Origin of the sequence: Nostoc sp. (assembly GCF_036918015.1) — a bacterium.
Lineage (GTDB): Bacteria > Cyanobacteriota > Cyanobacteriia > Cyanobacteriales > Nostocaceae > Nostoc.
Window position 1 is genome coordinate 1 of record NZ_JBALEO010000038.1, and the last position, 57,671, is coordinate 57,671.

The 57,671-nt window shown below is 42.3% G+C and carries 52 protein-coding genes and 1 other RNA gene (1 of these 53 running past the window's edge); 22 read left to right on the top strand and 31 right to left on the bottom strand.

What is annotated here, in order from left to right:
* Positions 1 to 227 precede the first annotated feature (227 nt).
* A complete protein-coding gene (locus tag V7K61_RS09025) occupies positions 228 to 1,394 on the bottom strand; it encodes an AI-2E family transporter (RefSeq protein WP_335052884.1) in 1,167 nt (388 codons plus the stop codon).
* Between the two features lie 277 nt (positions 1,395 to 1,671).
* On the opposite strand from V7K61_RS09025, the gene V7K61_RS09030 reads away from it, so the two are divergent.
* Both V7K61_RS09030 and V7K61_RS09035 read left to right on the top strand, forming a co-directional pair.
* A complete protein-coding gene (locus V7K61_RS09030; protein WP_334839035.1) occupies positions 1,672 to 2,013 on the top strand; it encodes a hypothetical protein in 342 nt (113 codons plus the stop codon).
* A gap of 286 nt (positions 2,014 to 2,299) precedes the next feature.
* Positions 2,300 to 3,724, top strand: coding sequence for an LCP family protein (locus V7K61_RS09035; RefSeq protein WP_335052886.1), 1,425 nt, complete (start codon positions 2,300 to 2,302; stop codon positions 3,722 to 3,724).
* 70 nt (positions 3,725 to 3,794) lie between these two features.
* Here V7K61_RS09035 and V7K61_RS09040 read toward each other — a convergent pair whose 3' ends face one another.
* The 7 genes from V7K61_RS09040 to V7K61_RS09070 form a co-directional block, all read right to left on the bottom strand.
* Positions 3,795 to 4,868: an anthranilate phosphoribosyltransferase family protein gene (locus V7K61_RS09040; RefSeq protein WP_335052888.1), complete on the bottom strand. Its 1,074-nt coding sequence runs from the start codon at positions 4,866 to 4,868 to the stop codon at positions 3,795 to 3,797.
* A 229-nt stretch (positions 4,869 to 5,097) separates the two neighbouring features.
* Positions 5,098 to 5,739, bottom strand: coding sequence for an FHA domain-containing protein (locus V7K61_RS09045; RefSeq protein WP_335005687.1), 642 nt, complete (start codon positions 5,737 to 5,739; stop codon positions 5,098 to 5,100).
* The gene (locus tag V7K61_RS09050) at positions 5,717 to 7,849 is read right to left on the bottom strand and encodes a substrate-binding domain-containing protein (protein WP_335052891.1); all 2,133 of its coding nucleotides are present in this window, start codon (positions 7,847 to 7,849) and stop codon (positions 5,717 to 5,719) included. The genes V7K61_RS09045 and V7K61_RS09050 overlap by 23 nt, the downstream gene beginning before the upstream one ends.
* Positions 7,850 to 7,892: 43 nt before the next feature.
* Positions 7,893 to 8,573, bottom strand: a complete 681-nt coding sequence (locus V7K61_RS09055) for a response regulator transcription factor (RefSeq protein WP_335052893.1) — start codon at positions 8,571 to 8,573, stop codon at positions 7,893 to 7,895.
* A 21-nt stretch (positions 8,574 to 8,594) separates the two neighbouring features.
* Positions 8,595 to 9,716, bottom strand: a complete 1,122-nt coding sequence (locus V7K61_RS09060; protein ID WP_335052895.1) for a sensor histidine kinase — start codon at positions 9,714 to 9,716, stop codon at positions 8,595 to 8,597.
* Positions 9,717 to 10,256: 540 nt separating this feature from the next.
* The gene (locus V7K61_RS09065) at positions 10,257 to 11,384 is read right to left on the bottom strand and encodes a hybrid sensor histidine kinase/response regulator (RefSeq protein WP_335052897.1); all 1,128 of its coding nucleotides are present in this window, start codon (positions 11,382 to 11,384) and stop codon (positions 10,257 to 10,259) included.
* Between the two features lie 3 nt (positions 11,385 to 11,387).
* Entirely contained in the window at positions 11,388 to 16,592 is a 5,205-nt protein-coding gene (locus tag V7K61_RS09070; protein ID WP_335052899.1) for a GAF domain-containing protein, read from the bottom strand.
* 247 nt (positions 16,593 to 16,839) lie between these two features.
* Here V7K61_RS09070 and V7K61_RS09075 point away from each other — a divergent pair, with 247 nt between their 5' ends.
* The 5 genes from V7K61_RS09075 (at position 16,840) to V7K61_RS09095 (ending at position 20,955) form a co-directional block, all read left to right on the top strand.
* On the top strand, positions 16,840 to 17,679 hold the full coding sequence (locus V7K61_RS09075) for a Pvc16 family protein (protein WP_335052901.1): 840 nt from the start codon (positions 16,840 to 16,842) through the stop codon (positions 17,677 to 17,679).
* A gap of 30 nt (positions 17,680 to 17,709) precedes the next feature.
* Positions 17,710 to 19,371 carry a phage tail sheath family protein gene (locus V7K61_RS09080; RefSeq protein ID WP_335052903.1) on the top strand — a complete coding sequence of 554 codons (1,662 nt, stop codon included), beginning with the start codon at positions 17,710 to 17,712 and terminating at the stop codon, positions 19,369 to 19,371.
* Positions 19,372 to 19,509: 138 nt separating this feature from the next.
* Positions 19,510 to 19,965 carry a phage tail protein gene (locus V7K61_RS09085; RefSeq protein ID WP_094347975.1) on the top strand — a complete coding sequence of 152 codons (456 nt, stop codon included), beginning with the start codon at positions 19,510 to 19,512 and terminating at the stop codon, positions 19,963 to 19,965.
* A gap of 136 nt (positions 19,966 to 20,101) precedes the next feature.
* A complete protein-coding gene (locus V7K61_RS09090) occupies positions 20,102 to 20,596 on the top strand; it encodes a phage tail protein (RefSeq protein WP_292714257.1) in 495 nt (164 codons plus the stop codon).
* A gap of 11 nt (positions 20,597 to 20,607) precedes the next feature.
* Positions 20,608 to 20,955 carry a hypothetical protein gene (locus V7K61_RS09095; RefSeq protein WP_181931614.1) on the top strand — a complete coding sequence of 116 codons (348 nt, stop codon included), beginning with the start codon at positions 20,608 to 20,610 and terminating at the stop codon, positions 20,953 to 20,955.
* Here V7K61_RS09095 and V7K61_RS09100 read toward each other — a convergent pair.
* On the bottom strand, positions 20,946 to 21,284 hold the full coding sequence (locus V7K61_RS09100) for a hypothetical protein (protein WP_335052905.1): 339 nt from the start codon (positions 21,282 to 21,284) through the stop codon (positions 20,946 to 20,948). The genes V7K61_RS09095 and V7K61_RS09100 overlap by 10 nt on opposite strands.
* 175 nt (positions 21,285 to 21,459) lie before the next feature.
* Between V7K61_RS09100 and V7K61_RS09105 the strand changes: the two genes are divergently transcribed.
* The 4 genes from V7K61_RS09105 to V7K61_RS09120 all read left to right on the top strand — a co-directional run bounded on the left by V7K61_RS09105 (position 21,460) and on the right by V7K61_RS09120 (position 26,308).
* Complete coding sequence (locus V7K61_RS09105) at positions 21,460 to 21,843, top strand: phage tail assembly protein (RefSeq protein ID WP_335052907.1); 384 nt, start codon at positions 21,460 to 21,462, stop codon at positions 21,841 to 21,843.
* Positions 21,807 to 21,989, top strand: coding sequence for a DUF6760 family protein (locus V7K61_RS09110; RefSeq protein WP_083782463.1), 183 nt, complete (start codon positions 21,807 to 21,809; stop codon positions 21,987 to 21,989). Before V7K61_RS09105 ends, V7K61_RS09110 begins: the two co-directional genes overlap by 37 nt.
* Positions 21,986 to 23,935, top strand: a complete 1,950-nt coding sequence (locus V7K61_RS09115; RefSeq protein ID WP_335052909.1) for an FHA domain-containing protein — start codon at positions 21,986 to 21,988, stop codon at positions 23,933 to 23,935. The genes V7K61_RS09110 and V7K61_RS09115 overlap by 4 nt, the downstream gene beginning before the upstream one ends.
* Positions 23,936 to 24,127: 192 nt before the next feature.
* A complete protein-coding gene (locus tag V7K61_RS09120) occupies positions 24,128 to 26,308 on the top strand; it encodes a CHASE2 domain-containing serine/threonine-protein kinase (RefSeq protein WP_335052911.1) in 2,181 nt (726 codons plus the stop codon).
* A 136-nt stretch (positions 26,309 to 26,444) separates the two neighbouring features.
* Here the strand turns inward: V7K61_RS09120 and V7K61_RS09125 are convergent, their stop codons facing one another.
* Entirely contained in the window at positions 26,445 to 26,897 is a 453-nt protein-coding gene (locus V7K61_RS09125; protein WP_335052913.1) for an Hsp20/alpha crystallin family protein, read from the bottom strand.
* A gap of 459 nt (positions 26,898 to 27,356) precedes the next feature.
* Between V7K61_RS09125 and V7K61_RS09130 the strand changes: the two genes are divergently transcribed.
* The 3 genes from V7K61_RS09130 to V7K61_RS09140 all read left to right on the top strand — a co-directional run bounded on the left by V7K61_RS09130 (position 27,357) and on the right by V7K61_RS09140 (position 29,557).
* Positions 27,357 to 27,545, top strand: coding sequence for a hypothetical protein (locus V7K61_RS09130; protein WP_335052915.1), 189 nt, complete (start codon positions 27,357 to 27,359; stop codon positions 27,543 to 27,545).
* Positions 27,546 to 28,053: 508 nt separating this feature from the next.
* Positions 28,054 to 28,440: a hypothetical protein gene (locus tag V7K61_RS09135; protein WP_335052917.1), complete on the top strand. Its 387-nt coding sequence runs from the start codon at positions 28,054 to 28,056 to the stop codon at positions 28,438 to 28,440.
* 394 nt (positions 28,441 to 28,834) lie between these two features.
* The gene (locus V7K61_RS09140; protein WP_335052919.1) at positions 28,835 to 29,557 is read left to right on the top strand and encodes a hypothetical protein; all 723 of its coding nucleotides are present in this window, start codon (positions 28,835 to 28,837) and stop codon (positions 29,555 to 29,557) included.
* Positions 29,558 to 29,595: 38 nt separating this feature from the next.
* On the opposite strand, the gene V7K61_RS09145 is transcribed toward V7K61_RS09140, so the two are convergent.
* The 4 genes from V7K61_RS09145 to surE all read right to left on the bottom strand — a co-directional run bounded on the left by V7K61_RS09145 (position 29,596) and on the right by surE (position 32,623).
* A complete protein-coding gene (locus V7K61_RS09145) occupies positions 29,596 to 30,372 on the bottom strand; it encodes an MGMT family protein (RefSeq protein WP_335052921.1) in 777 nt (258 codons plus the stop codon).
* A gap of 18 nt (positions 30,373 to 30,390) precedes the next feature.
* On the bottom strand, positions 30,391 to 31,050 hold the full coding sequence (locus tag V7K61_RS09150) for a PAP/fibrillin family protein (RefSeq protein ID WP_335052923.1): 660 nt from the start codon (positions 31,048 to 31,050) through the stop codon (positions 30,391 to 30,393).
* Positions 31,051 to 31,137: 87 nt separating this feature from the next.
* Positions 31,138 to 31,761, bottom strand: a complete 624-nt coding sequence (locus V7K61_RS09155) for a hypothetical protein (RefSeq protein WP_335052925.1) — start codon at positions 31,759 to 31,761, stop codon at positions 31,138 to 31,140.
* A gap of 181 nt (positions 31,762 to 31,942) precedes the next feature.
* Positions 31,943 to 32,623: a 5'/3'-nucleotidase SurE gene (surE, locus tag V7K61_RS09160; protein WP_335052927.1), complete on the bottom strand. Its 681-nt coding sequence runs from the start codon at positions 32,621 to 32,623 to the stop codon at positions 31,943 to 31,945.
* Positions 32,624 to 33,119: 496 nt separating this feature from the next.
* Here surE and psb32 point away from each other — a divergent pair, with 496 nt between their 5' ends.
* Positions 33,120 to 33,857, top strand: coding sequence for a photosystem II repair protein Psb32 (psb32, locus tag V7K61_RS09165; RefSeq protein WP_335052929.1), 738 nt, complete (start codon positions 33,120 to 33,122; stop codon positions 33,855 to 33,857).
* Positions 33,858 to 33,916: 59 nt separating this feature from the next.
* Here the strand turns inward: psb32 and V7K61_RS09170 are convergent, their stop codons facing one another.
* The 4 genes from V7K61_RS09170 to V7K61_RS09185 all read right to left on the bottom strand — a co-directional run bounded on the left by V7K61_RS09170 (position 33,917) and on the right by V7K61_RS09185 (position 37,051).
* On the bottom strand, positions 33,917 to 34,300 hold the full coding sequence (locus V7K61_RS09170) for a DUF4346 domain-containing protein (RefSeq protein WP_335052931.1): 384 nt from the start codon (positions 34,298 to 34,300) through the stop codon (positions 33,917 to 33,919).
* Between the two features lie 139 nt (positions 34,301 to 34,439).
* Positions 34,440 to 34,928 (bottom strand): pentapeptide repeat-containing protein, encoded by a 489-nt coding sequence (locus tag V7K61_RS09175; RefSeq protein WP_335052933.1) that lies wholly within the window; start codon positions 34,926 to 34,928, stop codon positions 34,440 to 34,442.
* Positions 34,929 to 34,989: 61 nt separating this feature from the next.
* A complete protein-coding gene (locus V7K61_RS09180) occupies positions 34,990 to 36,171 on the bottom strand; it encodes a GNAT family N-acetyltransferase (protein ID WP_335052935.1) in 1,182 nt (393 codons plus the stop codon).
* A gap of 139 nt (positions 36,172 to 36,310) precedes the next feature.
* Positions 36,311 to 37,051 (bottom strand): RibD family protein, encoded by a 741-nt coding sequence (locus V7K61_RS09185; RefSeq protein WP_335052937.1) that lies wholly within the window; start codon positions 37,049 to 37,051, stop codon positions 36,311 to 36,313.
* Positions 37,052 to 37,344: 293 nt separating this feature from the next.
* Here V7K61_RS09185 and V7K61_RS09190 point away from each other — a divergent pair, with 293 nt between their 5' ends.
* Entirely contained in the window at positions 37,345 to 39,474 is a 2,130-nt protein-coding gene (locus V7K61_RS09190; RefSeq protein WP_335052939.1) for an ATP-binding protein, read from the top strand.
* 170 nt (positions 39,475 to 39,644) lie between these two features.
* Here V7K61_RS09190 and V7K61_RS09195 read toward each other — a convergent pair whose 3' ends face one another.
* The 3 genes from V7K61_RS09195 to V7K61_RS09205 form a co-directional block, all read right to left on the bottom strand.
* Complete coding sequence (locus tag V7K61_RS09195; RefSeq protein WP_335052941.1) at positions 39,645 to 40,751, bottom strand: Gfo/Idh/MocA family protein; 1,107 nt, start codon at positions 40,749 to 40,751, stop codon at positions 39,645 to 39,647.
* A gap of 115 nt (positions 40,752 to 40,866) precedes the next feature.
* A complete protein-coding gene (rnc, locus tag V7K61_RS09200; protein WP_335052943.1) occupies positions 40,867 to 41,586 on the bottom strand; it encodes a ribonuclease III in 720 nt (239 codons plus the stop codon).
* Positions 41,587 to 41,702: 116 nt separating this feature from the next.
* The gene (locus V7K61_RS09205) at positions 41,703 to 41,885 is read right to left on the bottom strand and encodes a hypothetical protein (RefSeq protein WP_099104126.1); all 183 of its coding nucleotides are present in this window, start codon (positions 41,883 to 41,885) and stop codon (positions 41,703 to 41,705) included.
* A gap of 128 nt (positions 41,886 to 42,013) precedes the next feature.
* Between V7K61_RS09205 and V7K61_RS09210 the strand changes: the two genes are divergently transcribed.
* A complete protein-coding gene (locus V7K61_RS09210; protein WP_118167251.1) occupies positions 42,014 to 42,397 on the top strand; it encodes a hypothetical protein in 384 nt (127 codons plus the stop codon).
* Between the two features lie 150 nt (positions 42,398 to 42,547).
* Here the strand turns inward: V7K61_RS09210 and rnpB are convergent.
* The 4 genes from rnpB to groL form a co-directional block, all read right to left on the bottom strand.
* Positions 42,548 to 42,967, bottom strand: an RNA gene (gene rnpB / locus V7K61_RS09215) — RNase P RNA component class A.
* A 46-nt stretch (positions 42,968 to 43,013) separates the two neighbouring features.
* Positions 43,014 to 43,712, bottom strand: a complete 699-nt coding sequence (locus tag V7K61_RS09220; RefSeq protein WP_335052946.1) for a hypothetical protein — start codon at positions 43,710 to 43,712, stop codon at positions 43,014 to 43,016.
* A 65-nt stretch (positions 43,713 to 43,777) separates the two neighbouring features.
* Positions 43,778 to 44,920 (bottom strand): magnesium/cobalt transporter CorA, encoded by a 1,143-nt coding sequence (gene corA / locus V7K61_RS09225; protein WP_335052948.1) that lies wholly within the window; start codon positions 44,918 to 44,920, stop codon positions 43,778 to 43,780.
* Between the two features lie 287 nt (positions 44,921 to 45,207).
* The gene (gene groL / locus V7K61_RS09230) at positions 45,208 to 46,881 is read right to left on the bottom strand and encodes a chaperonin GroEL (RefSeq protein ID WP_335052950.1); all 1,674 of its coding nucleotides are present in this window, start codon (positions 46,879 to 46,881) and stop codon (positions 45,208 to 45,210) included.
* Between the two features lie 158 nt (positions 46,882 to 47,039).
* On the opposite strand from groL, the gene V7K61_RS09235 reads away from it, so the two are divergent.
* Positions 47,040 to 48,122: an MraY family glycosyltransferase gene (locus V7K61_RS09235; RefSeq protein ID WP_334721134.1), complete on the top strand. Its 1,083-nt coding sequence runs from the start codon at positions 47,040 to 47,042 to the stop codon at positions 48,120 to 48,122.
* A 61-nt stretch (positions 48,123 to 48,183) separates the two neighbouring features.
* On the opposite strand, the gene V7K61_RS09240 is transcribed toward V7K61_RS09235, so the two are convergent.
* Together V7K61_RS09240 and fabG are read right to left on the bottom strand one after the other, a co-directional pair.
* Positions 48,184 to 49,065, bottom strand: a complete 882-nt coding sequence (locus V7K61_RS09240) for an Rpn family recombination-promoting nuclease/putative transposase (protein WP_335052953.1) — start codon at positions 49,063 to 49,065, stop codon at positions 48,184 to 48,186.
* A 95-nt stretch (positions 49,066 to 49,160) separates the two neighbouring features.
* On the bottom strand, positions 49,161 to 49,907 hold the full coding sequence (fabG, locus tag V7K61_RS09245) for a 3-oxoacyl-[acyl-carrier-protein] reductase (protein WP_335052955.1): 747 nt from the start codon (positions 49,905 to 49,907) through the stop codon (positions 49,161 to 49,163).
* A 652-nt stretch (positions 49,908 to 50,559) separates the two neighbouring features.
* Here fabG and trxA point away from each other — a divergent pair.
* From trxA to V7K61_RS09265, 4 genes are all read left to right on the top strand, one after another.
* Complete coding sequence (gene trxA / locus V7K61_RS09250; RefSeq protein ID WP_094352713.1) at positions 50,560 to 50,877, top strand: thioredoxin; 318 nt, start codon at positions 50,560 to 50,562, stop codon at positions 50,875 to 50,877.
* 230 nt (positions 50,878 to 51,107) lie between these two features.
* Positions 51,108 to 51,272: a hypothetical protein gene (locus tag V7K61_RS09255; RefSeq protein WP_335052957.1), complete on the top strand. Its 165-nt coding sequence runs from the start codon at positions 51,108 to 51,110 to the stop codon at positions 51,270 to 51,272.
* A gap of 269 nt (positions 51,273 to 51,541) precedes the next feature.
* Complete coding sequence (locus V7K61_RS09260; RefSeq protein ID WP_335052959.1) at positions 51,542 to 52,423, top strand: hypothetical protein; 882 nt, start codon at positions 51,542 to 51,544, stop codon at positions 52,421 to 52,423.
* Between the two features lie 18 nt (positions 52,424 to 52,441).
* Positions 52,442 to 53,371 carry a GUN4 domain-containing protein gene (locus tag V7K61_RS09265; protein WP_335052961.1) on the top strand — a complete coding sequence of 310 codons (930 nt, stop codon included), beginning with the start codon at positions 52,442 to 52,444 and terminating at the stop codon, positions 53,369 to 53,371.
* Between the two features lie 95 nt (positions 53,372 to 53,466).
* Here V7K61_RS09265 and V7K61_RS09270 read toward each other — a convergent pair whose 3' ends face one another.
* The 4 genes from V7K61_RS09270 to V7K61_RS09285 all read right to left on the bottom strand — a co-directional run.
* The gene (locus V7K61_RS09270) at positions 53,467 to 55,386 is read right to left on the bottom strand and encodes an iron uptake porin (protein ID WP_335052963.1); all 1,920 of its coding nucleotides are present in this window, start codon (positions 55,384 to 55,386) and stop codon (positions 53,467 to 53,469) included.
* 579 nt (positions 55,387 to 55,965) lie between these two features.
* Positions 55,966 to 56,481, bottom strand: a complete 516-nt coding sequence (locus tag V7K61_RS09275; RefSeq protein ID WP_335052965.1) for a hypothetical protein — start codon at positions 56,479 to 56,481, stop codon at positions 55,966 to 55,968.
* A 240-nt stretch (positions 56,482 to 56,721) separates the two neighbouring features.
* Positions 56,722 to 57,480, bottom strand: coding sequence for an isoprenyl transferase (locus tag V7K61_RS09280; RefSeq protein WP_335052967.1), 759 nt, complete (start codon positions 57,478 to 57,480; stop codon positions 56,722 to 56,724).
* A gap of 180 nt (positions 57,481 to 57,660) precedes the next feature.
* Positions 57,661 to 57,671, bottom strand: the final stretch of a protein-coding gene (locus V7K61_RS09285) for a ferritin-like domain-containing protein (protein WP_335052969.1). 928 nt of this gene lie beyond the right edge of the window; only the last 11 of its 939 coding nucleotides appear in the window; its start codon lies off the right edge, out of view; it ends in the stop codon at positions 57,661 to 57,663.

Below are 57,671 nucleotides of genomic sequence, written 5' to 3' on the forward strand. Positions count from 1 at the left end.
GTTACTGGGGTGCTTGTGATTACAGGCATCCCTTTATTTTTTGCCCACCCTCTCACTTACTGATCGCTCACCTTTAGTCTAAAGTCCAGTAAATAAATAAATAAGAGGGGTAAAGGGTTGATAATAGTCGCCCACCATACGAGCAACAGTTTTATTACCCTTTCCCTTGCCCCTTACCGTTCCTGATAAATAACTGATGATACACTTGCTGCTCCTGCCTTCTTGTATTAAGGCAATGTTGCTTCAGAAATGCTCAAAGTTTTGTTGGCGTCCGCTTTCGAGGACTCATTTGCTGGAACGGATGCAGTTATCTCTCCAATGGCGCTGTCGTTTGTCCCGCTACCAGGACGCAAGGCACTTAAAGCAGTCTTAATCACAACAGCTGTAGGTACTGCCACAATTACACCCAACAATCCGCCAATTCTTGCCCCTGTTAAGACCGAAATTAAAATCCAAACTGGATTTAAACCAGTAAAACTGCCTAAAATTCGGGGGGCAATTAAGTTTTCGAGAATTTGCTGTACAATTACCGCTGCGATCAACACTCTCACACCCATTGAAAAATCTTGCAACGCTACCAACAGTGTAGTTATTGCGATGCCTACAGAACCGCCAAAGGGGACGAGAGCCATTAGGCCAATAGTTAGTCCGAATAGCAGTCCAAATGGCACTTTCAGCCACAAAAAGGTAGGAATAAGGGCTGAAGCCATACAGGTAGATAAAATCAACTGGGTGATGAAGAAATTTTGGAAGCTTAAGCGGACTGTTTTAGAGAAAGGCTCACGAAATTTGTTAGGTAGCCATTCGACTAAACTTTCCCAGAGTTCACCCCCGTGCTGTAAAAGATAAAAAGTCAAAACCATCGTCAAGAGAATATCTAGCAGACTAGTAACTGTGAGTACAGCTAGATTTAAAACTTGTCCGGCGATCGCTTGTAATTGTCCTTTGACGCGATCGTTGATTTGCACCACCAGAGCATCGAGGTTAATCGGTAAGCCAAAAGTCTCAGCTTTTCCGTTTAAGATCATTAACTGAGAGCGTCCAGAGTCGATTAAATCTGGCAAACGCGCCACCAGTTGTTGAGCTTGGGTAAGGGCCAAGGGAAAAAGTGTCACACCCAACGCCAATAAAATCGATACAGCCAAGAGAAATACTAGGATAGCGACTTGTTCTCGCCTAGCACCATGATGCTCCATCCAGCTCACGGGGTAGTTGAGCAGAAATGCTAGCACTGAGGCTCCAACTAAAATGACTATGAGAGAATGGAAATAATTAAAAAATACCGAAAGTGCCCAACCATTGAGAACTAGCAGCGGAATGAATAGTGCGATCGCCCCGATTCGCGCTATTGGAGTAAATGTTTGCCACCAGTCGAGTAGCTTACGTGTCTGCATTTTGAGCTGATTGCGGAATAGAACTAGATGAAATTTTTCTTTACAGCTTATTATCTCTAACTATATGAGTCTTATTCATCCTTCTAGTTTAGGAGTTAGACTAACCCCAATGAAGAATTTTGAACCAAAAGAGAATGGGGAGTGGGGAGCAGGGGAGCAGGGGAGCAGGGGAGCAGGGGAGCAGGGGAGCAGGGGAGCAGGGGAGCAGGGGAGCAGGGGAGCAGGGGAGCAGGGGGAGCAGGGGGAGCAGGGGGAGAATAATAATGCCCCATCCCCGATGCCCAAAACACAGTTGCTTTTACATTTAGTTCCGATCGTCGGCTTTTTTCCATCCTTGTGGACGCTCTATCGGGGCCAGGGTAGTCGGGAACAACTTGCGATTAGTCGTCTGTCTATTACTTTGGCCCTTACTTGGTTGTTGAGTTATCTATTATTAGCTACCGGAGCAGCAACTTCAGATTTTTTTCCGCTACGTCTATTTATCCTCAATAGCTTTCTCACGTCAGGTTACTTTTTAGTAAGTATTTGGTTGATTTTGCGCCTAATGCAGGGCAAATCTAGTCGTTTACCAGGGTTTAGTAATTTAGCTGAACGAGTGCTTGGCAAGTATTTATCTTAATTTTTTATGGTGATAATTTATCGGTGTTTTTACTGATTTTTGGAAAATTTCTGGCTGATTTATCTATATATCTAGTCAAATCCAGTTTATTATTGCCATACTTCAGTAAAACATCTCCAGGTTGTCCCAAAAAAAGAGTAAATGCTGCTATAAGTGTTGTGGTTGACACTACATTAAAAAAGTTAGCACCGATAATTAAGAGTTAGCTATTATGGGTTGATTTGTTTGGGTGTTTTTAATCTGCAAAATTACTGAATTTGATTAGTGAGTAAGTGTGAGGAAGTCTGTGACCATTCAAAGAAGTTCGGCGGAAGAAAACCAGTCGGGAAAAGCCTCAAAGTCCAATAAAAAAATTCCCCAAAACTCGACATCAGGACGTTGGCTGTGGTTTTGGGTAGGTATGAGTGGTATTGCGATGGTATCTGCAACTGCGGGGGCACTTTTGGCGGTGTCTTTGACCAGTACACCTTTGCAACAAGCGCAGCTAACTCCAAAGGACGAGGCGGCCTTTGATAGCGATCGCATTTCTGGAGGTGTGTTGCGATTTTCAGAATTAACTCGCCCGGTGAATCTTTTGGTGATGGGGATGAGCGTACTTCCCCCAGATATCCAAAACCCTCCAGAAGAAACCAAAAACCTCAAATACCTGCCCCAAGTCAACTCCTTTGATGGTCTTTCTGATGTGATGCTCTTGGTCAAATTCGATCCAGAGACGAAAAAAATAAATATGCTCTCCATTCCCAGAGATACCCGCACACAAATAGAGGGGTATGGAGTGAAAAAAATTAATGCTGCCAATGTTGACGGTGGGCCAGCTTTGACTGCCAGAACTGTCAGCAATCTCTTAGGTGGGGCGGGAATCGATCGCTATGTCCGAATTAACGTTTTGGGAGTTGCCAAGCTGATTGATGCTTTGGGTGGCGTGACTGTCTACGTTCCTAAAGATATGAAATATCAAGATGATTCTCAGCATTTATACATCAATTTGAAGGCTGGTAAGCAGCATCTAAATGGCGAGCAGACATTGCAATTGCTGCGTTTTCGCCATGACGAACTTGGTGATATTGGTCGGATTCAGCGCCAGCAAATGGTCATGCGTGCTTTGATGGAGCAAACACTCAACCCAGCTACTGTTGCTCAATTACCTAAAGTTCTTGATGTCGTGAAAGACCACATTGATACTAACTTGACGGTTGAAGAGTTAGTGGCGCTAATGGGTTTTGGAGTGCGGACAAATCGCTCTAATATGCAAATGTTAATGCTGCCTGGTCGCTTTAGCGAGAAAGGCGAGTATGATGCTAGCTATTGGTTGCCCAACAAAGATGGGATTGCCAAACTGATGGCTCAACACTTTGGTTTGGAGTCAGAACAGGAACAGCTGGCAACTACAACTAACCCCCGCTCTTTACGTGTCGCAATTCAAGATAGTACAGGTGGCGATCGCTCTAACCTGCAACCATTAATTAGAGCCTTAGAAAAATCTGGATATCGCAATATCTATGTGGCCAAAGCATGGGGTGAACCTCTAGACGTAACTCACATTGTCGCCCAACAGGGAGATGGTGACAGTGCCGAATCAATTCGCAGCACTTTGGGATTTGGCGAAGTGCGGGTGGAAAGCACTGGCAACCTTGGCTCAGATATCAGTATCCAAGTAGGTAAAGATTGGTTGGAACAAAAATCTATTTTGGAGAAGTCGCTGAGTAAATAATTTGTAATTCGTAATTCGTAATTCGTAATTCGTAATTAATTACGAATTGTGTGTGATTAAATCCATGTGTTTACACTGGCACAAATGCTGCTGACACTGAATTTACTACCTGGCTCAGTTCTTGGAGTTTAGCTGCTATTACACCATTGGTTAATAATTCTTCTGCTTTCGCTAAACCCTCTACCATATCTGAACAAATACCACTCCGCCATAGATAAAATCCGCCATTCCACAAGGCTGTTTGCATCAATTCACCTGGTTTACCTGCCAAAACCTCTTGAATATCCGCCACCAGTTCTTCAGTAGTTCCAAGGGGTACGTTCTTGGTAGTAAAGCCGTAATCGCGCGGTACGAGGTGCAATCGTTCTACCTCTTGGGGTGCTACGGATGAAGATAAGCTGATGATTGCAGTGCGATCGCGCGGTAAGTCGCAACTACCTTCCAATCCTTTGACTAATGTAAATTTTGTCACTCCTCGCAGTCCTAGAGCTATCTGAAACATCCCTTCTGTTGGCGGATGGACAAATCCAGCAATTACGTGAGCATCGCCAGCATAAGGACACCAAATTAGCTCCATTGTCGCCAACGGCGGACGTTTGCCAAGTTGGTCGCGGTACTCCCAAATACTTGTAGTTAAGGGAAAATGCTGAGGTAGATAAATAAAGCCGATTCCTGTTTGCTCAAACACTTGTTGAGTTTGTGCTAGGGGTAAAGTAGTCCAATCGACTCCTAAACCTTGCCAAATATCTATCAGCGGTAAGCCGTACTTCGTGGGTAAGCGATCGCCACCATGCATTACCACTGGTTGTCCCAATGCGGCAAGTAATAAAGCTGTGACAGGACTAATTGGTGCTGTGCGTGTCCTACCATCATAAGGTATGCCAAGAGCGATCGCTGGTCGCCCAGAGGCTATGGGTTGCAGTTTTGGCCCCAGTTCCTCATAAGCATCCAACATTCCAGCTAACTCTTCTCCCGTTGGACGCTTAATTCGGTGAGCAATCAAAAAGGCTCCAATTTGGGCTGGTGTCGCTTCACCCAGCAGCATCATTTTAGTAGCGGTGGCTGCTTGGGCGCGAGTTAAATTCTCAGCTGTGTGGTTTCCGCTGCCTACTTTTTGCAGAAATTCCCGAAATACATTGCTCATTTTTCCTTTGTCCTCTGTCCACCGTCATCTGTCCATTGTCCTTTGTCTTTCGGGATAACTGAAAATGACTCATGACCGAATATTGGATTTAAGAAGGTAAAAATGAGTCGTCAACAGCAGAGTTTACTAAATTATTTAGCCCAGAAGTTGGTCTATCTTTAACAAAGGGCTTAAGCTTGTTGTTAAGCCCCCAGTCTTGTTAATTAAAAGTTATAAAATCAGTTTTTTACTACACAATATATACAGTGAAATTAACTAGGTTATCCTGACCAAATCGCAGCAAATCACCATTTAGTAGGCGATACTGCATACCGGGAGTTAGAGGATTGTTGTTTAAATAAATACCATTTGTACTCATATCAACAATCATGTAAGAATTTTGCGACCAGTCCCAATCGACTCGCGCATGACGACGAGAGACTATTCCCTCACTGGGAATGCCGGTCAAGTCAATTTCTGGCGGCGCTATTCCTGGACTCTGACTGCGGCGACCAATATAACCTCCTTCCCCAATGAGGTGAAATTCTCTGCCAGTGCTATGAATCAGCTTTAAGGCTGGCGCTCTTTGAGGCGGAGGAGTATAAACAGGTGGTGTTGGTTGATAGGAAACTCGTGGCTGATAGACTGTTGAATAATCAATGGGGGCTTGTTGGGGAGCTTGGTAGTTAGGTTGGTCTGTAGGGGGCCGCTGATACTGAACAGGTGGTTGACTAGGTTGTTGTTGAATAGGTGGAGGTTGACTAGGTGGTTGTGGTGTAGGAGAAACTACATTACCCACAGGGGTGGAACACCAGGGACAAACCTTAGCATTGTTAGGCAGGGCGCGGTTAAAATATTCGCAACTAGGATTAGGGCACCGATTTGCAGGCATAAGAATTTATATCATCAGGCATAGGTTGTAAAGCTACAAGACCTACTTTACTAAGTAAACACTGACCCTGACGAGTAGTTAGCATCTGGGCAAATGTAGAACCACCAGGTAGGCGGTTGCTGTCTTTAGGGTACACTACAAAAATAGGGTATCCCAAGGGGTAGCTTTGGAAAGTTGTGACATCAACATAATAATCATCATGTTGACACAAATCATCTGAAGGATTTATTGAGCGGCGATCGCGCTTTTGAAACAGAGGTTGAATAGCGGACTTTTTACCATCTGCGATCGCTAGAGGATAGCCAGTACACTGACTCGAAGTTTTACTGATAATCCCAAAACTGATAATACCAGTAGTTCGCCCATCTAAAGTTTCACTGCGTATCAGGTTTTGGGTTTTTGTTGTATCAAGTTTAGTAACTTTCGCTGCAAATAAAGCTTCGTCTTGAGGGGCATTTTGCAGAACTATTTGTTGAAATTTACTGATTGCTTCCGGTTCGGTTGGGGCAAAAGGTTTCACAGGCAGATTTGGAAGTTTGGGATTAATCTGCTGCCAATTAGTAATTTTACCTGTGTAAATTTGACGCAATTGCTCAAGATTGATTTGCCCCCCAAGAGCATTGGCAAGATTTGAGTCTCTTTTATTAAATGCGACAAAAACAAGTAAACCATCATAGGCTACTGGTTTTTTCGCAAGTTTATCTGTAATGTTGTCTACTAAACTAGTAATTGCAAAATCTTTTTTGTTTGTTTGAACTTCTTCGATACTTTTAATCGGATTATTTATATTTGATGACAAAACAGATTTATAGTCAAATGTTGCTGTTGCATCTGGCTTTGGTTTGGTCAATAAATCTCCTAAACGGCTGTTGTCCACTAATTGCGTTAAAACAAAACTCCATGTACTATCTTTTTCTCCTGTGTAGGTAAATTGTCCAGAAGGAACGTTGGGTACTTCTGAGAAATTCCGCACAAGTCTAGACCATTGGATATATTGATTAGGATTATCTGTTTTCCTGCCCCAAAGCCAATACCAAATTCCCCCACCAAGTAGTAATAAAAATAGGATTACTAGCAAAATTAAGGGTGTTGGTAAAGGCTTTTTTATTTCTTGAGAAGCTGTAGAACGTGCCGAACTTTTAGCACGATCTTCTTGAGGAAGTTCTAATAGTGCTTTACGAGCCGATTCTGCACTCTCAAAAGGAGTTTCCAGCCCAATTAAACGATAAATAAATTGCTTTAAATAGCTATCGGTATCCGGCCATTGTTGATTATCTCTAGGGTCGAGAGGCTGGTTAGATGAAAAATTAGTTGTCCGCCCTACCCATAAATAAAAGGCTAATAATCCTAATGATTCTAAATCTTGCTCAGGTCTGGCGGGAGCAGGTTGAGGAATAATTGGGGGAATAAATAAGTTTTCCCAGATAGCTAAATCACAAAAATATATAGAAAATTTTTGATTATTTTCTACTTTAATTAAAGTACTATCTAAATTGATATTGCCGTGAGTGATACCCAGTTGTGTTTGATTGGAGGGAAAACGCAGTTTTTGAGTGTGGAGAAACTGGAGAGTTTGTAAACCTTGATTTAGTACCTCACGCACATCAAGAGATGTCATTGCTCCCTTTTCTATGAGATACTTACCTAAAGTTTGGGATGACTCTATGCCTTGAGTAATTAAATAACAGCGTTCTCCTTTTTCATCTGCGATCGCTTCTTTAGTTTCCACCAGACGGAAGTTTTGAATTCGACTATCGGCTAAACTTACTCCACCCACCCGTTTAAAAGTCTCTTTCCGCTTTTGAGTCTCACTTTCATTAAAAGAACGATTGGGGAGCAGGTATTCTTTGATGATGACAGGTTGTTTGTCCTTGAGTTGAACACCTGAGTATAAGCGCCCTAAACCGCGCACACCGACAAAACTAGTTATTTGATAAGTTCCCTGACTTCCTTTAATCTCAGCCTCCTGTGGTAAAGTTGCTGGAAAACCACATTCCAAGCAAAACTTAGCACCCTTGATTTGCTGTGCCGTTTGGAAGGGGCGATCGCAACTTAAGGGAGAATTGTACGAGCAGGGGTATTCTTGATAAAAAGATTCAAATGAAGCCATATACAAAAAGTTTCGTGAATTGCACCGACTACTTCCGTCGCGCTCAAGCATGAACTAATCCTAACTTGAGGGCAGTCACAATCGCTTGAGTCCGGCTAGTAACCTTCAATTTTTCAAAAATACTGGTGAGATGCGCCTTAACAGTAGCAACTGTTACATACAAATGTTTAGCGATTTCTTCATTAGAAGCACCTTGAGTTAACCAGTATAAAACTTCTTGCTCTCTTTCCGTTAAATGCACCTCATGACACGCTTTTACACAAGAATCTGAATAAGCCTGAAAAAACCGGAAAAATCGACTAGCAACTTCTGAAGGTAGATAAATTTCTGACCTAGTTACAGTGTCAATAGCTTCACATAATTGGGTTGCCACACGATTTTTAAATACATAACCTGCGGCTCCTCCCTGCATAGCTCTAAAAATCCAGTCGTCTTCTTGATGAGCCGACAATACTAAAACTTTGCCACTGTAAGCAGCTTCTTTAAGACGTGCCAGAACTGTAATTCCATCACATCCTTTCAATTGCATATCCAGCAAAATTAAATCTGGACGCTTCTGGGTTGTAAACTTTAAAACTTGCTCAACAGAATCTGCATCACCAATAACTTCTACAGGTAACGCAGAATTAATACTATAAAAATTTAGGAGAGTACGTAAACCTTGACGAAAGCGTTCTTCGTCATCTACGAGTAAAACTGAAAGTTTATTACTATCATTAATCATATTTTTATGATGAATTATAAATTAATTCACGCTCCTTGACCGAGGCAAAATCATCGAAAATTGTGCCCCACTTTCTGATAAAACTTGCGCCCAGATACTTCCTTGATGATCTAGAATAATTTTTTTCGCAATAGTTAAACCCAGTCCTGTACCTCCTTTTCGTCGGGAATAAAATGGGGTAAATATTTTTTGTAAGTCCTCTTGAGACAATCCTGGCCCTTGATCGGAGATTTTAATTAAAACTTCATCTTGGAAAATCTGCCAGCTACAGGTAATAGTTCCTGAATTAGGACTGAAATGAGCGGCATTACTGAGGATATTATCAAAAACTTGTTTCATTTGTAATTTGTCTATCTTCAGTATTGTCGATGTATCGGGAATCAATATTTTTAGTTTTTTCTGATTAATTAGAGGTTGTAAATTTGTGAGACTTTCAACCACTAAACTTCTTAAATCTTGAAGTGTTACCCTTAATTTTGCACTTTGACCGCAATCAATTAGTTCGTTTAAATTAGTATCTAAATCTTGTATACTTTCGCCGATGATTGTTGCTTGCTCTTGCCAAGGGCTATCCTCTAAACCTAAGCAGAGATTATGTGCATACAATCCTATGAGTCCTAGAGAGTTACGTAATTGATGCCCCACTCGATGCAAGATATCTTCTAAAAGTTTAATTTCAGTTTTTTGTCTGGCATAGTCCAAGGAAATATCTACATACTTACTCAGCAGCATAGCAGAGCGTTTTACATATAGTTGTAAACTCGACGAGAGAGGTTCATGAGTAATGATTTGAATATATTCAGGTTTTTGATTTCTATAGGATATGGGGCAAATATAAGAAATGGATGAAAAGTCCTTAAGTTTAAATTCCTGTAAAGTCAAAACAGGCGGAAAATCTGTCAGCCATGCTTCTGAACGCAAATAAGCTAAAGTTTTCGGGGAAAAAGGAACTTGGTCTTGACCGTAATTTATCACCTCTTGATTAGCTCTCAATAATGAATCATGATAGACAATTCGAGCGAAAAAAATTGGATACTGACTAGTTAACTGCTCAGACTCAAGCTGACAAAAGCTTTGGATGTCTGAGGAACTCAAATAATTAGAGCCATTGTCTAGTTTTTGTACAGAAAAGCCTAGTGTCATAGCTTCACTCGCTTTTTGCAACCAAATGTTTTTTATTCTGCTGACCAGTATAAAATTATGCAGCCTCAAGAATGTTTATTTTTTTGTTAAGTTATCTTTGTAACTAATTAATACAAAGAATTATTAAGTTTACATTTAAAGCCGCATTTCGTTTCCCTAAGTATATATAGGTACTATATACCTATTATTTACAACACTTGGATGAATCTGTTCGTAGAGAGCGCTGAAGCGCTCAAATCAAAGACTAAAGTCCTGACTACGAACTTATTCATCCATGATAGGACTTACGCACAGGTAATGGAAAACGAACCACAGAGGACACTGAGTTCACGGAGGAATGAGAGTTTGAGAGGGTTTTTGCGTAAGTCCTACATGAAAGTTGGACTGGCGCTCTAGGGCAGGCTTTTCGGTCTACTCCACAAGAAAAAATGTCATGCGTCCAATCAAGAACTACTCAAGATTAATCTACAAACTGAAGTTGCTACTTTTCGGATTCTTAAAAAGCTAATATTCTCCGGTCTTCTCAATCATCATTTTGAGCTAGTTTTTCAAGTGTGCCATTCCAATATGTACCGTTGTTTCCTGTTGATAGACACTTGAAATTGAGAACTGCCCACCACAACGTTCGACGATTTTTTGCACAAGCTTTAAGCCCATGCCTATGCCCTGCTGTTCGTAGGTTTTGCGTTCAAACTGCATGAAAGCACCGATTTTAGATATCTGTTCTTCTGTCATGCCCCATCCAAAATCATGAACAGAGAGATTTAGCATTCCTGCCACCACCTGACTACTGATCTTAATCGCTGTCCCAGTGTGGGAGAATTTGAGCGCATTACCAACTAATTCATCGAGGATAATCGCTAGATATCGCTCCGATATTGACACCTCAGCCTCCTCAATTGCAAAGATGAAATCGTTGCTGCGATTAACACTTTGAGGATGAGATTGCAAAGCCGCTTCAATCGCTGCCATTGAAAAGTGAGTTGACTGAGGTTCGATTTTTTGCTGCTGGTGTGTTGATAACTCTAGTTCTAAATAGATCAAGAATTGTTTGGTTAATTTTTCTAGGCGATGGGCGGATTGATCTGCCAAGCCTAAAAATTCACGGATTTCGGCAGTATCCATGTCGTCAATATCTTCGATGAGTAGGCTGATGATTCCGACAATGCCATTTAGTGGTGTATTGAGTTCATGGGGTAAAGTAGAAACCAAGTTGCCGCGCAGTTCATTCAGTGTGCTTTCCAAGACTTTGATGGTACTTGCTTGGATATTCGATAAAGCTTGGATGTTATCGTACTGTTGCTTAATCCTGAGCATTGAATGAATGCGTGCCCGCAATTCGATAGCATTCACGGGTTTACTAATGAAGTCGTCAGCACCTGATTTTAGGCAGCGAGCGAGGTCTTCTTTGGCGGTGAGAGCCGTCACCATAATGATCGGAACTGGCTGCCATTGCGGCATGGCTTTAATTAGCTGGCACACTTCTATCCCATCCATTCCCGGCATCATCAGGTCTAGCAAAATCACATCTGGCTGAAATAGGTTGAGAGATGCGATCGCCTCTTGACCACTGGCAGCATAGTGTAGCAGATAATCTTGCTTACTTAAGAGGGTTTCAATCACATCAAAGTTATCGGGTTGATCGTCAATTACTAAAATAGAGGGCATTATTTATTTGTTAGCCTTTATTCCAATTAAAAGCTGTTGAATAGTGGTGGCCAGTTGCTTGAGCTTCACGGGTTTAGTTAGGTAGTCGTTGGCTCCTGCTTCTAAACAGCGATCGCGATCGCCGGTCATGGCTAACGCTGTCAAGGCAACGATGGGAATATCAATCAAGTTAGAATCGAGGCGAATCTGTCTCATTGCCTCTAAACCGTCCATTCCCGACATTTGGATATCCATCAAAATCAAGTCAGGCTGGTGAGTTGCGGCCAGGTCGATCGCTTCTTGACCATTTGTTGCTAAGAGAATCTGATAGCCCTTGGCACGGAGGTAGCTAGAAACTGTACTGATATTGGCTTGGTTATCTTCTGCTAGCAAAATCAGGGGGGCAGGGTGCGAATCGTTGGCAGGAGGAGAATCCAGTTTGAGAATCGCAGCGGGTTGATTACCTGCCGTCAAGTCCGGCGAGAAGGGGGAACCGGGAGTACAGGGTAACTCAATCGTGAAGCAACTGCCCACATCCAATTCACTGGTTAGCCCTACCCTACCGCCGTGGAGTTCGACAATCCGCTTCACCAATGCCAGTCCCAATCCTGTACCTGTATATTGACGGTTCAAGGCGCTATCGATTTGGACGAAGGGCTGAAATAGTTGTTTGATATTCTCTGACGAGATGCCGATGCCTGTATCGTTCACGGCAATTCGCAGAAAGTGTTGCTCTGAGGAATCGGTAGTATCGGGGGAAAGTTGAGCAACTTCTAGAGTAATGCGTCCCCCCTCTGAGGTGAATTTGACCGCATTGTTCAGCAGGTTAATTAACACTTGCCGAATGCGGCGTTCATCCACGAGCAGGTCAGGTAGATTCAGCTGAAGTTTGATTTCAACCTTAATTCCTTTTTGGAATGCCTGCTGTTTGATAAACGCCAGACTGGATTGACATAGATCGCCCACTGAAGTTGAGGTGAATTCCAGTTTAATCTGTCCGGCTTCAATAGTTGCCACATCCAGGATATCGTTGATCAGCTCCAGCAAATGAGAGCCGCTGCCCTCAATGGTTTGCAAGGCTTTGAGTTGTTGCTCGTTGACGATGCCAAATACTTCCTCTTCTAGCCCTTCGGTCATGCCCAAAATGGCGTTGAGGGGGGTGCGGAGTTCGTGGCTCATGTTCGCCAAGAATTCGTCCTTAAGGCGGGTGGCGCGGGCGAGTTCTTGGTTAGAAATTGCCAGTTGTTGATTGCTCTCGGTTAGCTTTGCCTCTGCCTGCTGTCCTTTTGCGAGTTCTTGTTGTAATTGCTCAAACAGACTCGCTTGCTGAATGGCGATCGCTAACTGGTTGGCAATTTGTTGCAGAAGTTGCGCTTCCGAGTCTTTCCACACTCGTTTTTCTTGGCAGGCATGGACAACCAAAACCCCCCACAGCTTGTTATTTTCCCAGGGGGCAACCCAGCGATGGGTTTCGCTACCTCGCACCTCTTGTAAAATCGGTGCGATAATTTTCGACTGGATTTGACCTTCGAGAGAGTATTCCACCAGGCAATCCGTCCAAATATCGTTCATCACATCGGGGACAATGCGGGGCTTGCCCTGCCAGTAGCAATCGAGGATTTCTGGAGACCACACTTCGTCATCCCAGTGGCGGTCTTTGAGGGCGGGGAACTCACCAGATAAGGCTTCTTCGACAATTTGACTTCTGCCATCAGCAAAGAGCCGGAAGACGATAACGCGATCGCTGTGCATCACGTCTTTGACCTGCTGAGTCACCGTTGCCAGGATCTCGTTGATATCTAGCGACTGGCGAATTTTTTGGATAATCGCCCCCAATGCGTGTTCTCGTCGCAGTTGCAGGGCAATTTTCGCTTCGGCTTGCTGCCGCACCAAGAGTTCCGACTGGATTTGCTCGTAGAGATTCGCTTGTTGAATGGCGATCGCTAACTGGTTGGCAAGTTGTTGGGTAAAGTCAATTTCAGACTGCTGCCAGTGGCGGGTTGTCGCACATTGATGGATGCACAGCAAGCCCCACAACTTATTACCGCAGAGGAATGGCATAATCAGATTGGCACGCACCTGAAACTGAGACAGGATGTCACTGTGGCAGCTTGTCATCCCACCGTTATAAATATCATCGACAACATAAGACCTACCCAAGGCATAGAGGGATGAATAGTTTTTGCCAAAGCAGTGGTCGTGTACCCGAATCGCCACCACTGAGGAAAACCCTTCTACAGCTGATTCAGCCACAAATTCGCCGTCATCAAAGTTGGATTCGGGATAAAATTTGAAAATGCACACCCGATCGGCCTGAATCACCGAGCGGATTTCCTGGCAAGTGATGTCGAAAATGGTCTGGAGGTCTAGGGATTGACGAATCCTCTGGGTGATTTCTCGTAGCAGTTGTTCTCGTTCGACCTGTTGGCCAATGGTTTTCTCGGCTTGTTTGCGATCGCTAATATTAAAGTTAACTCCAATCATGCTCTGGGGATTGCCCTGAGCATCTCGCACCAGCACCCCATAGGCTTTAATAAAGTGAATACTTCCATCGAGATGCACAACCCGAAACTCGGTATCGTATTCTGCCTGTCCTAAAACGGCTTGCTGGGCTAATGTTTCGGCGGCAGTGCGGTCATTGGGATGTAGCCTGTTTGCCCAAATGTCGTAGAACACAGGGGAATCAGATTGTTTTGTGACACCATACAGTTCGTACATCCGCTCATCCCAAAGGATGGTATTTTGTAAAATGTCCCACTCCCAACAGCCGAACGCCCCAGATTTCAGGGACAAGGCGAGGCGCTCCGATAGTTTATGGAGTTGTGCTTCAGCTTGTTTGCGCTGGGTAATGTCTCGAAAGATACCCCGCGTGGCGATCTGCTGTTCATCTTGAAACTGACAATTGATATTCCCCTCGACGATGATTTCTCTGGCATCTTTGGTCAGGAATCTGGTTTCGATATCTAAACTGAGTGCGTCAGTAAATAGGCATTGGATCGCTGTCTGGAAATGCCCAAGGTCATCGGGATGGATCACCTGGAAAATAGACAACTGCTCCAAATCGGCATCGTTGTATCCCAAGGTTTCTTTCCATGCCCGATTCACAAATAAAATTCGACCGTCGGGCGAAACGCTTTGGATCAAATCGGTGGCGTTGTCGAAAAGGTCGCGCAGTTGAGCCTCTCGCGCTTGGAGTTCTTGAGTCCGCTGTTTTACCCTCCCTTCCAAGTCCTGATTCAAGCGATGTAGTGCATTGTTTGCCACTTGACGCTGCAATTCTGCGGCTGCCCGCGCTGCAAATACCTGGAGGATGGCGATCGCTTCGGCGCGTTTCGCCTCTCCCAAGGGCTGCACGTCTAAAATGCAAAGGTTGCCAATCCCATTGCCCAGATCGTCTTTTAAGGCAATGCCCAGATAGCTATCTGCCTGCATGATCGCCAAGTTGGAATTGTCAGGAAAGAGTCCTTGAACTTGGCTTTGGCAGTGAAATTCCCCGTCTCTCAGGACATATTCGCAGGGAGTGCCAGCCGGATAGTAGGAAATTGACGGCTGTAAGGCTCCATTTCCCCAGAACCCCAAAGTATGGAGTTTGTCGTCCACCAGTTCGGCGACGAGGGCATAGCGGACATCTAACGCTTCGGAAATGTGGCGCACTAAAGCTGGAAAAAAGTCCTCTCCAGTGACGGCGGCGGTTCCTGTCACCAGTTTTTGCAGTGTTAATTCCGCCCGTTTGCGTAAGCGTAGCTCCTCGTAGACATCGCTAATATCAGTAATCGTACCCACATAACCAATCACCTGCCCCTCGGCATTCTGCTCCGCCACCGCCTGCCCATAAACCCAAATTACTGTACCGTTGGGGCGTTGAAGGCGATACTCTCGGCGAAAAGAGCGGTTTTCTTGGGCAGATTGATACCACTCTGCCGCGATCGTGTCTCGATCGTCGGCGTGCAACCCTTGTCGCCATCCGTCTCCGGTGGCGGCTTCTGGGGTGAGTCCGGCAATCTGACACCAGCGATCGTTGACATAGGTGCAATTAAGAGCCGCATCGGTGCGAAAAATCCCCACGGGGGCAGAGGTGGTTAATGTGATATAGCGCTGTTCGCTCTCCCGCAGCCGAGTTTCCGCTTGTTGGCGCTCGAGCAGTTGCTCTTGCAATTTTTGGTATGTAATGGCTTGCCCAAGGGCGATCGCCAGATGCATTGATAAGGCTTGCAGCAGTTCAACTTCTTCCGGCAACCACTCCCGCGCGTGCTGGCTTTCGGTGGCATTGAGGAAACCCCAGAATTGATCGCCGCACAGCAGGGGCACCAAAATTTTGGCCCGGGTTTGAAGGCGGTTTAGCATATTGCGGTGACAATCTGACATTTCGATTGTGTAGATATCCGGCACGACACGAATCCGCCCCTGGCGATAAATCTCCGTGCAGTCTTGCTGAAACCAGGTATCGTTAATCTGCTCGGCCATCAGTGACAGTGAGGAGTTGGTGGACTCGGCGACGACGATCATTTGCGAATCTCCATTCAACTGCCAAATGTTAACGCGATCGCAACCCAACAATTGCCGCACCTGTGCTACAGTCGTCTCCAGAATGGTTTGCAGACTCAGGGAGGAGCGGATTTGGGTAGCGATCGCTGCCACCAATTTCTCCCGCTCTGCCTTCGCTCTCAGCGCGATGGTTCGGGCTTCAACTTGTTGTTCTAGTGCGACGCTAAGGGTTTCCAATACTTCGATTTTCTCTGCTTCTAACCGCAAAATATCTATATTGCGGGAGATTTGCCGTAGACTTTCATCAGTCACCAGCCCCACCAGGCGATCCTGCTCATCCAGGATGGGTAAGTAGCGAATCTGATGCTGCTGGAGCAGATTAATCGCAAAAAATAAATCGCTAAAAGCAGACTCGTGCAGGGTGATGACTGGATGTACCATCACCACCCGAATCGCTAGATTCTCTAGAGAACGCTGCTGGAGACTCAGGCGCACCACGTCCCGCTCTGTCAAAATACCTAGCAACCGCCCGTCTTCCACTACCAACACGCACCTCGATCGGGACTCTAGATATAGTTGATCCAGTTGCCCATCCGCAGTTTTAGTGGTATTATTAACAGCCCGCACGCCGATAATTAGGGCGATCGCCTCCATCACCATCGTATCCGGTTTAACTATCAGAGGATCGCGGGCGATCGCAGACTTCAGTTTTGATGGAGTGAGAGCCGTTGCGCGGTTAAACATTAATGTAAAAGCATTTATTTTTTATTGTTCCCGTTAGCAATACATAAGTTGCTTAAACCGCCAAATTCTTAAACGTTGAGAGCGTTGGGGTTTTGGGCAGATCGGAATATCGAGCGATTTGCCTTGCCGCTTTCCAAAATCGCGCCTCACCCCTATCTAAAAAATATCGACAAAAGTCTAATTAACTTTAGAAGGCTTATACAGATACTCTAGATGCATCTGGATTAGCTACCAGCAGAACACCTTCATGCTTATCTTCGTTCTTCAAACTTTAGCCGAAATTCTCGCTGGAGGAACCTCACTTACCAGTACAGAGCAAATTGACTTTAGCCATCCTGGTAATCGTAGGGAAGAGGGAGCAGGCCCGACTCTCAATTTATACATTTTTGATATACGTGAGAGTAAGCAGGTACAACATTCTGGCAGGCAAGTAGAACGCAAGCTAACACGCGCTCTACAACCTGCCACTGTAAATTGGGCACCAGCTTGGTTTGATGTTTCGCTGCTATTAACAGCCTGGGATAGAACAGCTTTAGGTGAGCATCACTTTATTAGTGAGGCGTTGACTGTGCTGTTGCGCCATCGCACCTTGGAAGAGGAGTTTTTGGTTCCTGAATTACGGGGCTATGGTAATTTGAACATGACAGTTGCCCTAGAGCCGCCAATTGAGATTGGCTCTTTATGGAGCGCTCTCAGTGTGCCATTGCGTTCAGCGTTATATTTGACAGTCACAATACCCTTCGAGCCACAACCGACTCCAGTGCCTTTGGTTTGGGAGCGAATTTTCAATTTGCGAAATCAATTGTCTCGCGATAGTGACAGTCTAGTTCTAACTAGGCGAGTTGCGATCGCGGGTATTGTCAAAAGTTCGGTGACAAATCTGCCCTTGGTAGCGACAGAAGTGGCTGTGAGGGGAACTGAAAAATCCATATTAACCACTAAAGAAGGGTTGTTCTTCTTTGAAGACCTTCATTTAGGTAATTATGTTTTGACTCTGAATCATCCTGGCTATTTACCCCAAAACGTCAATGCATTGGTAGATAACCAAAGTAATACTTTCAAAGAAATATTTCTAACTCCTGAATAATTAGATTTTTACTGACTTGGAGAGACTTTCATGGCTAGACTTGATTACTTTGCTCCTGGTGTCTACATTGAAGAAATTGACCGGGGTAGCCGACCAATTGAAGGTGTTAGCACGGCGGTTGCCGGATTTGTCGGCTTTACAGAAGACGTTCGCGGTGGGGCTGAGTTATATAAGCCTGTTCTAGTAACCAATTGGACGCAATATCTCAATTATTTTGCCCGTCCCAACTCTGACGGGTTCACCGACTTCAACGCCTATTTACCATTTTCAGTCTACGGCTACTTTATGAATGGTGGCGGTCGCTGTTGGGTAACAAGCATTGGGACTCAGTTACCAAACGCACCCAGACCGGCAACTCCAGAACCGGCTACTTTAAGAATTAACTCTAGAGGTAATCGTCCAGCCCTCCGCTTTACTTTGCGTGCTGAACAAGCAGCAGGCGGATTAGTAAATATCGTTATTATTGATGGTTCGCCCCGCGCCCTACCCGAAGGGACTGAAGGAGAAGCGCCTCCAAACACGGGTGAATATTTCACCATCGAAATTCGTCGGGGAGATGAACTTCTAGAGGAATATCAGAACTTGACAATGAACCGCGAACCTGCTGGTCAAACAGCAACTTATGCGCTAGCGGCATTGAGAAATTCCATGTATGTGACTGTAGAAGACATCACTCAAAGCGGACAGCCTTTAGCTCGTCGCCCCGTTAATGGTCAATATGAGCTAGCACCGCCCATTGTCGCCGCCCCACCCGATAGATTTTCGCAAAATTTAGAAGGGGTTCGAGACGATCGCACCGGGGTACGCGGTATCTTTGAAGTTGATGAAATCACAATGCTGGCCTGTCCTGATGTGATGCGGGCTTATCAAGAGCAAGTACTGAATTTAGATCAAGTTCACGGCATCATCGAACTGATGATTAGTATGTGCGAGGGTTCTGCCAGTGGCGATATTCCCAATCCGCCCAACCGCATGGTTGTACTTGATTCCCCACCAGAAGCCGTCAAACCGCAACAAGTAGTGGAGTGGTTGAACAGATTTAACCGCCGTTCCATGTTTGCGGCCCTTTATTATCCTTGGATTAAAGTACCTAATCCACGCGATCGCGGTAATCCAATTTTAGTACCTCCTTGCGGTCATGTGATGGGTGTTTGGGCCCGCACCGATGAAACTAGAGGAGTTTACAAAGCCCCAGCAAATGAAGTTCCTAGAGGCGTAATCGGTTTGGGCTATGACACAAACTTCCGCGAACAAGAACTATTAAATCCCTTGGGGATAAATTGTATTCGCAACTTCCCCAATCGAGGTATCCGCATTTGGGGCGCACGCACTTTAGTTGAGCCAGATAAAACAGAGTGGCGTTACATCAGTGTGCGTAGATTAATTAGCTATATCGAAAAATCCCTAGAACTGGGGACTCAGTGGGTAGTTTTTGAACCGAACGACCAAGATTTATGGGCGCGTGTCACCCGCACCGTCAGTAACTTCTTAGAACGTATCTGGCGTGAAGGTGCTTTATTTGGGGCATCTCCAGCCCAAGCATTTTATGTGAAGTGCGACGAAGAATTGAACCCACCAGAAAACAGAATTTTAGGACGTTTATATATTGAAGTCGGCGTTTGCCCAGTCAGACCGGCTGAGTTTGTTGTTTTCCGCATCAGCCAATGGAATGGCATTGAAGATAGCGAATAGAGCAAGAATTCTCCTCTTGTAGAGACGCGATTTATCGCGTCTTTCTTTCCCCATTCCCCATTCCCCATTCCCCATTCCCCATTCCCCATTCCCCATTCCCCATTTCAAAATTAATTACACACAAAGGAGTCTAAAAGTATGGCAGGCGAATTTTTAACCTCTTGTAAGTTTTACTTCGAGGCTGACGGAATTACTGATAAATTCATCAAAGAAATTAGCGGACTAGGCGTTGAAAATACACCAGCGCAAGAAGTCCACGGTTCATCTAAGGGCGCTAAACTAATGCGTCAAGCTACACCAACTGTTGTTAAATTTACCAACATTACAGTAAAAGTCATCGCCACTGATGATATAGACCTTTATAAATGGTATCAAGACTGTAACGAAGACATGGGCGACCCTCGGAAGTGGTCACAGAATCGTAAGACTGGTTCGGTGGTTGCTTATGACCAACAAGGCTCAGAAAAAGCACGCTGGAACATTGTCAATTGTTATCCCTGTAAATACACCGGGCCTACCTTAACTGCTTCTGGTGGTGATATGGCGAATGAAACTGTTGAATTGGTTCACGAAGGAATTAAACGAATCAAATAATCGTAATTACGTAAAGCCTGCGGCATAGCTTTGCTTAGAGCGTAGCGGTAGCGAGTCAGCAAGCGTCATTACGAATTACGTTAGCGTAGCGGTAGCGAGTCCGCGAGCGTCATTACGAATTACGAATTATTTAACAGTGGTACAATCCGCAAGCCGAATTCCAGAAGTTCTTACGGCCCATCGGTTCTATTTAGAACTGACACTAGAAGGTCAAAACGATGCCAATTGTTTTTTTTTGGAGTGTCAAGGCTTCAAAAGAACCCAAGAGGTTATTGAAATTACTGAAGTTACTTCTCAAACCTGGGGTACAAAAGGGCAATCAAAAGGTCAGGTAGTGAGAACTAAGCTTCCTAGCAATCCTAAGAGTGGTAATCTCATTCTGCGTAGAGGAACCACTAACTCTATGGATTTTTGGAAGTGGTTTGAAAAAGTCCAACAGGGTAATTGGTCACAGCAACGTAGACTTGTTGCTTTATCTATTTATAATCAGGCAAATCAAGAAATCGCTAGATTTGAATTAGCCGGTGCTTGGCCTGCAAGTTACAAAATTGCCGATGTCAACGCCCGCAGCCATGACATCGAAATTGAGGAAGTGGAGGTTGCTTTTGAGGAATTTAAACGCGTGAAGTAATTAGGAGTACTATGTTTCCCACAGAGTTTGAATTTACATTGCCAAAAGGGTATCTAGACTCTGAAGGCAACCTCCATCGCAAAGGTGTAATGCGGTTATCAACGGCGATAGACGAGATTGCACCCTTGCGTGACCCCCGCGTTAAAGCTAATCCCGTTTATGCCACAATTATTATCTTGGCGCGAGTGATTACCCACTTGGGTGCTTTATCAGAAGTTACTCCTGCAATCGTGGAAAACTTTTTTTCCCAAGATTTAAATTACCTCCAAGATTTTTACCGTCGAATCAATGGCTTGGAAGGCGAAACTTCCATACCAGAAGATACAGTGAATTCTCCCGAAGCACTTCTTCATAATTGAGTTTGGCATTGGGGAGTGCTGAGTGCTGAGTGCTGAGTGCTGAGTGCTGAGTGCTGAGTCCTGAGTCCTGAGTTCAAAAACTCAATGTTCAAGTAAAAAGGTGCAACTTCCGAGTTCAAAGACTCAACCTTCAAGCAAAAAGGTGCAACTTTCGAGTTCAAAGGCTCAACCTTCAAGCAAAAAGGTGCAACTTTCGAGTTCAAAGGCTCAACCTTCAAGCAAAAAGGCTCAACTTTCGAGTTCAAAGGTTCAACGTTCAAGCAAAAAGGCTCAACTTCCGAGTTCAAAGGCTCAACGTTCAAGCAAAAAGGCTCAACTTCCGAGTTCAAAGGCTCAACGTTTAAGCAAAAAGGCTCAACTTCCGAGTTTTAAGCTTGAAACAATAATATTTCTTCCTAACTCCTAACTCCTAACTCCTAACTCCTAACTCAGCACTCAGCACTCAGCACTCAGCACTCAGCACTCAGCACTCAGCACTCAGCACTCAGCACTCCCCAATAACCTATGCGCCGTAAAAAGGATACTCTCTGCACAGAATTTGCTTTCACTCTTCCTAGAGGATTGAGTGATGGCGAACAACGAGTACATCGTCATGGGATGATGCGTTTAGCCACCGCCAAAGATGAAATTTTGGTGCAACAAGAGCGCAAAGTTCAAGAAAATCCGGCTTACGGTGTCTTGGTAATGCTTGCAAGGGTTATCACTCGCTTGGGCAGTTTCAATTCTGTTAGTCCTGATTTACTCGAAGGACTGCTCTTACATGACATTGCCTATCTCCGAGAATTTTATAATCGAATCAATCAACAAGGCAATGTACACATTCCGACACAATGTCCCCACTGTAATACTCAATTTTCAGTGGAGCTAGAACTAGCGGGGGAGTCGTAAGCTACCCCTCTGATACTTTATATGAGGAGGTAGCTTTTATTGCTTATCATTTCCACTGGTCACAAGATGATATTTTAAATTTAGAACATACTACCCGTCAGCGCTGGGTGGCAGAAATCAATAAAATTAACCAAAAATTAATATGAAAGTAAAAGTTAGCTACTCACCAAATCTAAGTGAAGTCAATGAAGTTGACCTTACCATAGAAACTACACCGAGAGGAGAATGGTTAATAGGCCGTTCTCCTGATTCTGATTTACTCTTAGATAGCCCTGATATCAGTCGAGTACATGCTAAGTTTTTTGTTAAAGGTGGAAATTACTACTTCTCTGACCTTGGCAGTAGAAATGGCTCAATATTTAATGGGAAACAAGCTGAAAAAGATCGACCATATTCTTTGAGTGATGGAGATATTATTCGGATTGCAGATTATGTTTTGATCTTAGAAGCTGTTGCTCCCGTTTATGAGCAACCAGAGACAGTCTTTAGAATTATAGATCCTTCACTGTTTTCTCGGCCGCGATCGCCTGAAAATATCAGCACTCCCAATGTCGTTAATCCAGCGCCAGAGGTAGTCAACGAAGTTCCAGCGCCCATTAGCCAAGAAATAGAAACACCTTCCCCAGAAATCAGCGAAATCTCCGAAGTTGTTTCTACTCCAAGTGATGATGTCATCCCGGTTGTTGAGATAATCCCCCCTGAAAACATCATTCAGCCAGCAGAAGCAGTTAGCGAAGTTCCACACGATGTTCGTAATGAAATTGTGGATTTGCGGACATTAGTTACACCAGAAGTCAGCGAAGCCTCAGAAGTTTCTTTGCCTGAACCTGATAACGCCATCGCTGCACCTGAAAACATCATTGAAACACCCGAAAATGAAAGTGTCCTTCCAGAAGCTAACCACGATGAGGCTGTAGACTTTGAAGCAGCACTGGCAACAGAATCTACTTTCGTACAACAGCGTGATACAAGTGCTATTCCAGACACTACCTACGACGAGAATGCAGAGTTAGAGGCAGCACTAGAAGCAGAAGTTACCTTCGTACAGCCACGCGATATTTTCAACGAAGTTCCTGCACAAAGTGCTATTCCAGAAACTACCTACGATGAAAATGCCGAGTTGGAGGCAGCACTTGCAGCAGAAGTCACCTCCGTACAGCCACGCGATATTTTCCACCAAATATCTGAGTCAGAAAGTGACATTCCCGAAGCTACTCATGATGAAGTCGTAGATTTGGATACGCCAGTCGCAGAAGAAACCAGTGAAGTTGTTGAAGACACAGAAATTCAGCCGCCAGAAGCATTGAGCCAAGTTACACTGGATATAGATGAAGCGATAGATTGGGATGCGTCAGTTACAGCAGCAGATAGTGTAGATGTTGACGAAGTAGAACCTACTTTTGCAGTGGATGAAACAATCAGCGAAGTTTCTCAAGTATCAACTGCACCTGATGATGCCGTTGCGGAAGTTTTAAGCAATCAATACATTGATTTGAGTAATACAAGTACTGAAGAAGTCAGTGTAGATGTTGATGATGTTTCTGCCCAAGTAAGTGAAGTTTCCGACTCAGATGATATTCCATCTTTGGAAACAACAGAAAGTGGAGCTACTGATAGCATCAGTCAAACTATTGAAGAATTTCCGGTAGTAGAAGAAGCTCATTTTGATGAAACTCCAGAAGAAACAAATATTAGTGAGTTTCCTCAAGCAATCATTGAAAGAAATATAGTACTGATTGCTCATGAAAGCAAGAAATCAGAACTTGCCGAATTAGTTTCCGAACATCAGGAGTTTTTCTCGCAGAGTTTTACAATTACCTGGCCATCTGTTGGTGAAGTTTTACATCAACAGGCAGGGATAACGATTAGTCAACAAACTCCCGCACCAACTTCTGGAGGATATCAAACAATTGCTTCATTGGTTGGAGCCGGAGAAATTGTAGCAGTTATTTTCCTGCGAGATTTGTTGCAACCTCAGCCAGGTCAAGCAAATGAAGAAGCACTGTTAAGATTATGCACTATTAATCAAGTTTTATTGGCTACTAATTTGTCAACAGCAGAGGCGATTGTGCATTATCTGAAACACATATAGCAATTCTAAATTAGCCACGAACAACAAGATACCCGACTTATTAAATAAGTTGGGTGTCTGCTCATATTGGTATTTGTAAGTAAAATATGATTACTATATTTTTTGAAAAGTTACAAATTGCGTAGAATAATTTCGATATTAAAAATTAATCTAAAAATCTAGGTATATTTTAAAGTAAAATCGATTGCAAAAATGGTTGTAAAGTTTAAAAGTTTATTTAGACAGCCAGTTATTCTTTCAAGTGCGATCGCTACAATTTTACTAGTAGGAATTCAAAAACTGGGGGTTTTCGAGCCTCTAGAAATGAAAGTCTACGACCAAATGATGCAATTACGTGCCGACCCAGGCCCAGACTCTCGTTTATTAATTGTTGCTTTAAGTGAAAAAGATATCCAAAAATGGAATTGGCCCCTGTCTAGCGAACTTATAGACAGGCTATTAGGCAAACTTGAAGAATATCAACCGCGAGTCATTGGTTTAGATATTTTTCGTGACTTACCAGTACCACCTGGTCATGACAAGCTACTGCAACGCCTCCAACAGAGCGACATCATCATTCCTATCTGCAAACATTCTGGTTCTAACAATCCGGGAATAGCACCCCCAAAGGGCGTTGAAGCAGAGCGAGTAGGATTTAATGATGTTGTAGAAGATACTGATGCCACAATTCGCCGCAATCTATTATTGGTAAGTGCAGAGGAGTCCGATTCTTGTCAAAGTACCTATTCTTTTAGCTTACAACTAGCACTCAAATATTTAGAAGTTGGAGGCATCCAACTAGAATTTACCCCCAAAAAGGAACTACAACTACGTAATACTGTATTTAAACCTCTGCAAAGTAGCGCTGGCGGCTATGAAAAAGCAGATACTAATGGCTACCAAATCTTGCTTAATTACCGTTCTGGTCATCAGGTTGCCCAGCAAGTAACTATTACAGAAGTACTTGCAAATCAAGTTAAACCAGATTTAGTTAAAGACCGCATCGTTTTGATTGGTTCAACAGCTAATAGTTTAAATGATATTTTTAATACGCCCTTTGCTAGCGGGAAGTCAGATAATTCTGGCAAAATGGCCGGAATTGAAATTCATGCCCACAGCGTTAGTCAAATTCTCAGTGCTGTTCTGAACAAACAGCCTCTATTTTGGTTTTTGCCTGAGTGGGGTGAAGTCCTTTGGATATGGGCATGGACTGTAGTTGGTGGGTTGCTGGTATGGCGGATTCAACATCCACTAGGCTTAGGATTAGCAGCAGCAACAGCCCTGGCAGTATTATTTGGAGCCAATTTTGTCATTTTTACCCAAGCTGGATGGTTCCCAGTCATACCTCCGGCGTTGGGGTTAGTATTTACTGCCGGCAGTGTCCTTGCCTATAGTGCTTATCAAACCAAGCAAGAGCAAAAAGAAATTACCCAACGGGTTCAAGAACACCAACAATTAATTCTAGAATTACAAAATCTTTTACGGCAGCGCGGCAACGCCTCAAACGAAGCGCCAACGGTAATTGTTGATTCCATTGGGCAAGAAATTGCACTAGGCACGGTACTAAATAACCGCTACAAAATTACTCAACCCTTGGGTTCTGGGGGATTTAGCAATACTTATTTAGCTGACGATATCCAGCGTCCTGGTAATCCGCAGTGTGTGGTTAAACAGTTGCGACCTCCCCGCCAAGATGCAGAATATTTAAATGTTGTCAGACGCCTATTCGACGCGGAAGCAGAAATTTTAGAAACTTTAGGTAAGCACCCACAAATTCCTCAACTGCTAGCTTTTTTTGAAGAAAATCAGCAATTTTCCCTAGTGCAAGAATTTGTTCCAGGGCACGCTATGGATAAAGAGCTAACTGCTGGGAAGCGACTAAAACAAGCTGAAGTTGTGGAGATACTCAAAGAAGTTTTAAACGTGCTGGTTTTTGTTCACAGCTATGGCGTAATTCATCGAGATATCAAACCTAGTAACTTGATTAGGCGAGAATCAGATGGGCACATTGTTTTAATTGACTTTGGCGCTGTTAAGCAGATTCAACCCCAGCAGCAAGAAGCTCAGACTATTTCAATTGGCACTCCTAGTTATGCACCTTCTGAACAAATGAGTGGGTTGCCAAAACTCAACAGCGATATTTATGCGTTGGGAATTATGGGAATACAAGGTTTAACTGGGGTAGAACCTAGAGAGTTTCGTAGAGACACAAATACTGGTGAAATAATTATCCAAAGTCAAGCTGATGCTAATCAACAGATTTGGCAACATTGGCGCGAATTCACTGACGCTACAGACGAGTTAGTGATGATTTTAAATAAAATGGTACATTTTGATTTCACTCAAAGATATCAGTCAGCCGCAGACGTGCTTAAAAATCTCGAAGGTCTTTAGTACTTTTTTATCAACGCTAAATTGCTTAGAAAAAAGCTTGGTCACTCGCATGACCAAGCTCTTAACTATTTCAATCAATTATTGCAGGTAAAGTAGTGCGTAGGCGTAGCCCGTCGTAGACATCGCAAGCAAACCATTAGTTAGCAGATTGTTCCAAATTCACCTTGACAACTTTATTCTTTTCTTGCTCAGTTTTAGGCAGTATCAGATTCAAGATGCCATCTTTATAATCTGCCGTAACGTTAGTGTTTTGAATCCGAGCCGATAAAGGAATTACGCGTTGAAATTTACCGTAATTAAACTCACTTCTAGTAACACCTTTTTCCTCTGTTTTCGTTTCAGACTTCCGCTCACCGCTAACGTAAACAGCATTTTCTGTGACTTGTACATCCAGGTCTTTAGCTTCTATTCCTGGCAGTTCTATCTTCAGATGAATTGCATCTTCAGTTTCTTGGATTTCAGCAGCCGGAACTTTACTTAAGCCTTTGTCAAACAATGCAGATGGTAGTCTGGTATCTTCAAATAAACTATTGATTTGGTGTTGTAGAGTGTCAATTTCTCTCCAACGATTCCAACGAACTAGTGTCATAACTCTTCCTCGCATTAGTTACTATTGTTTAATAAGTTTTGCACTCAACCTTGTGCTTACATATTCATATTAGATAGAGTTAAAGCTGCTGTAAATTCGGTTTTTGACACCAATTAATTGATGATTACCGTACTAAATTAGATAGAAAAAATTTTACGGTTTACTCTAATTTGTCTGTTCGGTAAACCAGAATAGACAAATTAGATTCAATTATTCTAAATCAAGAAATCTGCTGTTGAAGGGATAGCGCAGAAATACGATGCCTCAGTTGGGCTATGTCTACAACTGAGTAACAGCGCTGCATAAATTTTTAGATAACCTCAGTTAAATATATATCTGTTCAAGTTTCTCCTGAACTTTACTCCCGATTTATTAACCAGGACAGCATCAATAATGAAACTCTTTACCCCACTTTATTTTGCATACATTCTTGATTCTAGTGTTCTATCTAGAATCGCTATGACTCAAATAGCTACTCATAGCAAAAGTGGCACATCAATCAACACATCTGTCAAATCTAATACTTTACGCAACGATTCTACAGATATCAATTGCCTCAAAACCTTTGATACTGCTGTTCTTGCTTATCACATGATGGGTCTTAGAGGATGTTTGAAAAGTCCTGTTGTTGGTAGCAAAAAGTTTTAGATCCCCCTAAATCCCCCTTTTTAAGGCTACGGTGTACACACAAGTGTTGGTGCAGTGTATCTATCCCGCCTCGGAATTTATTCCGAGTCTCATAGCGAAAGTCATCTTTTGGAGGACTAAACAAGAAATTTAGTTCAGTCCACGCTTAGTGGACTTTAGCTATCAGCCCGGAACTTTAGTTCTGGGCGTGATATTTGCTCAGTGTGCGACTTTCACTTGAACAGAAATATTGTGTGGGTAGGATTTTTAGAGATGTGTGTACACCGTAGCTTTTTAAGGGGGGCTAGGGGGGATCAATAAGTGCCTAAAATCACACCTAACCACTTTTCAAACAACCTCTTAGCAACTTTGAATAAACCGTAGGATGCGCTCAATTAAATCACCCGAATGGGTGAGGAGCAAATCAACCGTTCAGGTGAACTGGGTGCAGGAAGTTAAGACAGATAAAAAATAAGACTCTATTACTCAAGAACACTAATTGCACTTTACTATAACTAAGGATAATCCTATGAAACTCTCTATCTTAATCGATTCTGTACTCATTGTTACTTCTATTGCTTTATTGCCTGGAATTGGTGGCACTCAAATAGCTACTAGCAATAATGGGGAACCTATAGCTATCAATTCTAACAATTCATCTAACGTCAGCTACTTCAAAGCCTTTGATGCTGCATTTCTAGCTTATCAAAGTAATCTGAAAGCACAGCGTAGTCCTAGCGGTAGCGCTTTGGTATCTCAATACCAAACAGGAAACCTGACTGCATTAAATGTGGTTAAGACTGCTGTCAACGCTAAAAAGTTACCAGCACAAGAAGCTTTGAATCATAAAGGTTATCTCAAGGCTGTCGAGTCGCATCTGACATCAGACGATAGCACTAATAATTTATCTTACTAAGTACAGACTTGCAGAGGTTCGTAATGGATTTATAAAATGCTGTACTATCATCTGGTTGCTTTGACAAGAAAATGCCTAACCGAACAGGAAAAGCTACTGTCTCCCCCTAATCACCATCTCATTTGCAAAAATTACTTTGACCCCTCCAACACGTTGGAGGGGTTTTTAGTTGGTGCTACGGTTGCTATTTGCTCTAGCGTCGTCCCATGCGCAGTAGCACTGGAATGCTTCCTGCTGCCACAACGGCGTGACTCATCACACTTTTAGAAAAAAGGGATAGGTCATAAATTATTTACTGTTCTATCAAATTAACGTTGTTAAGTTACTCAGCAGGTGTAGTTTTCACCTCCAGGCTGTGTTAGATATTGTGACGCGAAACAGGAGTATAGATACGTTGCTAAAGCTTTCTCCAGAATCTCCTCTATTTATTGTATTAATTATTATTAGTTTTCTAGTAGTAACTTTATCAACTTGGTTATCATCTAAACCATTTATTTTAAAACCATTTGGAGTTAATGATATTGTCCAGTTACTTACATTACAATTATTTATTTCTTTGTTGTTAGAACGTTCTTTAGAAGTTTTTATAACTACTTGGCGTGGCCCATTCGTCGAACAATTAGATATTAGTATTCAGCAAAAAAAGGCTCTACTGTCTGAGAAGATAAGACTTATGGAAGTACAACAGAGCCAATTCTTAGAATCTAATCAAATCAGTGGACTCCCACCTGAGGGAATGAGTTTAGAACAGCAAATCATCCAAAACTTTACACAAAACCAACAAGAACCATTAAAAATATTCAAGCCACAAATGGATGATATAAATGAAAAAGAGCGCCAAAGAGCAGCTTATAAATCTGATACACGAACAATTGCTTTATGGACATCTCTTTTATTCGGTCTTTTAATGAGCGCAATAGGTATTCGCTCAATCGAACCGCTTGTAGTTATTGATTTAGATAATCCCATACAAGTAATTATTTTCCGTTGTTTAGATGCACTGCTGACAGGAGGTTTAATTGCAGGAGGTAGCGAGGGAATTCATAAGCTCATAAAAGTTTTTATCGACTTTATGGAAGCTACATCTAAACAAATCAAAAATCAAGGCTCGTCTTGATGAAACGTAAGGATTCAGGTCTAATATTACAGTAATATCTATTCTAGATATAGAGTACTATCTTCCCATAGATAATCTTTAATCTCTACAAAATTTTTGTTTAAGTTGCGTAATAAATCTGCTTCAGATAAAACCTGGACTCCTTCCATTTCCAACTTAATTTTTTGTTGGCTGACATGACTTATCAAATAGCCTTTAGAGTCTAATATTCTATGTACTGGATAATCAGCAGCCGAAGTTTTTTTCAGGTATATAGGAATAGCTCTTAGATAGCTATTATCTACTCCTATGCCTTTGATTATCTGTTTATATGTAACTACTTTTCCACTTGGGATTTTGATAATAAAATTTAGGAATCGTTTATATGGAATTTCAGATAATGCTGGAAATTTATTAGCTTTAACTTGAAAATTACTATTAACCTTGATTTGACCTGATTTAATAACTACACCTAAAATTCCTCTTTTAGCTTGGATGTTTTTTAATGATTCTACCAAGGGAGCTATTCGCTTACATGGTTCGCAGTAAAAAGTTAATCTAATTGCCGCACCGCTTTCAAAGTTTAGCAGAGAGCCAGGGATAAATTTATCAATTTCTATACCTTGAATCACGATATTTTCTCGCAATTCTCCTGGTTGAATTGATAAGTTGGCAATATCTTCGTGCCTAACAATTAAAACTTGCCTGGGACTTATATGCTCGGCATTAATATCTCCTTCTATACCATGATTTACCTTTAAATTTAATGTATTAACCTCTACCATTGGAGAGCCTACTTTTACTTTGCTGAAAAGATGTATGATTGAGAGAGGCATATTCATTCAGCGGCGCAATCAATTTTCATTTGAGGATGTGAATTCAGGTAAATTCTCAGATTTACTAAGAATAAATAAACTTCCATCTCCCCCGCGTCCAATTCTTAAAGTTTCATCTAAGTAAGTAATATCTAATGTGGCAGTTCTGCTAGTAGGATTGTTAGCTGAGACAACCTTAAATGGGTTAAGTTGGGGAGTATTAAGGCCAAGAATCTTCTCAATTGATAGATAGCGTTTGTCAAAATAGACGTTAATACGTTTGTTCTGTAGAGGCTCTAAATCTTCTTTGGCTGGCTCAAAGCTAGCTGTAACTTTGACATATCCCGATACTAACCCCAGAGGATGTTTAACTTTAGCTAGATTGAAAAACAATTTATTTGCAACATCAATCACTTGATAAACTTTACCCAGCTTTAATCCGAATGGAAGAGAAGCTAAAGAACGTATTTCTCTAGCTGTGGAGTATTGCAGTTGCCAAGCTCCTTCTAGCAATGAAGTAGCATAGAGAAGAGGATTCAGATTGGGATTGACGCTCTCCAGTTCCATTGTCAATTGTTCAATTTCTGCGACTAAGGTTTTGTCTAGCTGCAAGTCGGTAATGGGAGAGCCATCGCTTTTGCTTTGAATATTCTCAAGCTTTGTTTGTAGTTTTTCCTTAATTAAAATTTGATTAGTCAATGGTTAAATATTTTCCTTTATATATCCTATTTCTTTAGTTCAACTTCTATGCGGGAAGTGCATAAAAGTTGAATTATCTAGATGAAATTAGTCAATGAGTTGTGGGGTGGGAATTTGCGTATCGATATCCGCTTGGGAAAAACTAGGAAGCAACCAGCCGCTCTCACCCGCCTTGAATACTTTGGCAGGTTCAACATTCAATTCAATTGCACCAGTGGCTGGATTGGTTCTAGCAAGAGACTGTGTACCATCGACAAACTTAACGGCGATGGGTTCAGTTAGCTCTTGTGGTTGAGTGTTTGGGCCTAAAACCACTTGAGAACCTGCGGGTAAGTAAATGCCATCGCAATCCCAATCATCATCGGTGATTGTTCCTGCGCCCAGGAAGTAGAGTTGGGTTGGAGATTTTTTTGGTTTATTGGCATAGACAGCCAAAGTCTTTCCAGTTTCATTGCGGCACTGTGCCCGCTTTCTAGCTGTTTCTATGACATTTTTCTGAGACTGCAATTGTGCCAGTCGCTGCTGAAACTGCTCAGGTGTATAGCCCGCTTGCTCAGGTGTATCCTTTACAGTTAGAAGTTGATTGAGCGCCTGAGTTACCTCAGCATAGTCAGCGCCCTTAGTGAAATCCTTACCTGCCCAAGAGGGTTGAGCGATTAGCAGGTTCACCACTAACACGAAAGCGACAAGAACAATTTTGAGAAATTGCATATATTTCTCCTTTTTTTTGAAATTAGTGTTCAGTACCACTGAAACTTTACCAGATTTCAAATCCTTGAAAATTTCGATCGCGATCGCACCACATACCCATAAGATTAATTAATAGCCCTACAAGCTCTCCTCAATATCCACTAAAAGGTGGTAGCAGTTAACTAGTAACTAATGGGCAATGTCAAACTCTTAACTGGGTGACGGCGATATTACCAGAAAAACATACATCTACATCGCTGCCAGGAGTGCGATCGCGTTTGCCATATTCCCCTACATAATAAAAATTATCGCCTTCAATTCGATAGTTCACGGGCAAAGGTTTGGTACAGGCTTGGCAAAACACCACTTCAGGATCTGGTTCTCCTGGTTGCAGATGCGGCAGATTCACATTCCAGAAGCTTCCTGGCTCTAGGGGACGCTTGAGTAAATCCGCTAAAACTTCAGCAGTGAATTTAGCAGCCAGATCCCAATCAAAATCCTGTTTGGCTTTGCGATACTGAGAAATGGCAATTCCGGGAATACCGTGCATCGCAGCCTCCCGCACGGCGGCAACTGTGCCAGAAATGTAGGCATCGACTCCCAAGTTTCCCCCAGCGTTGATACCTGAAAGTACAAATTTGACATCTGCGTGAATTTGTGTTACCGCAATTCTCACGCAATCAGCAGGAGTACCTGCGATCGCATACTCAGTCTCAGAACGTCGCTGGAGGTTGATGGCACGAGTAGTAGTAACTTGATGTCCACAGCCAGACTGATGATCGGCAGGAGCAGCGATAATAGAATTTTTGCCGTTTACAGCTTTGAGCAGCGCTTGGATACCAGGGGCATCAATGCCATCGTCGTTAGTTAAAAGTATAGTCATGTATATATGATATTGATTTAGCTAAAATATCAGAAAAATGCAGATATAAACCATCACATAGACATCTATATAAACTAAATATGCATTGTCTAGAACCCTTGTAGAGAGGTAGCAGGATAACGTCTTGACATTCTTTTTCACTCAGATATCTGCTGAGTACAGCAGGAAAAACTACTCGCAGATATAAAAAAATATGGCTTTGCTGAACCAAAATATGAATCATGCGATATGATTTCTAGATGGTTTGCAAATTCCGCCCTCAGCATTTGGGTTAATTCCCAAAATGGGCGGTATTTCTTGTGACTAGTAAGGGGTTTAGCGTCAGGTTAATGCTTGCAACCGCCTTCAGAACAATTTTGTGTAATCAAAAATCCCGTACAATATACATATTTGCTGGGAATATCAGAAATTTTACACTGAAGAAAATCGGGAACGAGGTGATTTTTGCAGTGGTTCTGTAGTATTTTTGGTGCAAGTCTGTCTTAGGGATCACACGATGAAACAGCTCCTCAAACAAGTTTTTAGCAGTCAAAAACACCTCATCCGGCTAATTCTACCTTTGGTGACGGTTATTTTCGCAGCCTCGCTGTTTGCCACACCTGCTTTAGCCACAGGTGTGTATCAAATACCCAGCCTGACAGCAGCGAATGACACCTGGGTTTTGGATCAAGGTGAAGTCATCAGCCGTCTGAATGAAGGCAAGATTAGCAGCGCTTTTAAGGATTTGGCAAAGCAAACAGATAAAGAAGTAAGAATTGTTACTGTTCGCCGACTCGACTACGGCGAAACACCAGAAAGCTTTACTAAAGAACTGTTTGAAAAATGGTTTCCGACAAAAGCAGCCCAAGCTAATCAAACTTTGTTGGTTCTTGATACAGTTACCAATGGTACTGCCATTATTACTGGGGATCAAGTCAAGCCAATACTTACTGACTCTATTGCCGAGAGTGTAGCTACTGAAACAGTAAGTGTGCCGTTACGCAATGGTGACAAATACAATCAGGCATTTCTCGATGCAAGCGATCGCCTTGTCGCCGTTCTCTCTGGCAAAACCGATCCAGGGCCACCCCAAATAATTGACAATGTGCAGGTTGGAGGCACTTTCAAGAAAGCAGAAGAAACCAACCAAGGTAACGCTACTGCTTGGGTAGTAGGATTGTTAATTGCTGCCACCGTTATACCAATGGCGACTTACTATATCTATCAGATAAATCAGCCCTCTTCTAATGGGTAATGGGAGATTTAGGAGTTAGGAGTTATGAATTTCTAACTTTTAACTCCTCACTCCTAACTTTAATCTTGAACATACTCTTGCTCTGTAACTAAAGCTACCTCAGCCCGGATAAATTCTCGACCCAGATAAGCTGCATGATCTAATTTAGTTACCAAAGGAACCTGAGTTTCTTCAAAAATTTTCACACAAAGTTCTTTCGCCGTTCTCGCGCTAAAAACTGTTGTATGAGTTCGTTCTACCTTTTGTCGCGCCGGAATTACCTTTCCCGTTTCGGGATCGACAGCTAAACCGCGATCGTCAATCACATTTGTAAAATGCTTGGCATAAATTAATCCTGCGTCTCGATCTAAGTAAATAATGAAATATCCACCGGGATCGAGGTCAATATGACGCTGGGAAAGTTTATCATCAATTGCGGCTAAATCTTCAATTATTAAATCCATAAGCATTATAAAAAGAAATTTTCTTTCTTGAGGGTTTTTACACTATATATCAAGTGTAATTCCTATTTTCCTTAGTCTTCTTGATATCTTTCAGATATTTTTGATTCCTTTTACTTAAAAGAAAATCAAAGAATTAGACTCAACTATTCCGAATAGTGCCATCTGGCATGATGGTGTTACGAAAAGTAATGCGACGCAGACTAGATCCTTCCAAATTGGCTCCAGTCAAGTTAGCTTCGCATAGAATACATCCCCCCAAATCAGTTCCACTCAAATTAGCCCCGGTAAGATTCGCTCTATCGAACCTAGTGTTGGAAAATCTCGCGCCTCTAAGGTCAGCGTTGGTCAAGTTAGTAACTCTGAGGTTCGCGTAAGACAATCTAGCACCTCTGAGATCGGCTTCGGTCAAATCGGCACCATCCAAACAGGATTGAGCCAATTGGGTATTGACGAAACTAGCACCCTTCAAGATGGCACGCTCAAAATAGAACTCGTCCATTTTATTCCCAGTAAAGTCAGCACCACTCAGGTCAATCCCCGATAAATCCCCGCCCAACTTGACTCCGGCAAAGTTTCTTTCTCCAGCAGCATATCTTCTAATTAATTCATCACGATTCACGCGATCCATAAATATTTTCCTGAACTTATTAGGACTTACGCAGTGATGTTACGAAAGTAGTTCCTTTTCCTCAAGCATTTTTCTCACTAAATGGTAACTCTGCATTAATTGCCTCAATCTGCTGCTGTTCGAGTTGATTCACTTCCTTAATATAGGGAAGTAAAATTTGTCCTAAACGATTATTGTAAAAGCGGTGCAAACTGTGATTGGGCATAGCGGGGAAACCGCGCCGTTTTTTGTGACGCCCACCCGCGCCAGGATCAAAAATTTGGATTCCGTTAGCGATCGCCCACTCAATCGGCGCATAATAGCAAGCATCAAAATGTAAGCAATCTATTTCTTGAAAACTTCCCCAATAGCGTCCATAGAGTTTGTCATCTTTAAATAAACAAAAAGACATTCCTAAAGGATGAGAATTATCTTCCTCGCTATATGCGGCAACAAACAAGACTCGATGGCGATAATCGGTGTGTAGCTGCTCAAAAAACCTCCGTGTGAGATACTTGCTACCCCACCAGCCAAACTTATCACAGGTGTCAGCATAGAATTGGTGCATCAAGGGAAACAAAGACTGAGGAATTTGATCCCCACTCAGCGGTTGCAATCGTAAACCTGCTTTCTCCACAGCTTTGCGTTCCCGCTTGATATTGCGGCGCTGATTGGCGTTAAATACCTTCAAGTAATCATCAAAAGTTTTAAAACCAGCATTTTCCCAGATATAGCTGTGGTGCAGCCAAGTTGTAAAGCCATGCCGTTCCAGCATCGGCCGCCATTGGGGATCGACGTAGAGAAAATGACACCCAGAAATCCGATTTTTGGAGCAAAAAGTGTCAATTTCATGCACCATCAGCGCTGTGATTTCATCCTCGTCTTCTCCTGGGGCAATTAAGAAGCGATAACCTTCTGCTGGGGTGAATGGTGTCATTCCCAGCAATTTTGGGTAATATTGGACTCCGATGCGATCGGCTAACTCTGCCCATTGGTGATCGAAAACAAATTCACCAGAACTATGTCCTTTAAGATAAAGTGGCGCAGCAGCAATCAGCGTTTTATCTCGCCACAATGTCAAGTGATTTGGCAACCAACCAGTTTTAGCCGTAACACTCTGGGAGGTTTCAAGATTGTTCAACCATTCCCATTCTAAAAATGGCGTTTTGAGTGGCATTGCCAAAGCATTCCAGGCATTTTGGGGTACTTCAGCGATTTTGTTCGTCCAAACGACAGAATAGCGAGGCTTAAGTTGTTCCACCATCTTAGAGGAGTAGGGAGTAGGGAGTAGGGAATGGGGAGCGGGGGAGCAGGGGAGAAGTAGCAGTAAGTCTTTCCCCTCTGCCCCTCCGCCTCTTGTACCCAATGCCCTATCCCCAATAAATAACTTAACTTAGCGTAATCTAATCTGCTGGCCGTTGCAGGCGATAGTGTAAAAACACCTCTTGCTCAACTGTCTGAACTTCTATAAGTTGTAACTTGGGAGCCAAATCGGGTAAAAATCCTTTCCCTTCGACGGGTGTGGGTGCAGTATTACCACCTAAAATCAGCGGACAGACAGTTAGCCATAATTCATCAATTAAATCTAGTTCCAGCAAGGAAGCGACTAATTCACCTCCACCCAAGACCGCCAAGCGTGTTATATGTAGAGTGGCTAGTTGCTTCAAGGCTGCGAGAATGTCAATTTCTCGCGTTGGTGTTTCAAAAACCAGAATCTTCTCAAATTCTGGAGGGTACTCTTGTACTCCGATTCCCAGAGTTGAGTGAAGCGTCTGTAAGCGTTCTTTCCACGAAAATTCCCCTGCTGTTGTGGTGAGTAGCCAGCGTCTTACTGGTTGCTTAAAAAAGTGAATTTCCGGATTAAGGTTTGCAGAGTTTGTAATCACTATATGAACTGGTTGCCGAGGCTTCCCTCCTTGCGCCCGGAGTTGCACTAGAGTTGGATCGGTTACAGTAAGTGTTGTTCCATAAGCGTTCAGAGTACCAGCACCAAATAAAACGGCATCAGAGGCAGCAATTTGTTTTTCTAAGTGCGCTTTATCAACCCTTGAACCAAACCTAGCAGGCGATCGCTTAAAATCTGCTATCTTGCCATCTGCACTCATTGCTAAAACAACTGTAGTATGAGGACGATGTTGCAACATTGAATTGATTTGATAGTTTTAATATTTACTTTAGTCGTGTGTAGATTTTCAAAAAAACCATACCTGCAAGCTACTGTTTTATAATTTAACCACTGTATTGATATGCAACACAAATCTCTTCTACATCTAGCATATACGAGGTTTGGTATACCACGTTTCTTTTTGAATTATAGCAATTTGTTATTTTTAAACATTGAAAATAAAATTCTGATAATTTAATAAAATGTCTCATCTAGCTGGTCTAATTGCATATCTTTGGTGTTGTAGGTTGCAGGTGCAAAGTGAGACACTCGATGACTAATTCCCGCCAATCTTCCTTTCGTCGAATTTTAGTAACGAGAATATTGCTGCTGTTTGTTCCAGTTTTACTAGTAGGGGAAATTGTTGCTTTGAATAAGGCACGTACTAGTATATTGAGAACTGCACGGCAAAACTTAACAGAAAGCGCCATCAGTAAAGGGGAGAGAATTGGTGATGCGATCGCAATCTTAAAAGCTAATTTGCAGAGTGTAAGCAAAACAACGGTTATTCCGTCGGGTTCGTCTATACAAGAGCAAGAATTTCTCACGCAGTTAAGGCAACAACTTCCAGCCAGTATTGAGTGCATCCAACTAACAAATCTCCTAAACCAGAAGATAATTGCTAGTAGCTGTGGGGATCGAGAAATTGGCGAATTGAGATTACCTTTGCCTAGTGATGGAATTGATGTCAAAGCAATCTTTCCGCCAAAGGCAGGAACGACTGGAAAAAGAAATGCACAAAATCAACTGCAAGTAGTTTTATCTGCACCAGTTTCCGATAGCCGAAAAAATTCAATTTACAGCTTAAGTATTCAGTCTGCATTGTACCAACAAACCAGAAATCCGCCGGGATCGCTCACGGGCGCGATGGTAGTGATTGCTGAAGATGGCACAATTTTGGCACACCCATTCACCGATTGGGTGGGAACTAATATCACTCAGCACCCTCATGCTTCCCAAATCAAGAGCATAATTAAAAATGCAATCACCGGAAAAAACGATTCGATAAGTTTGTCTTTTAGAGAGGGAGAAGAATTAGTCGCTGGCTATACAGTTATTGCAAATCCACTTACTCAACAGCAACAGCAAAAATGGATAGTTTTAGCTGTTAGTAGTGTCGATAATGCGCTGTTTGGTTTAGAGGAAATCAAATTAATTCTGATCGTTCTGACAGTTGGTTTGATTGGCGCAAGTTTGTTAGCATCCCTATATTTAGCTCCTTACTTGGCCCGTCCTGTAGAAGAATTGCGAGACTATGCTCTCAATATTCACTCTCACCATGCCGCACAACCAGTTCCGCACAATTTTCAAATTCGGGAATTCAATCAACTGGCCCAAGCATTAGACCAAATGGTAGAACGTCTAAAAGCTGGATCGGAAGAACTGGAAATAGCTTGGAAAGAAGCAAAAAGTGCTAACCAGATTAAAAGCCAGTTTTTGGCTACGACTTCCCATGAATTGAGAAACCCATTAAATATTATTATTAACTGTATTCGCCTGGTTGAAGAAGGCTTATGTGATGACCGGGAAGAAGAAATGGAGTTTCTTAAACGTGCCGATGAAACAACGATTCACTTGTTAGGTATTATTAATGATTTACTCGACATTTCTAAAATCGAAGCAGGTAAGCTTTCAGTTGTTTCCACGCCTATTGACCTCCGACAACTATTGTTAGAAGTGATTAATTTACAATCAGTTAATGTCCAACAAAAGGGCTTGCAATTGAAATGTGAGTTAGCCTCCAAAGCGATCCCAATTAACGCAGACGCGGGAAAACTGAAGCAAGTACTGATTAATGTTATCGGCAACGCCACCAAGTTCACCGACACCGGCAGTATCACCATTGCTACAGAAATTCAATCTAGTAATGGTAAATCTCAGGTGGTAGTAGCTGTCAAAGATACAGGTATAGGTATCGATCCGACTCAACAGCACAAACTATTTCGCCCCTTTGTAATGGTGAATGGCACTACGACACGTCAGTTTGAAGGTACTGGACTGGGACTAGCGATTTCACGAAACTTAATCGAACTCATGGGAGGTAGCATTACTCTTGAGAGTGCGGGACTTCATCAAGGTACGACACTGAAAATTACCTTACCTTTGATTGATATCTCGCTGTTAGCTGTTCCAAACAAAGAAGCAAATGTCGGGGATTTGGGATTCTCCTCTGGGAATGAGCCAGTAAAGGCAAGCCGCTACCCCAACCTACAGGAATCTGGGGGAAGTTCTTCTTTGGGGATCAACAAGTCTGTGAAAATAGAGGTAGACAAAGAAAAGCTCCCGAAGTCCCAGTTGCTATTTGGAAATGAGACTTGCGAGATTCGTCTTTCGCCTCTGCAAACTATTTTGGTAAGTCTTCCAAAAGGAGGAGTTTGTGCAAATGGGACTTTCAATAAGTAATTTAGTCAAAAATCCATATTCATCAGTACTCCTGAAACTTTTGATCCTTGACGATGCGATCGCTCAAGGGACTTCCAACTAAAAAAATATCCTATCGCGGTGTAGGCAGGGGGGCAGGGAGCAGGGGGCAGGGAGAGAAAGAAAAATATTATCTGAGTAAATTGGATAATTTATTTTCTGGAAGTCGCCAAAAAAACAGGTTTACCGCCTTGGCTAAGAGATAATGTTAGAGCAGCAAGAATTTCTACTAATTCAGTGCCTACCCAGCCAGACGAAATCTCTGAGGGAGTATTGTTGAGAATAGAGGCAACAAAGGAGGAGCAAACCCGCCCCAATGGTTCGCCTGGCTCCAATTCCAGCACTATCTGTCTTTGATTCACAGGAATAAATTGATTCCCCTGCTGTTCAAACTCTCCATGTAGCAGGGTTAGGGGTGATGATATTGACATTTCATCAAAAATCAAGCTGCCAAGACTACCCACAATCCCCAGCCGTCGCTGCTTATCAGGATTCAGCCAGCACAAGTGAATATAAGCTTGAAAGCCATCTGGGTATGTGAGTGTCAGCCATACTAGATCGGCTAAACCTTGAGGCACAGAATCAGTATATGGACTCACCTCTGCTCCCCTGCTCCCCTGCTCCCCTGCTCCCCTGCTCCCCTGCCCCCCTGCTCCCTGTAGCCACACAGTACCCGTTGCTTGTACTTGCACAGGAATTTGACCCAGCCAAGCGTTAAATATAGCAATATCATGAATGGCTAAGTCCCACAGCGCATCAACATCTTGCCGAACAGGCCCCAAATGGGTGCGGGTGGCGTAGCCATAGCGTAAATCACCTAATTTACCCGCTTGTACTACAGTTTTTCCTCGCTCAACCGCTGGGTGAAATAAATAAGTGTGGTCAACTGTTAGTATTAAATGATGCTGTTGTGCTAAATGGCAAAGTTCCTGACATTCTGCGGGATCAAGAGTTAGGGGTTTTTCTGCCAAAACATGATATCCCTGTTGGAGAGCGTCTTTAATTAAAGCATAGTGGGTGGTAGCAGGAGTAGCGATCGCCACTCCTGTCAACCCTGGCACTGTCTTTAAATCCTGCCATTGGGTTGTTAATAGTACATTTTCCTCTAAGTTAAACTGCTGCTTTACCGCCGCTAATCGTTCTGGATGGGGGTCTACTACAGCAACTACATTTACTTGGGGATTTGCTAAAAAATTTCGCAGCAGATGCACTCCCCAACGCCCAACTCCGATGACAGCAATATTAATTTTATTTGTCATTAGTTATTAGTCATTTGTCGTTTGTCATTTGTCATTAGTTATTTGTATACAAAGGATGAGGACAAATGACCACTGACAATCAACTGATTATCGACTAATTGCCTTTCTTTTAAGCTCAGGGTATTTGCGGATTAGGAATTGCTAAAAAAGCTACTTTAGCTGCGGCTTGTTCAGCAGTTTTGATCGATCGCCCCTTACCTTCTCCGAGTTTGTTTCCGTGCAGCCATACTTCAGCCATAAAACGTTCTTGATTGCGATGTGGTTGAGTGACTTCCACAACCCGATACTCTGGTAAAACTTTAAATTGCGCCTGAGTCCATTCTTGGAGAGCAGCTTTGTAATTTAATCTGGCAGGATCGAGGCGAATTTCTGTTGCTAGTTCGTGGAAGTGGGGATCTAGCCAAGAGCGAATCAATTCCAGATTTTGAGTACTTAAGTAAAGCGCACCCAGAACTGCTTCAAAAGCATCTGCCAGTCGTGACTCTAAACCAACTTTATCGGCAGTAGCACTACCAGCGACTAGTAAGTATAACTCCAAACCATAAACTCTGGCCAATTGCGCGAGGATGCGATCGCTCACCAACACCGAACGAATCGCCGCAAAATCCCCTACTGGACAATCGGGATAATTTTCCCATAACACAACAGCCGACACCAACCGCACTACTGCATCGCCAACAAACTCTAGCTGTTCATAATTTGCCGAGTCAGAGACAGTGGGATGAGTGAGCGCTAAATCCAGCAGTTCCCACTTTATAGGTGCTTCTAGCGACAAACCTAATTTTTGGACTAAACTTTCAAGTTGCCGTTGACGGCGTGGATAGGCAAGGGGCATTACATGATAAGGGGAAGGGGGCAGGGGGAGCAGGGGAGGCAGGGGAGGCAGGGGAAGCTATCTATATTTAATTTATATTCCTAAAGTTCTTGGACTATTACTCTAACAACTTTTTGCTACTTCTCTCTATCTAGCTTCTCTTGGATAGCTTGACGGCAAAATTCAGGAGGATCGTCTTTAGCTTTCACTTCTTCCTTCATTTCTTTAGTGACACGCAAATGTAGATATTCAGTTAGTGGCCGCTCTCTGTCCGTGGTGAATGGCTTTAAGTTATCTGGATTACCTTTATTTTTAGACATTGTATAGAAATACAAATAAATTTATTCTCCACGTGTATATCAGTGGAGAATGTTAAATCGATGGGCATTTTAGCCTGAGAAACTTGTTGCCCACCGATTCCCACTTTTACAAGAGGTAACTCTATTTTATGTTTACGCGCACAGAATTAGAAGTTAAAAGCTTGAGAGCGTTACGCGATTTATGTCTGATACAGTATGGCATCCAAGCAATAGGGAACCCTGCTGATAAGGCATCCTACATTAACGCACTCCTGACCTTTCCTGTTATAGCCTGCAAGCAAGTGTCGGAGAATAAAGGATTGAAGTCTCCTATATTCTCTCAAGTAGAAGCGCTAGAAGCGACACTAGAAGCTATGGGAACACCGACACCTGAGCAGTCAGCATTGCTCAAGGTGACGATGGAGGGGAGGAAACTAGAGTATCCAGCACGGTACAGTCAAGAGAAACTGTTTGGACTCTATCGAGTTAAATGGCATCTGGATACAGCATTAGAGATCCTGGGAATGCTTTAAATGCTTTAGATGATGAATTAGCGATGTCTACGACGAGCTTCTCTACGAGACGCTACGCGTAGCTTGCTTCCCGAAGGGTACGCTTACGCACAAAACCCATACAAAAAATAATAGAGTACAAACCATTAAAGGTTCATACTCCATTAAAGGGGAGAGAGCAGGACATAAGCCGGGTTCTGTTCTCTTGCGAGGGCAGTTATCTATCTGGGACGTTTGTTACCAAACGCCTCAAGCGGCTCTCATTGAGCGGAACTGGTAAAAGACCAACCGTAGTTCCTATCGCCTTGCTCCCAACCGGGGTTTACCGAGCCAGCACCTCTCGATACTGCTGGTGCGCTCTTACCGCACCTTTGCACCCTTACCAAAATAGTTGTGAGTGCTGAGTGCTGAGTAAAGAAAACTCAGCACTCAGCACTCATTGCTCAGGACTAGTTTTGGCGGTATCTTTCTGTGGCACTATCCTCACGATCGCTCGCACTGGACGTTATCCAGCAAGTTTGGTCTTTCGGGAGTCCGGACTTTCCTCAAACCAGTAACTATGACTGATCTGCAACCGCCTGCGCCTACTCTCTCCTTAGATCCAGTGTAATCTTGGATGGCATAGTGTGTCTGGTTGCTATTGCTTTTTTTTATTCCAAGGTAGAGCGTAAGTCCAAGGTAGTTTTCTGACTGTGAAAGGACAATTGATAATACTAATGGGAGGAAAATCACGACCTGGGGCTAGACCTAAACGCACTTCAGATATCCGTAGCACCAGTTGCAGGGAAAAGTCCAACTCCTTTTTTCTATTAATAAAGTCGTTGTACAACTTTTTTTGCCCTTTTTGTAGCCCGTTGATATCAATTAGTGGTTTTTTTGCTGAATAGGTTCCAGCGTCTTTATCCCGCTCGAAAACATCTTCTGCTGTTACTGTTTCAGAAAGTGTTTTCTTGGGAGCAATCAGGCTAGGACTTTGGGGTACTGCTAAGTCGCGGGTTAAGTCTGGTGATTTCCGAATTACGCGGCGCGATTGCTTACTATGTTCAACTACTAAAGAACTATTATCCCAGTCAACGTATATAGCAACCTGATCGGATTTATTTTCAATGCTAATTCCTAAATCTTTCAAATCGTCAATTGCGTATGAGGGTTTAAGTTTAAAGGAAATTCCAATTTTATCGTCGAGATTGTGTTCTTTGAGTTGCTCGTCAACGGTTCCTTTTTTAAACTCAAATTTAACTTGGTCATCGATGGATTCAATCATGCGGTTGAAAACGTATGAAACACCGATAATATAAATCGTCAAAACTACTAAATTCTGGTCGCTACTCCTCATAACTCAAAAATCTTAACTCCCGGTGCTAATGAATATATATTTGACTTATCGCTAATCTACAATTTTTAATTGCGCTTGATTTCTACAGAATTTTGCAGCCAGCCTCTTCGCCAAAAAAAGAATAGCAAACTAACTGCGATCGCTAACATCACTCCCCAGCAAAGTGGATAGCCCCAATACCAATTCAACTCAGGCATATTATATGGTGATTTCTCAGTATTGAAATTCATACCATATATTCCGGCCACAAAAGTCAGGGGAATAAAAATTGTTGAAACTATCGTTAGTACCTTCATGATTTCATTCATTTTATTACTCACTGCCGAAAGGTACACATCCATTAATCCAGATGATAGTTCTCGGTAAGTTTCTACCATATCCATCACTTGCACTGTATGGTCATAACAATCTCGCAGGTAGATTCGCACTTCTTCACCAATCAATTCACTACCATCTCGAATCAAGGAATTAATTGCGTCCCGCTGGGGCCAGATAGCACGACGTAGTTGCAGTAATTCTCGTCTAATTTGATAAATATTTTGCAGTGTTTGGGGAGTAGGTTTAACTATTACTTCTTCCTCTAACTCTTCGATTCGCTCACCATAAAGCTCCAGTACGGGGAAAAAGCCATCAATAATTGCATCTAACAGAGCATAAGCTAAATAGTCCGCTCCCTGTTTACGGATAGTACCTTTGTTTTTTTCAATTCGCGATCGCACCGCTTCAAAGCAATCATGTTCTGGTTCCTCTTGCACTGTCAGCAGATAATTTTTTCCTAATATCAAACTCACTTGCTCGCTATAAAAACCACATGTTCTTTCTTTTGGCACTACCATCCGGGCAATGAAAAGTAATTGATCTTCATAATCCTCTGTTTTGGGACGCTCCGGTACATTGACTACATCTTCTAAAACTAGAGGATGTAACTTAAAAACGTTACCCAATCGTTGTAATATGTCTTGACTACCTAAACCTTGTACGTCTACCCAAGAAACCGATTCTGCTTCCAAATAAGAGACACACTCCTCTGGAGTTTCTATTTGTTCGCGGATGAAATTGGTTTGGTTATAGTCAATCAAAAAAATTATTGGTGGTGGAGCATCTGCATCAATAAAAATGGTTCCAGGTATAGTCCCTGGTTGGTGATGGAACTCATCTTCATATAGCTTGGCGAGTAGTTTAGGAAGGCGACGTAGTTTTCGTGCCATGCAATATTACCTAATAGTCATTTGTCATTGGTCATTGGTCATTTGTCATTAGTAAATAACAAAGGACATAAGGATAACTTACACGTTATTTTACAAAAATTAATATAAAGACGGTAATTTCTAAATTAGGCAATTATTTAGGTTGCTAATTTGGTCATCACCCAGATTTAATCTGACGAATTACGAATTGGTATAACATATTGCCTCTGAATCAGCAATGTTACAAAAAAACAGTCTGCCTTGGCAAGACAAACTGTTTAAAAAATATTTATCTGGGTCAGCAGAAATTAGAACATACCCATGCCACCCATGCCACCCATGCCGCCCATGCCACCCATACCGCCCATACCACCCATATCAGGGGCAGGAGCAGCGGATTTCTTCTCTGGCTTTTCAACAACGATCGCTTCGGTGGTTAAGACCAAACCAGCAATGGAACCAGCGTTTTGCAAAGCTGAACGCACGACTTTGGCAGGGTCGATAATACCAGCAGCAATCAAGTCTTCAAATTCGCCAGTAGCAGCGTTGTAGCCAATGTTGAAGTCGCTATCCCGAACTTTCGAGACGATCACAGAACCTTCAGCACCAGCGTTGTCTGCTATTTGGCGCAAGGGGGCTTCTAGCGCTCGTCCGACAATATCAGCCCCAATTCTTTCTTCGTCATTTTGTAAGGTCTTTTTAATCTCTTCTACCTTCTTAGCTAAGTGAATCAAGGTTGTCCCACCACCAGGAACAATACCTTCTTCCACAGCAGCTTTAGTAGCGTTCAGCGCGTCTTCAATTCGCAGTTTACGGTCTTTGAGTTCGGTTTCGGTTGCCGCACCCACTTTAATCACTGCCACGCCGCCAGCGAGCTTGGCGATGCGTTCTTGGAGTTTTTCTTGATCGTATTCAGAATCAGTTTCTTCTAACTGTCTGCGAATTTGAGCAATCCGCTTTTGTACTTCTGGCTTCGTGACACTGCCAGCGACAATTGTGGTGGTTTCTTTGTCAATGGTGATTTTGCGGGCAGTTCCTAGCGCTTCTAGAGCAGCAGTATCCAAGCTTAAGCCGATTTCTTCCGAAATCAACTGTCCATCGGTGAGAATCGCAATATCTTCTAACAAAGCTTTGCGGCGATCGCCAAATCCAGGCGCTTTAATGGCAGCCACAGCCAGTACACCCCGCGCTTTGTTCACCACCAGAGTTGCCAAAGCATCACCTTCGACATCTTCAGCGATAATTAGCAAGGGCTGACCAGAACGGGCAACTTTTTCCAAAATCGGCACTAAATCTTGGATGCTGCTGATTTTTTTATCTGTCACTAAAATCCGAGCATTTTCAAATTCGACGATTTGCCGTTCGTTGTTGGTGACGAAGTAGGGAGAAATATAACCCCTGTCAATCTGCATCCCTTCAACTACTTCTAGTTCGGTGGTGAGGGATTTAGATTCTTCAACGGTAATTACACCATCTTTGGTGACTTTTTCCATTGCTTGAGCTAACATTTGGCCAACTTCTTCATCGTTACCAGCAGAAACAGTCGCAACTTGAGCGATCGCACTTCCTTCTACTGGCTTGGCTATTTTGGCAATTTCTAGTACCAATGCCTCAATAGTTTTGTCGATCCCGCGTCTCAAGCTAACAGGGTTACTACCAGCCGCGACGTTCTTCAAACCTTCTCTAATCAAGGCTTGTGCTAAAACTGTGGCGGTGGTTGTCCCATCCCCAGCGACATCTTTAGTTTTTGAGGCCACTTCTTGGATGAGTCTTGCACCAGTATTTTCCAAAGGATCTTCTAATTCAATTTCCTTTGCAACAGTGATACCATCGTTGACAATTTGAGGTGCGCCAAATTTTTTCTCTAAAAGGACATTGCGACCTTTAGGCCCCAAGGTGATTTTTACAGCATCGGCAAGGGCGTTAACACCCCTTTCTAGAGCTCTCCGAGATTCCTCGTCAAATGCAATAATTTTCGCCATGTTTTATTTCTCCAGCGCTTCCATTAGACAATTTAGCACTCACAGCGCCAGAGTGCTAATCTCTCCCACCGCTCAAGTTACAAATGGAAATAAAAAAAATTGATTAATATACAGGTGATGCTCATATTAGATACTGGCAGTAATGCTTGAATTGGGAGATGAATCTAGAGAACTCCCTTAAATCCCTTGGTATTGCCGACCCTGGCGGCACCGGCTGGTTGGCAGTAGTATTTACGTTCCTTTTAGCTTGGGTTGTAACTTGGCGTTTAATTCCGACAGTACGCAAATTCGCCTTGCGGGTAGGTTGGGCTGACCAACCCAACGCCCGGCGACTCAACCGAGAACCTTTACCCAATGCCGGGGGGCTGGCTATCTACGCGGGCGTGATTGCCGCGCTGGTATTAGCTAGCCTTTTACGACCGATCGAACTCCAAAACGTATTGGCTCAGGTGCTCACTATTCTGTTGGGGGGTTCGATATTAGTCCTTGTGGGCTTTATTGACGATCAGTTTGGTTTACCGCCCTCTGTGCGATTGTGGGCGCAAATTGTCACGGCACTATTATTGGTAGCTAATGGCATCAGTGTCAAAGTCCTGTTTGGCACTCCCATCGACTCACTTCTGTCCATGTTGCTAACAGTACTATGGGTAGTAGGGATTACCAACGCCATCAACTTGATGGATGGTATGGATGGCTTGGCAGGAGGAATCAGCTTTATTACCGCCATGAGTTTGTTGGGCGTTGCAGCTCAATTTAACAATCGTGCTGCGGCAATCTTAGTACTTGCAGCTTTGGGAGGTGCTGCACTAGGATTTTTGCGCCATAATTTCCATCCGTCACGAATTATTATGGGTGATGCCGGAGCATACTTTTTCGGCTATGTCCTGGCAGCAACTAGTATTTTAGGAAAACTGCAACAAAACACAGTTTATGCACTAATTCCTACGGTTTTATTTCTGTTGTTACCGGTGCTAGACACCACTCAAGTATTTGTGCGGCGGCTACTAGCAGGAAATAACCCTCTCAGTACTCCTGGCAAAGACCACCTGCACCACCGCTTGCTTGCTTGGGGACTCTCCCAGCGCAATGCTGCGTTTACCCTTTGGTCAATTACCTTAGTTTTCAACTTGCTGGCGATGAGAATACAAGGTATGAGTTTGGCTGTGATGCTGACAACCGCCAGTAGCATTATCCTGCTTTTGGGCTTTACAGTCTGGCAAAGGATACGCCAACAGCCTTAGTTACTGGTAGGGTGAGCATTACGATGCTAGCCCTACTATGTTTATTCAGTCCACAAAAAATTCAAGCTTGAGTTAAATTGTCTTGCAACCAAGCAACTAAATCTCCTTCTATGGAAAAATCCAACAGTGCCTCGGCTAGATTTTCAAGCTGTTCAATAGATAACTGACTGATGCGCTCTGACAATTGCTGACTCAAATTACCAATGCGTCGTCGCAGCAGACGCATGACTACCTCTAAAGTCTGTTTTTGCCTGACTTCATTACGGACTTCTTCAATGATATCATCACGCACTTCCTCATAAATTCTGGTAGTTTTGATATCAAAATCACCGAGTCCAAACATTTTTATCAACTCCTGACGACTGATACGCGGTAGTTTGTAAACTACAATTGTTTCTATTAAATCTAGCACTTTTTGTTGAAGTGCTTTATCGCTCACTTCCGAACGTGTCTTTGTAATCAAACTTTTGACTAATATGGGAGTTTGTTTTTTATTTACAACTACTAATTTGAGAATACCAACTCCCAAGGAATATTCAGTTACTTCTCCAAGCTCGTTTAGATATAGCCTCGTTACCAATTGGCTTTCGAGTAAGACTCGATACGGTTGGACTTGGGTTGGTTCAAGGCTGCGGCGAGGGAATATAACTACTGCTCGCCAATCTGAAGTAGGTGCGTAAAGTCGTAAATACAGAAATATTTCTGAAAATAAACGAGCATAAAATTCATTATCTTTTTGAAATTGAACCTCTACAAAATAAATCGGCTGACGACTAGTGTTAGCAACAGGAAGAAAGACTCCATCAATACGAAATGCTGTTTGCTTTAATTCTACTGAAGCGAAATTATATGCATTTGCTTCTGATGCTTGCAGATTAATTAATTCAAAAAAAGCACTGGGGAAAGTTTGAAATAAACGATAAAAAATAGAGTCTGTTTTCATAATTAGTCTGTCAAATTTTATTTAATAAGTTCGTAGTTGGCGCTAAAGCGCCAACTACGAAAAATCGCTACCCCTCAATTATTTAGCTCAACTATTTAGGCCATTACCATGCCGCCATCGACGTTAAAGACTTGTCCGGTGACGTAGGCGGCGGCGGGGTCGGCAGCGAGAAAGCGCACCATCCCTGCGATTTCTTCAGGCTGACCGAACCGACCGAGTGGGATGTATTTGAGAATATCTTCGGGGTTGTTGAGATCGCTAGTCATGTCGGTGGTGATGAATCCAGGGGCGACGGCGTTAACGGTGATCCCGCGAGTAGCAAGTTCTTTGGCAACGCTTTTAGTGAAGCCGATTACACCTGCTTTGGCGGCGCTGTAGTTGGACTGACCTGGATTGCCCATTAGCCCTGCAACGGAGGTAATGTTGATAATTCGCCCCGATCGCTGCTTCAGCATGATTTTACTGATGGCGCGTGTACATAAGAAAACACCAGTTAGATTAAGGTCTATCACGGCTTGCCAATCTTCTGTCTTCAAACGCAAAAGCAGATTGTCGCGGGTAATACCTGCATTGTTGACTAAGATATCCACACGGCTGAACTTTTCCATGACGGTCTTAACTAGTGCGTCTACTTGATCGCTTTTAGAAACGTCTGCTTGGATCGCGATCGCTTGACCTCCCGCACTTATAATTTCTGTAACAACTGCCTCAGCCGCAGCACTCGAACTAGCATAATTGACAACTGCGATCGCTCCTTGTGAGGCTAATTCGATTGCGATCGCGCGGCCAATTCCTCGTGATGCACCTGTGACAATTGCGACTTTATCTTGTAATAGTGTCATTTAATGTTCCTCAATCTTAGAAATACCGCGCTAATTATCTTATGGTGATTTCGGGAACATCTGAATATTGTCTGAGTAAAATCCCACTCTTGCAGGGTGACAATCTTGCTGTGATGCTGCAAGTTAGATAGCTAATAGATAAAGTTATACGTGGTATTTAGCTAGATATAGCTATCCTGAATCAAACGCGCAGAAACAAGATCCCGACTTGATAAAGTTGTCGGGGATTGCGGGTTGCAATTCTCACAAATCAAATAGGATTGCTATATAACTCGAATAACAAGAATTAACATTTAACTATAATTAAATATCTATAGTTATTTCTCTGTGAATAGATGAATAACTTAAAGCAATATATTCACCTAGCTGGATAGACTAGAAAGTGTTGCAGCTACACCCTTCGTAGATATCACTCTCGTGAACGCCTTTATAATCATTTGGTTGGTCAGGATAAGTTTAAATACATATCTAATGCAGATGCACAACCTCAAAAAAATACGTATTTTATTATAATGATTTAATATTTTGGGTTACTAAATCGTTCTATATTAACTAATTTAATCTTTTCCCAACAAAAACCCATAAACCTATACCTATTTTATTTTCTAAGAATTACTATTGAAACAAACAATTGAAAATCGGTGTGTGTCACATGGCAACTAAAAAGCAATTCAACAGCTTTGAAGAGATGCTGTCTGCTTCTGATGTACCTGTATTAGTAGATTTTTATGCTGACTGGTGTGGTCCCTGTCAAATGATGGTGCCAATTTTAGAGCAAGTCAATGCCCAACTTAAGGATCGCTTAAGGATTGTCAAAATCGACACAGAAAAATACACAGATTTGGCTACTGAGTATAAAATTGCGTCTCTCCCAACCTTGGTACTGTTTAAGCAGGGTAAGCCTGTGGATAGGATCGAGGGAGTGATGCAAGCACCGCAGTTAGTTCAATATCTACAAACAAAGGTTTAAGCTAATACTTAGAATTTTGATTTTAGTTCTTAGAGGCGCGATATTTCGCGCCTCTTTCAATAAACCTAATTTCAAAGTCCCTTTTCCAAGCTTGGAAGAGGGCTTTTGATTCATAAAACCTTAAGTAAATGTTAAGCATATTTACTTATATATCTAGAGAAAGTAGTTTAGAAATTAAGAAGACTATATTGTATAGATATAACAAAATATATTGACAAGTAAAACAATATATGAATAACAATCGGCAAAAACCTGATAAAGCCTATATTTGGGTAAATATTGATTTTGATAAGGTTAAACATAGAATAGATGCGGTGACTTGCCAGATTGAGCAGGTTATACAAAAGCACCACCTTTCAAATCAAACTGGTAAATCAGGCAAAAGAAATAATTAGGTTATCTGTAGGGCGATATCTACGATTAGCTACACCTACACAGTTTATTTTTAGTGTAGCCCGTCGTAGACATCGCAACAATTTTGCACAACAGATTTTGGATAAAGCGACTATATTTTTCTAAAACAGAAAATAATATTATTCGATAATTGTCTACCGAATTTCTACTTATTTATTAGTTATTATTTTATCCTCGACACTCCTGAAAAGGAGTGTTATTTTTGGGAGGATATCTGCTTGCTAATTATCCTTTAAAAGGGTGTGGATAAATGATGGGATGGCTATTTGGAGGTCTTGTTAAACAATTTGAGGGTGCAGCTAAGGAGGTTGTGAGAGAGAGTAGCAAAGAAATAGCTAACTTGTTTGATGAAAAACTTTACCCTTTAGCCGACAAGCTTGATTATATAGCTCAAGAAAGTATTAATCATGCAATAGAAAGAAGTGAGGAATTAGAAAGTAAAGTTAAATTTGACATTGAATATCTATTGAATACCGCAGATAAAAAAGTTAAACATCACCTTGAGAAAATAGATAACATTCGTGAAAAAGCCCTCACGGAGACTGTTAGTAAAAGTAATTTTTATCTAGAAAACAGAATTAATCAAATGTCACTAGCTGTAATGCAGGCGATTAGCTTGTCTCAAAACAGCATTGAGCAGAGTTTGGAAAGAATCGAATATTTGGAAAATAAGTTATTTCAAGATGCTAATCAAATAGTTGATAAAATCTCCGAACTGATAGATGGCAAACTTGAACTCATTCGGAATGAATTGAAAAAATATTTAGTTCACGCCTTACCCAGTCCTCTTGATAAATGTAGACAAAGGCTCAAAATAGCATGGAAGCCTGGTGGTCTATTTTCTGATATTGAGCTTTATGAGTTAAGCGAATGCTATGAACTTAGTAAGTTAGATGAAAAAACTTCTATTGACGAGGTATTGAAAATTTATGGACAATTACAACAAAATGCCGCTATGATGGCTGCTTTAGTAAGAAATTCTCCAGAATTGAAAAATCGAGCTATTAAAGACTGGATAAAATATGGTTTACTTTGTAGGTTTTGGCGTAGCATCATGAATAATTATGATTTCAAAAACAATGTTATATCAGAGGATAAGTCTGCACAAATATTATTAATAGATAAACAATAAAATAAGCAAAGTTCTTTTATGTTCAAAGCAGGTAATAATAACTGGAAAACACCATTAGGATATTACGAAAAAGCAATTGAAGAACTCAGGCGTAGCCGTGAAGAGTTGCAGGATATGAAAGCAAATAATAATTTGCATAATATTGAATCAAATCTTGCAAGCTTTAAAACGGAAATAAAGGAATTAAAGTCTGAGCTTCAGGCTATGCAGGAGAGATTGGCAAATACTGAAGAAACGGCAATACAAGCTCAGATTACTTTAGCTGAGACTCAAAAATCCTCACTAGCTGCTCAAACTGAACTACAAGCTTTGAAAGAAATTATGACTGCTGAACAAAAGTCAAATTATCAAATTCTCGAAAAATTAGGTCAAATAAAAAAGCAAATATCTCAATTGCCATCTCAAGTTTTGGAAACACATTCGCAAACATCAATTATTAAATCTTTATCAGATGTGCAGTTACATCTGTCTCAATTGGCGGCAGAATTAACTCTTGTATCTCATACTACTGGTATAGATTATAGAAAATTGCAGCAACTACTAGCAGAAGAAAAATGGAAAGAAGCTGATAAAGAAACCTACTCTACTATGCTCAAAATATGTGAGCGTGAAGGAGAAGGTTTTTTAGATAGTGGAGAAATCCAAAAATTTCCTCGTCATGACCTTTATATTATTAATAAGCTCTGGGTTCAATATAGTGAAGGCAGATTTGGTTTCAGCGTCCAACAAAGTATTTGGCAAGCCAAGAAAGATTCTAAGCGCTTTGCTTATAAAGTTGGATGGCTAGCAAGTCTTGCCAATCATGAATGGATTAAATATGAGGAATATACTTTCACCTTAGACGCTCCTAAAGGACACTTTCCATCTATATCTCGGTTAGTGGGTTTAGATTCTAGAAACGTTGGTCAGGTTGAGCGCCGACTTAATATTTTTCTGTCACGATACTAGTGAGACAGGGCAATATTGTTATTAGTGTGAACTTTGATTACCCAATCCCAAAATCCCCCAATAAATTGGGGGATTTTGACCATACTTCCAATCTCTTAAAATGTAAAAGTAGTCCGAAGTACACCTACAGTCGTGGTCTCATTGTTGCCGTTACCTTCTGGGTTAAAGAGAACAAATGCACCAGGGGTAATGCTGATATTATCGCTAACTTGAAGGCGATAATAGGCTTCTAAATGGTAAGGAGTCGCCCGATTGTCGCCTGTGGGCGTAAGTTGAGCAGAACCACCAGTATCACTACGGTAAAGCGGCTGACCAAAAAGAATCCCAGCAGTGTTTCCTGACTTGAATAAATCTTTGAAGTGAACTCCCGCCATCCAACTTGTAAAGGTGGTGGAAGCATTCACGCTATTTGAAGCAGCATCAACAAATATTGCTGCACCGTAGCCAGATAAGGCTATTTTGGGAGACAATCGCCATGTTACCGTACCGCCAACAGAGTTGAGTGTGAGCGGTGTTCCAGTTGCAACCCCTGCTAAAGCACCGATATCACTACTAACTAATCCTGTAGCCAAAATATTGATTTCGTGATAACTGTGGGCATAGTTTAAACCAATATCCAGAGCGGGAATTGGCTTGAAGGTTAACTGTGTGGCAATAATACTACTACCACTAAATAAACCTGCTCCCAAAGGTGTAGTAGAAACTCCTGGTACTGCCTCAGTCGCAGATTTTTCAGGTAAATTGGCATTTACACTGCCGTATAAAGCTCTTAAATCCAAATTTGGCGAAATATTAAAAATAAATCCCGCCGCCGATGCTAAACCAGTACCCGAAGTTCCACCAGAAACCCGTAGCACAGGATTCAAGTTGCCAAAACGAGAAATTGATTCTTGTCCTTCACCATAAAAAGGCGTAATTGCTGGGAAAGCATCTGATGTTTCCGCCGCAGTTCCCGCAAACAAGGTTAATTTATTAGCGACGGGAAAAATATACAGCAATTTGTAAAGCTGAACGCTGTTTGCGCCAACACTCGACAAAGTGTTGACATTTAACCCCGGAAATTGCGGCTCAAAACTGGTACGAGCGCTACTTGCACTTAAAAGCGGCGAAGCTAATCCTAAACTTTGTTGTAAGCTACCCTGTCCATCGGCTCCACCCAAAAAGTTATAGGCTTGCAATCCAGTAATTAATGAATCTTTACCAGTAAAGCTAGTGGTGAGATTTAATCGCACTCTATTGACTAGGATGATGTTCGGGTCACTGTCATTAGGAGCGCCGCCGCTAGCACCAACACCAGCAATAATTACCTCACCATTGAGTTTGGTCGTCGTAGAAAACTGATTTGCTTCTATTTCTGCTGTGCGAGCTTCTACAGCATCTACTCGACCTCGCAATGTTGCCAATTCCGCCGCATATTGTTCTTGTAGTTTCTGCAACGTGGCTAAATCTTCTTTCTTAACCAAATCACCAGTTGCAGTTGCAATCAGTTCGTTGATTCGCTCTAAACAAGCATTTAAGCCAGCAGCAAATTCATAGCGAGTCATCGCCCGATTACCGCGATAGGTTTGATTCGGATAACCTGCGATACAACCATAGCGCTCAACTAAAGATTGGAGTGCCTGAAAAGCCCAATCGGTCGGCTGTACATCAGACAATTGGGATACGGATGTTACTTGTGCAAGTTTGTCTGAGGATGGAGATGAACTTGCTGGTTGTGCTGTGATTGGCTGCCAAAAGTTAACAGCAGAATCTACTCCTAAATCTTGATTTTTTTGCTGTTGATTGACTGAGGGTAAATTTTTTTGACTATCATTAGCTATCAGCAATTGACTGGAGATATTATTTGCTAAATTGCTTTGATGAGAATCAGTTTTTTGATAGTTGCCATCATTTTGATTAACAGCTACGTTTTTATCTGCACTTTCTAAACTAGGAAGGGCTTGCACAGGTGATAACCCGGCAATTAAACATAAAAACCCCATCCCACTAGCAGAAGCTAGTAGATATTTTGCCATGATAACTCCCAACACCTACAAAATAATGGAAAAATTAATTGCGATTTTAAAATGGATTGATAAGTCAACTTAAAGTAGATTTATAAAAAAATCTTATTAACTTTAAATTTTGGATATCAGGATTTTTTTCTGAATTGACTTACCAGAACCTCAGCTTATATCGCAAGTGTTAAATTATAGTAAATACTATTTTTGGAAAGAATTAACAACAAATGATATTGGTAGTTATTATAATTACTATTGACAAAAGAATAATTACAGAAGTCTAATTTTGTGATATCGAATATAGTATTGAGCCGACATCCGCGACTTAATATCTACCAAAGAATAATTTACTCAAAAAAAATCAAGAGGCTGCGATTCTGACCTTTCACGGCATCTGGAAAACCTCTCTCTAAATCTCTCTCCTAAAAGGAGAGAGACTTTGAATTTTCCCCCTTCCCGCGTCGGGAAGGGGGTTAGGGGGTTAGGTTTTTGGTGGACTTTTCCACATAACGTGAAAAGTCAGGCTGCGATCGCTGCTCAATTTGGGTGTAGGCTAAGATCGGGACGAAAACGGTGGAAATAACTTTCAAGAATTTAATCCCACCAATAGGTAAGAATGTCCGCATCACAATCCTGGTGAACATCTTCACCCCATAGCGCTCCTTCCAATCTAGTTCTCAGTCGGCGCTTCAGGCGCAAACCGTAGTCTTCATTCGTGCCATCACTCACCTCTACTGAATCAGCTCGCCATTTTTTGCCTAAGTCTAAAAGCTCTGACACTTTTGTGTCTTGGTTCTCTGTCAGAATGTACAGTGTATCGGCAGGATAGGCAATGAAATGGATGATGCTGGTTTCAGGCATAGGACGATAGTTTGCCATTGCAAGTAGGGTATCGACCATACCACCAAAGCTTAAACCGTTTTCATCTGGTGCAAAGATTGGTTTTGTGAAGAGAAAGCTTGACCATAAATTTCTGTGGTTGGAAAGGTCAGTAATTACCTCTTCGCCATCAAACTCATTGAACCGACGCTGCCAAACTAAGGCAGCGAAGAGTTCTTGGGGAGAATAGGATTCCGCAATCGATTGGATTTTGCCCAAATCAAGCATCATATTGACGGTAAGTAATATTTTTAACAAAACATTTGTAACTACCCTTGCAGTTTATTTACCCAGTGCCTGCTATTCTTATAGTTACTTCGGTCTGTCATAGCAGATAGATTATCCTCGATAATGTTTTATTTGTGAGCGCTCATATACCATCGTGGTAATATGGGTGCTTTTACTTTATCAAGAAAGGCAGAAGGAATATTGCCTTCTGCCTTCTTCACGCGATGTCTGATGTTTGGTACACTAAGCTGATAGTGAAGCTTTAACTTGACCAAAACGGCGATCGCGACTTTGGTAGCTCAACAAAGCTTGATGAAATGCTTCTCGATTAAAATCTGGCCAAAGAATATCGGTGAAATACATCTCTGTATACGCCATTTGCCACAAAAGAAAATTACTCAATCGCATCTCACCACTAGTACGAATCAGTAAATCTGGTTCTGGAGTGTCTGCGGTATAGAGGTGTTCTTCTACAAGACTTTCATTCACTTCTTGGGCGCTGAGTTTGCCCTGTTCCACCAGTTGAGCTACTTGACGGCAAACTTTGGTAATTTCGTTGCGGCTACCATAGTTGACTGCAACAGTAAAGTGGATTGCTTGATTGTTCAACGTCTCTGCCATTGAACGCTGCATTTCTGTCTGTAGAGACTTGGGTAAAGCCGATAAATCTCCAATAAAGGAGATTCGCACACCTTCCCGATGCATCTGAGCCAACTCGCGATGTAGTAACCGCTCAAACAAATGCATCAGAAAATCTACTTCTTCAATGGGACGCTGCCAATTTTCTGTTGAGAAAGCATAGGCTGTCAACGCTTTGACTCCCCAATCTTTGCAGCAACGCAATAGTTCTTTGAGCGTACTTGCTCCTTGGCGATGTCCAGCAATGCGCGGTAATCCTCGACTGGTTGCCCATCGTCCGTTACCATCCATGATAACGGCGATATGTTGGGGGATTTTTTGGGGGTTTAAATCGGTGGGTAATTTTGATTTGTCACTTGTCATTTGTCATTTGTCCTTTGTCATTTGTCATTTGTTTTTACTAATGAGCGCTGTGTGCAATCTTTCTTTAAAACCTAACCCTCAGCCCCTTCCCTGCAAGGGAAGGGGAGTAAGAATCAAAGCCTATCGACCTTTCGGGGAGAGGAATGGAAATGGGGTTCTAAGAATAAGTTGGACATCGCGTTAATGAGTAA

Coding starts and splice junctions, on each gene's coding strand:
- V7K61_RS09105 (WP_335052907.1), top strand. CDS start 21,460: ATGCGCCGTAAAAAGGATACTCTCTGCACAGAATTTGCTTTCACTCTT.
- V7K61_RS09060 (WP_335052895.1), bottom strand. CDS start 9,716: ATGACACTAGGCTTTTCTGTACAAAAACTAGACAATGGCTCTAATTAT.
- V7K61_RS09190 (WP_335052939.1), top strand. CDS start 37,345: ATGACTAATTCCCGCCAATCTTCCTTTCGTCGAATTTTAGTAACGAGA.
- V7K61_RS09030 (WP_334839035.1), top strand. CDS start 1,672: ATGCCCAAAACACAGTTGCTTTTACATTTAGTTCCGATCGTCGGCTTT.
- V7K61_RS09260 (WP_335052959.1), top strand. CDS start 51,542: ATGATGGGATGGCTATTTGGAGGTCTTGTTAAACAATTTGAGGGTGCA.
- V7K61_RS09065 (WP_335052897.1), bottom strand. CDS start 11,384: ATGCCCTCTATTTTAGTAATTGACGATCAACCCGATAACTTTGATGTG.
- V7K61_RS09135 (WP_335052917.1), top strand. CDS start 28,054: ATGAAACTCTCTATCTTAATCGATTCTGTACTCATTGTTACTTCTATT.
- V7K61_RS09055 (WP_335052893.1), bottom strand. CDS start 8,573: ATGATTAATGATAGTAATAAACTTTCAGTTTTACTCGTAGATGACGAA.
- rnc (WP_335052943.1), bottom strand. CDS start 41,586: ATGCCCCTTGCCTATCCACGCCGTCAACGGCAACTTGAAAGTTTAGTC.
- V7K61_RS09045 (WP_335005687.1), bottom strand. CDS start 5,739: ATGCCTGCAAATCGGTGCCCTAATCCTAGTTGCGAATATTTTAACCGC.
- V7K61_RS09125 (WP_335052913.1), bottom strand. CDS start 26,897: ATGACACTAGTTCGTTGGAATCGTTGGAGAGAAATTGACACTCTACAA.
- V7K61_RS09275 (WP_335052965.1), bottom strand. CDS start 56,481: ATGATGCTTGATTTGGGCAAAATCCAATCGATTGCGGAATCCTATTCT.
- V7K61_RS09280 (WP_335052967.1), bottom strand. CDS start 57,480: ATGACAAGTGACAAATCAAAATTACCCACCGATTTAAACCCCCAAAAA.
- V7K61_RS09080 (WP_335052903.1), top strand. CDS start 17,710: ATGGCTAGACTTGATTACTTTGCTCCTGGTGTCTACATTGAAGAAATT.
- V7K61_RS09075 (WP_335052901.1), top strand. CDS start 16,840: ATGCTTATCTTCGTTCTTCAAACTTTAGCCGAAATTCTCGCTGGAGGA.
- V7K61_RS09170 (WP_335052931.1), bottom strand. CDS start 34,300: ATGGATTTAATAATTGAAGATTTAGCCGCAATTGATGATAAACTTTCC.
- V7K61_RS09195 (WP_335052941.1), bottom strand. CDS start 40,751: ATGACAAATAAAATTAATATTGCTGTCATCGGAGTTGGGCGTTGGGGA.
- V7K61_RS09145 (WP_335052921.1), bottom strand. CDS start 30,372: ATGCCTCTCTCAATCATACATCTTTTCAGCAAAGTAAAAGTAGGCTCT.
- V7K61_RS09120 (WP_335052911.1), top strand. CDS start 24,128: ATGGTTGTAAAGTTTAAAAGTTTATTTAGACAGCCAGTTATTCTTTCA.
- V7K61_RS09175 (WP_335052933.1), bottom strand. CDS start 34,928: ATGGATCGCGTGAATCGTGATGAATTAATTAGAAGATATGCTGCTGGA.
- surE (WP_335052927.1), bottom strand. CDS start 32,623: ATGACTATACTTTTAACTAACGACGATGGCATTGATGCCCCTGGTATC.
- trxA (WP_094352713.1), top strand. CDS start 50,560: ATGGCAACTAAAAAGCAATTCAACAGCTTTGAAGAGATGCTGTCTGCT.
- V7K61_RS09025 (WP_335052884.1), bottom strand. CDS start 1,394: ATGCAGACACGTAAGCTACTCGACTGGTGGCAAACATTTACTCCAATA.
- V7K61_RS09270 (WP_335052963.1), bottom strand. CDS start 55,386: ATGGCAAAATATCTACTAGCTTCTGCTAGTGGGATGGGGTTTTTATGT.
- V7K61_RS09180 (WP_335052935.1), bottom strand. CDS start 36,171: ATGGTGGAACAACTTAAGCCTCGCTATTCTGTCGTTTGGACGAACAAA.
- groL (WP_335052950.1), bottom strand. CDS start 46,881: ATGGCGAAAATTATTGCATTTGACGAGGAATCTCGGAGAGCTCTAGAA.
- V7K61_RS09240 (WP_335052953.1), bottom strand. CDS start 49,065: ATGAAAACAGACTCTATTTTTTATCGTTTATTTCAAACTTTCCCCAGT.
- V7K61_RS09155 (WP_335052925.1), bottom strand. CDS start 31,761: ATGCAATTTCTCAAAATTGTTCTTGTCGCTTTCGTGTTAGTGGTGAAC.
- fabG (WP_335052955.1), bottom strand. CDS start 49,907: ATGACACTATTACAAGATAAAGTCGCAATTGTCACAGGTGCATCACGA.
- psb32 (WP_335052929.1), top strand. CDS start 33,120: ATGAAACAGCTCCTCAAACAAGTTTTTAGCAGTCAAAAACACCTCATC.
- V7K61_RS09050 (WP_335052891.1), bottom strand. CDS start 7,849: ATGGCTTCATTTGAATCTTTTTATCAAGAATACCCCTGCTCGTACAAT.
- V7K61_RS09070 (WP_335052899.1), bottom strand. CDS start 16,592: ATGTTTAACCGCGCAACGGCTCTCACTCCATCAAAACTGAAGTCTGCG.
- V7K61_RS09085 (WP_094347975.1), top strand. CDS start 19,510: ATGGCAGGCGAATTTTTAACCTCTTGTAAGTTTTACTTCGAGGCTGAC.
- V7K61_RS09265 (WP_335052961.1), top strand. CDS start 52,442: ATGTTCAAAGCAGGTAATAATAACTGGAAAACACCATTAGGATATTAC.
- V7K61_RS09115 (WP_335052909.1), top strand. CDS start 21,986: ATGAAAGTAAAAGTTAGCTACTCACCAAATCTAAGTGAAGTCAATGAA.
- V7K61_RS09220 (WP_335052946.1), bottom strand. CDS start 43,712: ATGAGGAGTAGCGACCAGAATTTAGTAGTTTTGACGATTTATATTATC.
- V7K61_RS09255 (WP_335052957.1), top strand. CDS start 51,108: ATGAATAACAATCGGCAAAAACCTGATAAAGCCTATATTTGGGTAAAT.
- V7K61_RS09205 (WP_099104126.1), bottom strand. CDS start 41,885: ATGTCTAAAAATAAAGGTAATCCAGATAACTTAAAGCCATTCACCACG.
- V7K61_RS09235 (WP_334721134.1), top strand. CDS start 47,040: ATGAATCTAGAGAACTCCCTTAAATCCCTTGGTATTGCCGACCCTGGC.
- V7K61_RS09095 (WP_181931614.1), top strand. CDS start 20,608: ATGTTTCCCACAGAGTTTGAATTTACATTGCCAAAAGGGTATCTAGAC.
- V7K61_RS09185 (WP_335052937.1), bottom strand. CDS start 37,051: ATGTTGCAACATCGTCCTCATACTACAGTTGTTTTAGCAATGAGTGCA.
- V7K61_RS09040 (WP_335052888.1), bottom strand. CDS start 4,868: ATGAGCAATGTATTTCGGGAATTTCTGCAAAAAGTAGGCAGCGGAAAC.
- V7K61_RS09130 (WP_335052915.1), top strand. CDS start 27,357: ATGACTCAAATAGCTACTCATAGCAAAAGTGGCACATCAATCAACACA.
- corA (WP_335052948.1), bottom strand. CDS start 44,920: ATGGCACGAAAACTACGTCGCCTTCCTAAACTACTCGCCAAGCTATAT.
- V7K61_RS09210 (WP_118167251.1), top strand. CDS start 42,014: ATGTTTACGCGCACAGAATTAGAAGTTAAAAGCTTGAGAGCGTTACGC.